This window comes from Streptomyces sp. NPDC001828, from assembly GCF_042892175.1.
Taxonomy (GTDB): Bacteria; Actinomycetota; Actinomycetes; order Streptomycetales; family Streptomycetaceae; genus Streptomyces.
Genome location: NZ_JBIATV010000017.1, coordinates 105,573 through 161,866, shown reverse-complemented (window position 1 = coordinate 161,866; position 56,294 = coordinate 105,573). Strand labels below are relative to the sequence as shown.

The following is a 56,294-nucleotide window of genomic DNA, read 5'->3' as shown; positions in this document are numbered from 1 at the left end:
GGGCCCGCACCGTCAAGGTGCGGGCTCTTCCGCGTTGTTGACGCGGTGGTGCGCACTGGGTCACATTGAGCGCTGGGGATGCGGGGGGTCTGGGGGGACTTCATGGCGTACGAAGAGGTCATGGCGTACGAAGAGCTGGAAGCACCGATGCGCGAACGGCTGGGGCGCGAGTGCCTCTACGTGCCGTCCTGCCGGCTCGGCCTGTACCTGGCGCTCAGACACTGGTGCCCGCCGGGCGGCCGGGTGCTGATGTCCCCCGTCAACGACGACGTCATCTTCTTCGTGGTCCTCGCGGCCGGGCTGCGGCCGGTCCAGGCGCCGCTCGACCCCCTGGACGGGTCCCTCGACGTGGCGGCCGTACCGGACGCGCTCTGGCCCCGCCTCTCCGCCGTCCTCACCACCAACCTGTACGGCAACCCCGATCCGGCGCCCGAACTGGCCGCCCGCTGCGCGCGGTTGGGCATCCCCCTCATCGAGGACGCGGCCCACGCGATCGGCAGCGAGACGGCCGGGCGCAAGGTCGGCACCTTCGGGCAGGCCTCCGTCTTCAGTCTCTCCAAGCACACCGCGGCCAAGGCGGGCGGCTTCCTCGCGATCGCCGACCCGGGCCTGCGCGAGGCGCTCACCAAGACCCGCGACGCCCTCCTCGCCCCACGCCGCACCGGCGCCGAACTCGCCTACTGGGCGCGGCCGTACGCCGAGTCGGCCGTGCGCGGCCTCCGCCTGGCGCCCGCCGCCTGGGCGGTGCTCAGGATGCTCGGGCAGCAGGAGCGCGAGGACATCAGGATGCCCCTGCGCCCCGAGGAGCTGACCCACGCCGTCACGGCCGCGCCCGGTCTGTCCGCCTTCCACTCCTGGGCCCGGGTCGACATGCACGACTACCGGGCGACCCCGGGCAGGGGCCGACTCGCCCGGATCGGACGGAAGTTGGGGAGGCTCGACGCCGTGCTCGACGCACACCGCCGGGGCGCCGAGCGGTTGCTCGCCACCGAGTGGGCGCGGCCGAGGCCGGGGCCCGTCCAGCCCCTGTTCCGCGTTCCGCTGCTCGTCGAGGACCGCGACGCGGCCCGCGCGGCGCTCGCCCGGGCGCGGATCACGGTGGGCTATCTGTACGATCCGCCGCTCGACGACTACGCGGGCGAGGCGTTCACCGACCCGTCGCCCGCACCCGGGCCCGGCCGCTGGTTCGCCCAACACGCCCTGCCCGTCGACCCGTTGAAGGCCGCCCGCACGATCGAGGTGCTGCGCGCTGCGGGCGTCCGGCCCGCGAGGGGCGGCCCCGCCGGTGTCTGACACGGCCGGAACCGAGATCGAGGACATCGCCGCCGTGCCGTCCGACCGGGCCGTCAAGGACGGCAGCGAGCCCACGGGCGGCGGCGACTCGATGTTCCGCAACGCCTATGCCCTGATGCTGTCCACGGCCGTCTCGGCGGCGCTCGGCCTCGGCTTCTGGCTGGTCGCGGCCCGCTACTACAGCGAGGAGGCGGTCGGGCAGGGCTCGGCGGCCATCGCCGCGATGAAGCTGCTCGCCTCGATCACCGCGACCACCATGATCGGCGCGGTGGTCCGTTACGTGCCGCGCGCCGGGCGCTCCACCGCGATGCTGGTGCGCCGCGCCTACGTCGTCAGCACCGCCGTGGTGGCGGTGGCCTGCGTCGCCTTCCTCTTCTCGCTGCCGCTGTGGGGACCCTCGTACGAGCCGCTCTCCGGGCTCACCGCCGGCGTGGTCTTCACGGTGTCGTCGGTGGCCTGGGCGATCCTGACCCTCCAGGACGGCGTCCTCACCGGCCTGCGCAAGGCGATCTGGGTGCCGGTCGGCAACGCGGTGTTCTCGCTCGGCAAGCTGCTCCTGCTCGCCGTGTTCTCGGCGCTCGCCCTCGGCGTCTTCGTGTCGTGGGCCGCCTCGATGGCCCTTTCCATCCTGCCGCTCGGCTGGCTGATCTTCCGCCGGCTGATCCCGGCACAGGCCGCAGCCGACCGCGACCGGCCGGTCCCCGAGCTGCGCGAGATCGGCCGCTTCCTGGCCGGCGACTCGGTCGGGGCGCTGTTCTCGCTCGCCATGATCAACCTGCTGCCCGTGATGGTCGCGGTGCGCTTCCCGGCGGCGCAGAACGGCTTCTTCTTCATCGCGTACACGGTCGGCGGGACCATGGAGTTCATGGCCATCAACATGGCCTCCTCGCTGACCGCGCACTCCTCGCACAGCCCCGACAAGCTCGCCGACGGGGTACGCGGCGCCCTGCGCCGGATGGCGCTGCTGCTCATCCCGGTGGTCCTCTTCCTGGTCCTGTTCGCCCGCCAGATCCTCGGCCCGTTCGGCGACGACTACGCCCGGCACGGCACGCTGGTGCTCCAGTTGCTGGCCGCCGCCGCGATCCCCCGGGTCGCCGTCGAGCTGTACATCGGGGTGCTGCGCGTCCAGGGCCGCACCGGCATGCTGGCGATCCTCCAGGGCGCGATGTGCGCCCTGGTGCTCGGCAGCGCCGCGGTGCTGCTCGGCGTGTTCGGCATCTCCGGCGCCGGGTGGGCGCAGCTGTGCGCGATGACCGTGATGGCCCTGTGCTGCGTGCCCGGCCTGCGCGGCGCGCTCGCGGGCCGCGCCGCCATCCGCACCCCGGGCGCTCCCAAGTCGGCCGAATACGGGACGAGTTGGGCCAGGAAGGCGCAGGCGGCCAGGACCGAGGAGGCACGGGAGTACGGCACGCGGTGGGCCACCCAGACCGCGTATCTGCGCGGCGGCATGGACACGGCCACGCCCGCGCTCGGCATCCCCGTGTACGTCCCCGGGGCGCACCCCGAGCAGGGCTCCGCGACCACCCTGCACCTGCGGCTTCCGCCCGACCCGGCGGCCCGCGAGAGCGACGAGTCGCTCCTGACCACCGCCCTGTGGCTGCTGCTCGGCCTCGCCGCGGGCCTGTTCTGGGTCCCGCTGTCACGCGCCCCGGACACGGCGGGCCCCCGTCTCAACGGCACCGGCCTGCTGCACGCGCTACCGCCGGTGAGCCTGACCGCGGGGGTGCTGCTCATCGTGGTGTGCAGCGCGGCGGTGTCCCTCTACCGGCCGCGCCCCGGCCTGCTGGTGGCCGGCCTGTGGGTGACGGTGGCGGCCCTGCACACCGCCCCGGTCATCCTCGGCGTACCGCCCGACCGGCTGTCGGGCCCCTGGCACACCGCGCTGACCCGCTTCCTGTCCGAGACGGCGGGCCTCGCCGACCCCTCCGGCGTGGAGCGCTGGCTGCCCCTGGTCCTGCAACTGCTCTGCCTGGCGCTGGCGACGGTGTCCCTGCGGGCCCTGCGCGTGCACTGGCGGGTCACCGCGGTCGCGGTGTGGGTGCTCGCGGTCGCGGGCTGGGCGGCCCAGCGGGCGTTCGCCGGGGTGGCCCTGCCGGTCTTCGTCGGTTTGTGCGCGGTGACGACGGCGGCACTCGTGCACCGCCGCTTCACCGCTCGCCCTCCGGCCTGACCCGCTTGGTCCGCTCCACGGCACCCCGGGTCGCGGCCGGGAGGGGCAGGCCCGGGAACGCGCAGGCGACGGTGGAGAACGCGGCGAGCGAGACGAGGAAGGCGGTGGCCGAGAAGCCGTGCACGAGGAAGAGGCAGGTGGACACGAGCGCGCCGAACGAGAGGCTGAGCGGGGCGGCGAGCGCGAGCGCCTCCAGCCTCGCTCCGGGCCGCAGTGCCTGCGGCTGTGGATAGAGCAGGGCGAGTCCTGGGCCGAGGCTCACGTACAGCAGTACGGGGATCCAGCGGGCCGGGCCGGCCGCGGGTAGCGCGGTCGCGGCGAGTGCGGCCCAGCCGGACAGGGCGAGGGTGGCTCTGATCTGGTTCTGCCTGAGCGTCATGACGACCTCCGAGTCGTGAATGGCCGGCTCTCAAGTCCTGTGTTTCGCATGGCCGTTCGCGCAGTTCCCCGCGCCCCTTCAGACTTTCCCCCACCCCGCCCCTTCCCGAGACCCTCCGGGGGTGAAAGACCCTGGGGCTCTGCCCCAGACCCCGTTCGCGCCTGAACGGCGCTCGTCCTCAAACGCCGGACGGGCTGGGTATGCCTATGCGGGCCAGCACCAAGGCATTTAGGGGGCCCGGGGGCGAAGGCCCCGGAAGCCCATCCTGTCCCCACCCACCCCCGGAGGGTTGAGGGAAGGGGCGGGGAGGGGCCAAACCCCGGGGTCCGGGGCGGAGTCCCAAGGGGCTAGGTGGGGCGTGGGGGGACGTACTGGAGGATCACGCCGTAGGGGCCCCGCTCAAGCACCCGGAACCTCGGCGAAGCCTCGAGCTTCGAGCGCAGCTCGGCGAAACCTCCCGGAGGAAGCAGCCCCTCCCCCGCCGTGTAGACGTCCTGCGTCCGCGTGAGGATGAAGTACACCGGCCGCCCGTCCTGGGGGAGTTGCGGCTCCAGATATCCCACCGGATCCCGCAGCATGACCGCGTTCTGCGGCTCCTCCTGCTCGGCCACGTACCAGTGCTCCAGCTGGTCGTAGCGGTGCAGCGCCTGCGGGAAGGAGCCGGTGACCGCGAGGATCATCGAGCCCTTGGGCGCGTTGTCGAGGACCCGGGTCACCATCGCCGTCTCGGCGGGCGGCGTGTAGTACATCCGCTCCTTGCCGTAGTACGCGGGGATGAACCCGGCCACGAGCAGCACGAGCACCACCGGCAGCGCGACAGCAGCGACCCGCCGGCGCACCACGGGTCTGATGCGGCCGCTCCCCTGCCCGGCCGCCGCCGGCACGAGCGCCGCAGCCGCGAAGAACGCCGCCCCCGGCAGCCCGAACAGGTAGACCCGGAACAGCATTTCGCCGCCGTAGTCGTTGACGGCGAACAGCGGCACCGGCGCCACCGACACCAGGAGCAGTGGCAGCGCGCTCTTGACCAGCTTGCGGCGCAGCACCACCGCGATCGCCGCGAGCCCGGCCACCACCAGGACCATCACGATGTCGGCGCGACCCTGCAACACCGGGCCGGAGCCGGTGAGTTCACCCGCGTACCCGGCACGCGAGTTGTTGAGGAGGTTGCCCACCGACTCCTTCAGGGAGGCCAGCGTCTCCACGAACAGCGGGCGGCCCATCGTGACGTCCCAGATCAGCATGATCACGGCCGTGACGACGAGCAGCCCGGGGTTGCGGTAGCGCCGGGTCAGGTTGAGCGCGAACAGGGCGACGCACAGCATCACCGGGGTGAGCTGGTGAGTGAAGTTGATGGCGGCGATCAGCGGGGCCAGGATCGCGACGCAGACCGCGCGCTGGCGCCCGGTGGTGGGCGGCGGGACGCTGGCGGCCGCCGGGTCGAGGTTGGCCCGCGAGCGCAGGTCGCCCGCGGCCCCGGGGCGTACGAAGTGACGGAACACCACGGCGAGCACGGCCAGGTCCAGGATCAGGGCCATGCCCTGGGGTGAGAAGTAGTCCTGGCCGACCCAGTTGGCGACCTCGAAGATCCAGACGCCGGTCCACACCAGACGCCAGTCCTCGGCGAAGGTGCGGTAGATCAGGACGAGCACCGGGATGAGGACGACGCCGTAGAACAGCGGCGCCCAGTTGAGGTACGAGGCCGCGGTGTCCACGCCGAAGGCGCGTACGAGCCCGGCGTTGAGCGTGAAGAAACCCGGCCACTGGTCGTACGCCGCCATGTTCCCGGACAGCGGCACTCCGGGCCGCAGCTCCTGGTTGGCGAGGAGGTGGTTGACCACGGCGTCGTGCTTGGAAGCCCAGGGGTAGCGCACCGAGTCGTACAGGATCGAGGTGGGCGCCTTGAGGGCGAAGAGCAGCGCGACGCTGTAGAGGCCGGGCCACCAGGGCGCGGTGCCCGCCCGCCGCAGGCTGACGACGAAGCCGCCGGTGAGGACGGCGAGCGAGAGGTAGAAGGCGGCGGGCAGCCGGTCGATCAGGCCCCAGTCGTCCATGTGCCGGTAGTCGATGTGGGGAAGCGCGTACACCCACAGGGCGGCGGCCAGCACCAACGGCAGCCAGGTGAAAAGGATTTGAGGGCTGATCAGGTCCGGCAGCGACCGGCGCCGCGCGCCTTTCGCCGGCCCGTCCGCCGCCCGCTCGGCCGGGTCGTCGGGGGGTGGCTGCGCGCTCCCCTGGACCGGCGCGGGCACACGATGCTGCACAGTGCGACTCCCCCCACGAATGTGGTCACGGCCGTCACGCCGCTGTCCCCTGGCTGTCCCCTTCGAGCGAGTATAGGAACACTCCTCGCACCGGTGTGGCTACACCGCGAACGGCTCCGGCCCGCCCTCACCCCGCGAAGACGGGCCCCTTCACGACGGCTCTGGTCCGGCGGTAGTACCGCCAACCCACCGTCAGCGGCGAGTCGTTGTACGGTGCGGCCCGCGCCCCCTCGCCGCGCATCCACGCCGCCACATCGGCGAGGGTATGGCCGCGGCGCACGATGAGACGGGCGATGCGGTACGCCTCGTCGTACTCCGAGCTGAGCGCGTGCCGCACGGCGACCGCCGTCTGGTAGCCCGCGGTGCGCGCGGCCCCGCGCACGGCACGGCTGTTGTAGCCGTGCGGATAGGCGAGATGGTCGATCCGGTGGCCGAGCCTGTCCTCCAACTCGGCTTTGCTGTCGACGAGTTCACGCCTCAGCTCCCGATGGCCGAGAGTGTCGAGCTGGGGGTGCGAGACGGTGTGGGCGCCCACCTCAAGGCCGTACTCCTCCAGGAGCCCGGCCTGGCCGAGGCTCATCATCGGCGCGGGCGGCAGCAGGCTGCGCCGCCCGGGCGCGAGCGCGCCGGTGGTGAGGTAGGCGGTGGCCGGCACGCCCCGCTCGGCGAGCGCCTCGGCGGTGCGTCCCGGCAGGTCGGCGAAGCCGTCGTCGAAGGTGAGCACCACCGGCCGGGGCGGCAGCGCGGCCCGGCCGGCGAAGTGCGCGGCGAGCGTCCCGATGGTCACCGGGGTGCGCCCGCTGTCGCGGATCACGTCGAGATGGTCCTCGAACTGCCGTGGTGTGATGGTGAATTCGGCGATCCAGGCGGGCGGTTCGTCCATCACCGCGTGGTAGAGCAGCACCGGTATGCGCGCCGACGCCCCGCTCATCCGGTCACCTCCCACGGCAGCCGGTGGCCGCGCACCCGGCGCCGGGCCCGGAGGTAGCCGAGCGGCCCGTACAGCATGCCCCGGCGTTCCAGGCGGGACAGCGAGCGCGGCCACGGGTGGCTGTGCGAGCCGTGTTCGCCCGGCACGGCCTGCTCCCCCGCGTCCCGGTGGGCGCTGATGGCGAGCGCGTGCGCGAGGCCGCGCGGCACCCGGGCGAGCAGCGCGGGCAGCAGCGCCGGGCGGCGGGCGATGATCGCGGTGAGGTAGGCGGTGAGCCCGGCGCCGTAGCCGTACGCCTGGTTCTCCAGGTCCTGCCAGGTCTCGCGGTGGTGGTGCCAGACCAGCGCCTCGGGCGTGTAGCTGAGGCGGTGGCCCGCGACGACGACCCGGGCGAAGGCGTACAGGTCGTCGCCGCCCCTGGCCGGGGTGCCGGTGCCGGTGGCCGGGTCGAAGCCGCCGACGGAACGGATGACGTCCGCCCGGAAGGCCATGTTGGCGCCGGAGCCGAACCGGCCCGCCGTGAACGGGAAGAGCGGCTCGTCGGGCGGGGGTCTGCGCGGGTCGAAGTGACGGGGCGCGAAGCCCTTGGTGAAGCCGCCGTGGCTCTCCAGGAGGATCTGCGCGGGCGTGGTGAGGCGGGCGGGCAGGATCAGACCCGTCACACAGCCGAGCCGGGGATCGACCGCGAAGGGCGCGGCGAGCGAGGACAGCCAGCGCCGGTCGGCGATCACGTCGTCGTCGGTGAACGCGAGGATCTCGCCGTGCGCGACGGCGACGCCCCGGTTGTGGGCGGCGGCCAGACCCGGCACGGGCTCGACGGCATAGCGGACGCCCAGCGGGGCGTAGTGCCGCTCGACCAGTTCGCGGGTCCGGTCGGTCGCGGGGTTGTTGTCGACGACGACGATCTCGTGGTCGGGGTGGTCCTGGACGAGCAACGAGTCGAGCGCGCGGGCCAGTTGGGCCGAACGCTCCCGGGTGGCGACGACGACGGTGGCGCGCGCCGGCGCCGGCGCGGACACCGGCCGTTCCTCGGGTACGAATCCGGTGAGCTGCTTGCGGGCGGCCGCCGCCAGCACCTGGGCCGGGTCCTCGCCCTCCCGCACCCGGCCGAGGACCGTCCCGACCGGCAGCCCCCGCAGCCGGACCAGGACGTACACCTCGCCGGGTCCGATCGGCGGCCCGCCCGGCGCGGGCGTCAGGGACAGCACGTCCCCGTCGAGCCCGTCGAGGTCCAGCTCCCCCACGCCGATGCCCGCCACGGTTCTCCGCTCCTCCACCGGCCCCCGGGCCCGCGGCCCCCGCGACGCCTCTGACGATCTGTCCGACACTGTGCTTCCCCCCGTGCTCCGGGTCTCCCGATGGCCTCGAAGGCCGCGCCCCTACGGGGCTACTTGCCGGCGCCGCGCAACCGCGCGGCCCGCTTGAGGCCGCGCTGCGCGAACTCCGCGAGCCTCGGCCGTTCCCGTACGAATCCGTGCGCCCGGCGGGACGGTTCCCGGCCGGCCCAGTGCAGCACCGCGCCCGCGCCCGGCCGGGTCGACGCCCCCTCATGGACCGGTATCTCGCCGGTCTTGAGCGCCTCCTTGTACTCGGCGGCCCCCCGGCCGAGGTCCAGCATCCCGATGCCCTCGGCGGCCGCGGCCTCCGCCATCCGCAGATGGAGCACCAGGCCCGGCGAGTACTTGGCGTACTCCGGGTCGTATGCCGGAAACCAGCAGGCCAGGACCGTGCGCGAGCGCAGCCCGAAGTGCGCCGCCACCGGCGCGTCCCCCGCGTACAGGACGGAGAGCACCCCCGAGCAGCCGGGCGCGCGGGTGTGGGCGAGCTGCCGCACCAGGGTGGTGATCCACTCCTGGGCGAACCGGTCGCGCCGCCCGGTGCGGCGGTACTGCGCGGACTTCCACTCCATGAGCCGGGCCAGCGCCGCCGGGTCCCGCTCGTCGAAGACGAATCGGACCTCGCCGGCCTGCCGCCCCAGCCTGCGCTCCTTGGCGGTGGTGGTCCTGAAGAACTTGGGCGACCGCTGCCGCAGGATCGTTTCGTACGCCGCGTAACCGGCCCCCACGTCGATGACGAAGGAGGCGTACTCGGCCGCGGAGTCCGGCACGAACAGGGACTGGCCGTCCTCCAGGTTGTCGAACTCCCAGGCGGACAGTCCGCAGGAGCGCAACAACTCGGCTTTCTCCAAGGTCAGTTGAGGCCTTCCGATGAGGCCCTGACAGTCCGAGACGCCGAACCCGATGGCCCTGCCCCGCCCCAACTTCCCCTTCTCGTAGGGGAAGAAGGCGGCCGGTTCGCCCCCCTCGTACACCACGGCCACCCGCGCCGAGGACCGCACCCGGCCGACCGCCAGGGTGAACTCCGGCTCCATGAAAGGATTCTCCGGCGCCTGCGACTTGCCCCGCAGCTCGCGCCAGACCTCCAGCTCCGCGGCGCTCAGATCGCCGGGCCTCGCCACGCGTATGCGCCCCCGGGCGCCCTCGACGGCACCACTCCCGTGCGGACTGCCCACTTCGACCCCCCGGTCTCCCCCGAGCAACTGACCTGGACGGTACCGATGGATTTCACCCGACGGTAGGTACCGTCCCGCAGTTTGTGACCATACGGAGAAGCTTGGTACGCCGTCGTCGTTTTGGCCCCTTCATGACCGACGCGAAGGGGCGGTACGCGAGGGGCCTGGGGTACGGGTGTGGCGCCCGGCGTGAGCTAATGCACGGTATGAGCTACTTCATGACCGACCTGTCGGGCACCTCCGTCGAAGAGCCCGACGAGGCGACGATGCGCACGATCCTCGACGGCCTGGCCGACGCCGACGACGAGCACCCCGATGTCTCCCTGACCCATGAGAACGGCTGGTCCCTCAGCGCCTTCCCGAGCGGCGAGCTGCTCTGGCTCCTCTGGGAGAACCTGGACGAGCCGGACGCGCAGCCGCGCCAGATCTCGGGGGTGGCCAAGGACGAGGTGCTGCGGCTCTTCGGGCTGCTCGCGAAGGGCGAGACGGCGGAAATCGAGCGCCTCGCGGCTTCCTGAGTCCCGGGGCCGGGGCGGGCCGGTCCGGGAATCCCGGGGCTCCCCGTGGGCCGAGGGGCGCGCGGCGCATATTCGCCGGGCAATCGCGCTCCCGTGCGCCGTCCTGGCCGGGGAACCGGTACCCCGGGTTCCGGGCGTCTTGCGGCACGTAACCGGAGGCGCAGCGGTCCGGGGAGGGCCGCGCGGGCGAAGGAGGCACAGCCGATGGAGAAGAGGCTGTGACAGCGGAGTTCCCGCGGGCGGTGTGCACGGCGGCCTTGCCGCCGTCCATCGTCCGGGAGCCGGATCCGGCGGCTCCCGAACGCGGGGGTGACGGCGACGGCCGCCGTCGGCTCCACCCCTCCCTCGTCCACGCCGGGGCCCGGCCCTTCCACGCCACTGGCCGGGCCCCATCCTCATCCCGCCCTCAGACCCGGCGGCCGGCCCGCCACACCTCGCCGACCAGCGGGACACCCGGGCGGTAGGCGAGGTGGACGTGCGAGGGCGCGTCCAGGAACGCCAGGTCGGCGCGGGCGCCGGGGGCCAGCCGCCCGATGTCGGTGCGGCGCAGTGCGGCGGCGCCGCCCGCCGTCGCCGACCAGACCGCCTCGTCCGGCGTCATCTTCATGTCCCGCACGGCGAGCGCGACACAGAACGGCATCGAGGACGTGAAGGACGAGCCCGGGTTGCAGTCCGTGGAGAGCGCGACGGTCGCACCGGCGTCCAACAGCCTTCGCGCGTCCGGCCAGGGGGCCCGGGTGGAGAACTCGGCGCCGGGCAGCAGGGTCGCGACCGTGGCGCTGTTGGCGAGCGCGTCGACGTCGGCGTCCGTCAGATGGGTGCAGTGGTCGGCGGACGCGGCCTCCAGCTCCACCGCGAGCTGCACACCGGGCCCGTACGTCAACTGGTTGGCGTGGACGCGCGGCAGGAGCCCCCTGGCCTTTCCGGCGGTGAGGATGGCCCGCGCCTGGTCGCCGTCGAAGGCGCCCTTCTCGCAGAAGACGTCGACCCAACGGGCGTACGGGGAACAGGCGTCCAGCATCTCGCCGGTGACCAGGCCGACGTATCCGGCCGGGTCGTCGGCGTACTCGGGGGCCACGATGTGCGCGCCGAGGTAGGTGACCTCGTCCGTGTGCCCGGCCGCGACGCGCAGCGCGCGGGCCTCGTCCTCGACGGTGAGCCCGTACCCGGACTTGGTCTCCTGGGTGGTGGTGCCCTGCCGCAGCGCCTCCGCGAGGTAGCGGGCGACATTGGCACCGAGCTCCTCGTCGCTCGCGGCGCGGGTCGCGGCCACGGTGGTGCGGATGCCGCCGGCCTTGTACGGCCGGCCGCTCATGCGGGCGTTGAACTCGGCGGTGCGGTCGCCCGCGAAGACGAGGTGGGAGTGGGAGTCGACGAAGCCGGGGATGACGGCCCGGCCCCGCGCGTCGACGGCGTCGTCGGCGTCGGGGGCGTCGGCCGTGCGGCCGGTCCAGGCGATCCGGTCGCCCTCGATGACGAGGGCGGCGTCCTCGACGAGGCCGAGGGGTCCGTCTCCCCTCTCGGGGTCGTTGGTGACGAGGCTGGCGATGTTCCGCACGAGGGTGGTGCGCATGGGTTCCCTTTCTTTCCCCACCCCGCCCCTTCCCGAGACCCTCCGGGGGTGGTGTTGTTCGGCTGCGGATCGTAGGGGCCGTTCGCGCAGTTCCCCGCGCCCCTGAAAGCGCCGGGTACAGCGGCATCTTCAGCCCGTCCGGGGTTGAGGACGAGCGCCGTTCAGGCGCGAACGGGGGTCTGGGGGCGGAGCCCCCAGGGGCGGCGTGGGGAATCCTCCGGGTTCTGGGGCGGAGCCCCAGGGGGCTATCTCAGGGCGGCGATGGCCGTGGACAGGGCCGAGGCCACATCCGGTATCAGGGTGTGGACCCCGTCCCGCACCACGGCCCGGCCCCCCACCACCACGTGCCGCACATCGGACGCGGTCGCCGCGAACACCACCGTCTCCGCGGCGAGCCGGGGCACCGCCCCCGCCGTCCGGACGGAGTCGAGCGCGATCGTGGCGAGGTCGGCCGGGGCGCCCGCCTCGATGCGGCCCGCCTCGGCCCAGCCGAGTGCCGCGTGGCCGTCGGCCGTCGCCGCCCGCAGCAGCGCCGCCACCGTCCAGTGGCCCCGCAGCCGCGTACGGAGGCGCTCGTCGAGCTCCATCGCGCGCGCCTCTTCGAGGAGGTCGATCACGGCGTGGCTGTCGCTGCCCAGCGAGAGCGGGGAGCCCGCCCGCTGGAGGGCGAGCGCCGGGCCGATGCCGTCGGCGAGGTCGCGTTCGGTGGTGGGGCACATGCAGGTGCCCGTCCCGGCGGCCCCGATGAGGGCGATGTCGCCGTCCGTGAGGTGGGTGTTGTGGACGCCCGTGGTCCGGGCGCCGAGCACCCCGTGCTCGGCGAGCAGCCGCGTGGGCGTCATCCCGTACGCGTCGAGGCACGCCTCGTTCTCCGCGGTCTGCTCGGAGAGATGGACGTGCAGCGGGGCCCGCCGGGCCTCGGCCCACTGGGCGACCGTGCCCAACTCCCGTGCGGGGACGGCCCGTACGGAGTGGACGGCCGCTCCGATCCGCGCGTGCGCCCGCTCCTTGAGCGCCGAGCAGCGCTCGGCCCACGCCTCGGCCGTGCCGTCCGAGAAGCGCAGCTGGTGGCGGTCGGGGGCGGCCCCGAAGCCGGAGGAGAGATACGCGGTGTCGAGCAGCGTGATCCGGATGCCCGCCTCGGCGGCGGCGGCGATCAGCGCCTCGCCCATCGCGTTCGGGTCGTCGTAGGGGGTGCCGTCCGGCGCGTGGTGCAGATAGTGGAACTCGCCGACGGCGGTGATCCCGGCGAGCGCCATCTCCGCGTACACCGCGCGGGCCAGTGCGTGGTAGGAGTCCGGGGTGAGCCGGGACGCGACCTGGTACATGGTCTCGCGCCAGGTCCAGAACGTCCCCGAGCCGACCTGCACGGTGGAGCGCAGGGCCCGGTGGAAGGCGTGCGAGTGGGCGTTGGCGAGCCCGGGCACGGTGAAGCCGCGCAGCACCTCGGCGCCGGGCGGCGGTGTCTCGGCTCCCGTGCGGACGGCGGAGATCCGGCCGTCGTCGCCGACCTCCACGACCACTCCCGGCTCGACCACGGGGTCGAGCCAGGCGTGCTCGAGCCAGTACGTCACCTGCACGCCAGGCCCTCCAGTACATCGGCGAGTGCGAGCACCCCGGCGACGCAGTCGTCCTCGCAGGCGAACTCGGCCGGGGAGTGCGAGACGCCGGTGGGGTTGCGTACGAACAGCATGGCGGTCGGGATCGAGCCGGACAGGATTCCGGCGTCGTGTCCCGCGCCGGTGCCGAGCACCGGGGTGTGGCCGCCGAGGATCTTGGCGATCTCGTCCCGGAGCGCGTGCTCGAACTCCACGACGGGCGTGAACGACTCCCGTACGACGCTGAGGTCCACGCCGTCGCGCTCGGCGCGCTCCTTCGCGGCCCGCTCGATCGCGGCGACGACCGTGTCCAGGGTGGACTGGTCGGCGGCCCGCGAGTCGAGCCAGCCGCGCACCAGGGAGGGGATGGCGTTGACGCCGTTGGGCTCGCAGGAGATCTTGCCGAACGTGGCGACCGCGCCCGCGAGTTCGGCCTCGCGGCGGGCGGCCAGGACCGTCTCGGCGTACGTCAGCATCGGGTCGCGCCGGTCGGCCAGGCGGGTGGTGCCGGCGTGGTTGGCCTCGCCCGCGAAGTCGAACCGCCAGCGGCCGTGCGGCCAGATGGCCGAGGCGATGCCGACGGCGTCGCCGCTCAGGTCGAGGGCGCGGCCCTGTTCGACGTGCAGCTCCACGAACGCGCCGATGCGGGCGAGGCGTTCGGGGTCGGGGCCGATGGCGTCCGGGTCGTACCCGGCCCGCTCCATGGCCTGCGGGAGGCTGATCCCGTCCTGGTCGCGCAGGCGGTGCGCGGCCTCGACGGTGAGCTGCCCCGCGGTCAGCCGGGAGCCGACGCAGGCGAGGCCGAAGCGGGCGCCCTCCTCGTCACCGAAGTTGGTGATGGCGAGGGGACGGGTCAACTCCGTTCCCCTGCGCCTGAGTTCGTCGAGCGCGGCGAAGGACGACACGACGCCGAGGGGGCCGTCGAAGGGGCCGCCGTCGGGGACGGAGTCCAGGTGCGAGCCGGTGACGACGGCGTCACCGGCCAGCGGGTCGCCGGCCCAGGCCCACTGGTTGCCGTTCCGGTCCAGCTCATAGGTGAGCCCGCGCGCCTCGGCCTGCGCGCGGAACCAGTCCCGGCACTCCGCGTCGGCCCCGGTCCAGGCGTGGCGGCGGTAGCCACGGGTTGCGCTGTCGCGGCCGATGGGGGCGAGGGTGGCCCACATCTCATGAAAGCCGGCGCCTCCGGCGGGGGCGGGGGTTTCCGGTTCGGCTGCGGGCCGTGCGTGGCCGGTCGCGCCGTTCCCCGCGCCCCTGGCGGGGTTGGGGGTGGACGCCGCCGAGGCCCGGGCCGAGTTGGGGGTCGCGGCCCCAGCGGCGCCGGGCACGGGCATCTTCAGCCCGTCCGGCGATTGAGGACGAGCGGCGTTGAGGCGCGAACGGGGGTCTGGGGGCGGAGCCCCCAGCGTCGGGTCGAGGGTCACTCGGTCTCACCTTCCCGCATGGGAACACGCACGCCCTTCTCGTCCGCCACCCGCTCCGCGATGTCGTACCCGGCGTCGACATGCCGGATGACACCCATCCCGGGGTCGTTCGTGAGGACGCGGCGGATCTTCTCGCCCGCCAGAGCCGTGCCGTCGGCCACCGAGACCTGGCCCGCGTGGATGGAGCGGCCCATGCCGACGCCGCCGCCGTGGTGGATGGACACCCAGGACGCGCCGGAGGCCACGTTCACCATCGCGTTCAGGAGCGGCCAGTCGGCGATCGCGTCCGAGCCGTCGAGCATCGCCTCGGTCTCGCGGTACGGGGAGGCCACCGAACCGCAGTCCAGGTGGTCGCGGCCGATCGCGAGCGGCGCCGCGAGCGTGCCGTTGCCGACCATGTCGTTGAACATGTCGCCCGCCTTGTCGCGCTCGCCCTGGCCGAGCCAGCAGATGCGCGCGGGCAGACCCTGGAAGTGGACCCGCTCGCCGGCCATCTTGATCCAGCGGTGCAGCGACTCGTTCTCCGGGAACAGCTCCAGGAGCGCCTTGTCCGTCTTGTGGATGTCGGACGCCTCGCCCGAAAGGGCCGCCCAGCGGAAGGGGCCCTTGCCCTCGCAGAACAGCGGGCGGATGTAGGCCGGCACGAAGCCGGGGAAGTCGAACGCCCGGGTGTAGCCCGCCAGTTGGGCCTCGCCACGGATCGAGTTGCCGTAGTCGAAGACCTCGGCGCCGGCGTCCATGAAGCCGACCATCGCCTCGACGTGCTTCGCCATGGACTCACGGGCGCGGGTGGTGAAGCCCGCCGGGTCCTTCGCCGCGTACGCCGCCATGTCGTCGAAGTCGACGCCGACGGGGAGGTAGGCGAGCGGGTCGTGGGCCGAGGTCTGGTCGGTCACGATGTCGACCGGCGCGCCTTCGGCGAGCATGCGCGGCAGGAGCTCCGCCGCGTTGCCGAGGAGGCCGATGGAGAGCGGGCGGCGCGCGTCGCGGGCCTCGACGGCGAGCTGGAGGGCGTGTTCCAGGGAGTCGGCCCGCACGTCGAGGTAGCGGTGCTCGATGCGGCGCTCGATGGCACGCGGGTCGACGTCGATACAGATCGCGACGCCGTCGTTCATCGTCACGGCGAGCGGCTGGGCGCCGCCCATGCCGCCGAGCCCGGCGGTGAGGGTGATCGTCCCGGCCAGCGTGCCGCCGAACCGCTTCGCGGCGACCGCGGCGAACGTCTCGTAGGTGCCCTGGAGGATGCCCTGGGTGCCGATGTAGATCCAGGAGCCGGCCGTCATCTGGCCGTACATGGTGAGGCCGAGGGCCTCCAGACGGCGGAACTCCTCCCAGTTCGCCCAGTCGCCGACCAGGTTGGAGTTGGCGATCAGGACGCGCGGCGCCCACTCGTGCGTCTGCATGACGCCGACGGGGCGGCCGGACTGGACCAGCATCGTCTCGTCCTGCTTGAGGGTGCGCAGCGTACGCACCATCGCGTCGAAGGAGCGCCAGTCACGGGCGGCCTTGCCGGTGCCGCCGTAGACGACGAGCTTGTCGGGGTGCTCGGCGACCTCGGGGTCGAGGTTGTTCTGGAGCATGCGCAGCGCGGCTTCCTGCTGCCATCCCAGGGCGCTCAGTTCCGTACCGCGCGGTGCCCGTACGGGGCGGGGTCCTGACATGGCGATGCCTCCTCGTGACCTGATCCAGTTATTCACATCCTGGGTTACTGAATAGAACTAGTCAATAGAGGCGTGGGCGCTGCGGGCGGGCCGGGCCGGTGATTGGCTTGATCGCATGACTTCCCAGGCAACGTCCCCCACGGCCGGGACCGCCGCGGCCGAGCGCCGCGAACAGGCCGTGCGGGCCGCGGTGGAGCAGGGTCTGGCCGGGCCGGACGCCCCCATCGTCGCCCTGCTCGACGTCACCGGCATCCGCGCGGGCGCCGCCGCCCTGCGGGACGCCTTCGCCGCCGTCACCGAGGCGCCCGTCCTGCACGCCTTCGCCGTGAAGGCCTGCCCGCTGGTACCGGTCCTGCGGCTGCTGCGCGCGGAGGGCCTCGGCGCCGAGGTCGCGAGCCCGGGCGAGCTGGCACTGGCCCGGGCCGCCGGGATGAGCGCCGCCGACACGGTGCTCGACTCCCCCGCCAAGACCCCCGCCGAGCTGCGCGAGGCGCTCGCCCTGGGCGTCGCGGTCAACGCGGACAACCCCCAGGAGCTGGCCCGCCTGGACGCCCTCATGAAGGCGGCGCCGAGCACCTCGCCCATCGGCCTGCGGGTCAACCCGCAGCTCGGCGCCGGGTCCATCGACGCGCTGTCCACGGCGACGGCCACGTCCAAGTTCGGGATCGCGCTGCTCGACGACGGCGCGCGGGAGCGGATCGTGCGGGCCTACCGGGAGCGCCCCTGGCTGACCCGGCTGCACACCCATTCGGGCTCGCAGGGCGTGGCGCTCTCCCTCATGGCCCGGGGCGTCAAGGTGGCGTACGAACTCGCCGAGGAGATCAACGCCGCGGCAGGACACCGGCAGGTCGACACCGTCGACATCGGCGGAGGTCTTCCGGTCAACTTCGGCTCCGACGAGGAGACGCCGACGTACGCCGCGTACGCCCGCCTCCTGAAGGAGGAGGTGCCGGGTCTGTTCGACGGGCGGTACGGCCTGGTGACCGAATTCGGCCGCTCGCTCCTGGCCAAGCACGGCACCGTCCTCGCCCGGGTCGAGTACGCGAAGAGCTCGGGCGGCCGCCCCATCGCGGTCACCCACGCCGGGGTGCAGATCGCGGCCCGCACCGTGTACGCGCCCGCCTCCTGGCCGCTGCGGATCGCGGCGTACGACGCCAAGGGCCGGCCGAAGCCCGGCCCGTCGGTCGCCCAGGACATCGCGGGGCCCGCCTGCTTCGCGGGCGACCTGCTCGCCGAGAACCGTCCGCTGCCCCTGCTCGAACAGGGCGACTACACAGGGATTCTGGACACGGGGGCGTACTACTTCGCCCATCATTACTCCTACAACTCCCTGGCCAGGCCCGGCGTTTACGGCTTCACCGCCGGCCCGGAGGGTGTCCGGTTCGCGACCGTCCGCGATCCGCAGCCCATCGAGGACCTCGTCGCGGAGGCGGGTGCCGCCCACGTCGACGGGCTCCTGTGAGCACCCGGGCGTAGCCCGACCGGGCCCGAACTGGCGCCCCCACAGCGGGAGTTCGGTTCTGCCCAAAGGGCCGCACCCTAGCCAAGCGGGGCATGCGCCGCTGGAAAATGCCAGAACTCCCACCAGCGGTTGCGACGGTGCGTAGCGTCTTGGTTGCTGCCGCACGCTCGTTCCGGCGGCCCTTTGAGACGTCCATGCGCCGCGCCGGGAGGGAGTTCCGCGTGCCCGGAATCGACGAGTGCCTGCTTGAGGCGATGCTGCTGCCGGGAGCGCTCGGAGCGGGTGTGGCCGACTGGACGAGCGGGCTCGCGCTCGGCGCCATCGGCCAGTCGCCCGGCGGGGACCACGAGGCGACCGCCGCCGAGACCGCCGAGCTGGCACGTACGGCCGCCGAGCACCCGGGGTTCGGCGTCCCCGGCGACGGCACCGAGGACCCGGCAGCGGCCGGGCCGCCCGTCGAGGACGTGATCATCACCACCCGTACCGCCTATCACGTGCTCTGTTTCGTCGAGACCTCCTTCGACAGCAGCGTCTTCCTGCACCTGTGGCTCGACCGCCGGGAGGGCAATCTCGCCCTCGCCCGGCTCCGGCTGCGCGATCTGGCCGAACGGCTGGTGCTGTGATGAGCACCGCGATACGCAGACCGGCCCAGGAGGCGCGGCACGCCGTCTCCCCCATGCTGGTCCGCCTGGTCGCCGAGCGGGCCACCGGCGCGCTGCTGCGCGACCGGGGCACCCTGTACCTCTGCGACGGCCAGGTGGTGCACGCGGAGAGCCCGGCCGCGCCCGGCATAGACGTGCTGCTCACCACCGCCGGGCGGCTGCGGCCCGAGGGCTGGCAGGAGGCAGTCGACCGGGCGGGGCCGCGCGGCCGGGTCGGCCGGTTCCTGGTGGAGAGCGGCCAGGTGGGCGACGGCGAGCTGGAGATATGCCATCTGGGCGCCCTGCACGACGCGGCGTTCTTCGCGCTCGCCCCCACCAGCGGCCCCACCCGCTTCCGGTACGGGGTCGCCCACTGGATGGGCCCCGTCAAGCCCGTGCCCGCCGAGGCGGTGGAGCGCGAGGCGGCCCGCCGCAGGGAGCTCCTGGACGGCATCTGGCCCTGCCCGGACCTGGACACCGCCCCCGTCGTGCGCAGCCCGCGCCCGCCGGACGTACCGCTCACCCCGCGCCGGCGGGCGGTGCTCGCCCTGGCCGACGGGACGCGCACCCCGCAGGACATCGCGCGGGCCCTCGGCCGCCCCGCCTTCCACACGCTGGTCGACGTACGCAGGCTGGCGGCCCTCGGGGCCGTCGAGTCCCCGCGCGCCCCCGCGCCGCCACCGGACACCCACGCCTGGGCCGCCCGGATGGCCGCCGAGGCGACCACCCCCGACGTGGCGCTGCTCCGGCGGCTGCGCGACGCACTGGAGGCCACGCTGTGATCCGCGCACTGCGGCAGCGCGCCGAGAGGAGACAGCTCATGGCGGCCGAGGCGGAAGTCGCCGAAGTCCTCGAAGAACTACGGCGGTTGAGGGCCAGGCTGCCCCAGCTCACCGGCGCGCTCGCGGCGAGCGCCGACGGTTTCGTGCTGGCCCAGGACGGCGCCGCCGATGCCGTCGAGGGGGTCGCGGCGCTCACGGCGGCGGCCCTCGGCGTGGCCCAGCGGCTGACCGAGACGACCGGTCAGGGCGCCTTCCGCGAGCTGCTCGTACGCGGCGAGACGGGTTACGTCGCCACGTACGCGGCGGGCTGCAACGCCGTGCTCACCCTCCTCGCGGAGCCCCGCGTCAACGTCGGCCGGCTGCACCTCGAAGCCCGCCGCTCCAGCACGCGCGTCGGCGAGCTGATCGACGGCGCCCTCGACCGGCAGGAGAACCCATGACCGGCACCGGCACACCGAGCCGGAACAGCCCCCGAAGGAAAGGAACGACACCGATGAGCAACACCGAAACGACGCTCAAGGAAGCGATGACCTCGATCGAGGGCGCCCTCGGCGCGGCCCTCGTCGACTACAGCAGCGGCATGGCGCTCGGCACGCTGGGCGGCGGCAAGGAGCTCGACCTGTCGGTCGCCGCGGCGGGCAACACCGATGTGGTGCGCGCCAAACTGCGGACCATGGAGATGCTCGGCCTCAAGGACGAGATCGAGGACATCCTGATCACGCTCGGCACCCAGTACCACCTCATCCGGCTCCTCAAGGGCCGCGGCAACAGCGGTCTGTTCCTCTACCTCGCCCTGGACAACAAGCGGGCCAACCTCGCCATGGCCCGCCACCAGCTGAAGAAGATCGAGGACGCGCTGGAGGTGTGAACTCCGGCCCCGCTACGGGCCGTTCAGTGACGCCGCGCCCCGCCGGGCGCGGCGTCGCCCGCGCCGATCCCGGTCGTCCGGAAGCCCCGTACCGCCTTGCCGACCGGCGCGCCGCGCGGCACCCAGTCGGTGCGCACCCACAGGAGCGCGCCGGCGGCGCGCTCGACCCGGCCGAGCCGGGCCGCCTTCAGCCGGAGCCCGGCGCCCGCGCCCGCGAGGAGCAGTCCGCCCGCTCCGGGCAGGGCGAAGGAGGATCCCGCCGCGGCCGCGAAGGCGAGCAGCAGCCACCAGCGCCAGGCCCGCCGCCAGGTGCGCACGGTCACGGCCCGGTCCTGGAGGAAGTCCGCCTTGGCGGCACGGGAGGCGGCCTCGGCGAAGTGGGTGTACCGGCGCCGCCGGGCGCCGAACACGACGGCGGCCGTGACCAGGAACAGTGCCGCGCCCGCGAGCAGCCCGATCCGACGGCCCGTCAGACTCACCGGAAGCGCCGCCCCGAGGCCCCCGGCCACCAGGCCCAGCCACCACAGCGGGCCCGCCCCGGCCCGTACGACCACCGCCACGCGCGCCAGCGCGACGCCTCCGCGACCCACGTCCCACCTCCATGTCTTGCCTGCTGGCGCGGAGGTTAGCCGGGGAATCTGAGCGGTTCGTGAGAGCCCCTCTGCGGCCGCAGACCGTGCGTGGCCGGTCGCGCAGTTCCCCGCGCCCCTGGCAGTACCGGTGCTGGGGCATCCTCAGCCCGTCCGGCGATTGAGGACGAGCGCCCTTCAGGCGCGAACGGGGGTCTGGGGGCGGAGCCCCCAGGGTCTCTTCAACCCCCGGAGGGTCTCGGGAAGGGGCGGGGTGGGGGATCCATCGGGGTCTGGGGGCGGAGCCCCAGGACGCGGGGCTCGGGGGCGCTACTCCACGAACAGGCCCCGCGCCGCGGCCCGCGCGTCGAACTCCTCCAGGCGGGCCTGCGCGTCCGGCAGGTCATCGCACATGGCCTCCAGCAGCACCCGCCCCAGCAGCATCGGCGCGCACGCCGTGTCGAAGGCGAGCCCGGTGCCGACCGCCGCCGGGATCAGCAGATCGCTGTACTTGGCGACCGGCGCGAACGCCGAGTCGGCGACCGTGACCACGGTGAGCCCCGCCGACTGCGCGTACGCGAGCGCCTCCACGACCTCCTTGGGATGGCGCGGCAGCGCGAAGCACAGCAGCGCCGAAGCGCCCGCCCGCAGCGCCGCGTCGATCCGGTCGGCCAGCATGGTGCCGCCCTCGTCGAGCAGGCGGACGTCGGGGTGGACCTTGGCCGCGAAGTAGGCGAAGCCGCGGGCCTGCGAGGAGGCCGCGCGCAGCCCGAGCACGGGCAGCGGCCGCGACGCGGCGAGCAGCCGGCCCGCGCTCTCGACCGGACCGGGGTCGGCGAGCAGCCCGGCCAGGTGCTGGAGGTTCTCGATCTCGGCCCGCACCGCCTGCTGGTACTCGTTGTACGAGGTCTCCACGGCCTCGCCGGCCGGGGCGGGAGCCACCTCGCGCAGATGGCGGCGCAGCGCCGGGTAGCCGTCGAAGCCGAGGGCGACCGCGAACCGGGTCACCGACGGCTGGCTGACTCCGGCGAGCTCGGCCAGCTCCACGCTGGACAGGAACGGCACGTCGGCGGCGCGGCGCACCATGCAGTGCGCGATGCGCCGCTGGGTCGGGGTCAGCCGGTGCCCCTCGAAGAGCTGTTGCAGCCGTGCGGCAGGGCCCTCGCTCATGCCGTCCCCCTTCATGCGTGCCTGTCCTTCATGCGTGACTGTCCTTGAACCGGTCGAGCAGCGCGGCCGCCCGGTCGACGTCGTCGGTCAGCGGCCGGTCGGTGACATCCTCGTCGAGCACCGCGTCCGCGATCGCGTACGCCCGCCCGACCGGAAGCTCCGGGTCGGGGCGCAGGCCGCGCTGGCGCAACGCCCTTACCGCCGCGACGAGTTCACACCCCACCACGAGCCGCAGCGCCCCGCCGAGCCGCAGCGTCTGGCGGGCCGCGAGCGAGGCGAAGCTGGCCTGCTCCTCGACGCCCCGAGAGAGTACAGCGTGGCCGAGCGAGGCCGGCGCGGCGAAGGCCCGCAGATCGCCGAGGGCGGCGCCGGCCGCGTACTCCAGGATCATCACGCCCGACGAGGCGGCCTCGGCGTCGGCGAGGAAGGGCTTGAGCCGGGTGTAGGCGGGCTCGTTGAGTGCGGAGAGGCGCGAGGTGGAGAGCCGCGCGACCTGGGTGACCGAGAGCCTGAAGTGGTCGAGCGCCAGGGCGAGTTGGGCCAGGTAGAAGCCGCCGTGATGGTAGGCGGCGAGGTCCTGGGACGAGATCAGCGGGTTCTCGGCGGCCGCGTTGATCTCGATCGCGAGCACCCGCTCCAGGGCGTCGGCGGCGTCGTGCGCGGGCCCGTGGATCTGCGGCAGACAGCGGAAGCCGTACGGGTCCTGGATGCGGCCGAGCGGCGGGGTGGGCCGCTCGGGGGCGCCGAGCAGCTCGCGCATGCGGGCGGCGGTGGCGTAGGAGCCGGGGTGCGGGCGGGCCGCGTGCACCGGCTCGGCGTACGCCTCGTAGGAGCCGTCGACGGCGAGCAGCGAGAAGGCGCCGACGATCTCGGTGGCGGCGATCAGGCCGCGCAGTTCGTCGAGGGCGAGCGCGGCCTGGCCGAGGGTGAGCGCGTTGGAGCTGATCAGGGCGAGGGCGTCGTTGTTGTCGAGGGGCTGCGCCTCGGGCTCGGGGCCGCCCTGCCAGGGGTGTTCACCGGCGAGCGCGAGGCCGACCTGGGCGAGGGCGGCGATGTCTCCGGTGCCGACCGATCCGAACTCGTTGACCACCGGGTGCGCCCCGGCCTCCAGGGCCTCGCAGAGCGCGTCGACGACGGTGGGGCGAAGGCCCGCGCCGCCCGCGAGCAGCTGGTTGGCCCGCACCGCGAGCATCGCGCGGACCTCGCGGGCGGGCAGCGGGGCGCCGACCGCCCCGGCGTGGCTGCGCAGCAGGCGCAGGCCGTGACCTGCGGCGGCCTCGGTCGGCACGGCCTCGCTGCGGTTGGCGCCGACGCCGGTCGAGCGGCCGTACACCCGCCCGGAGGCGGCGAGTTCACGCGCGGCGTGCCAGGCGTGCTCGACGCGGCGCATCGCCTCGGTGCCGGGCACGGGCCGCGCGGTGCCGTCGGCGAGCCGGACGACGTCGGCGACGGGCAGCGTCTCGCCGTCGAGGACGACGATCCCGGCCGGCGAATCCTGCGAGGCGTCCACGACGTGGGACGACAACATGCGCGAACACCACCATTTCCGGACGCGACGACAACGGCCCGGGTGCGAGCCATTGACAAGTTATTCAGACACCCAGAACTCTGCATGACGATATACAGCCGGGCAAGCCCGCACGCCTCCTCGTCCCGAAGGAGCACACCCTCCCCATGGCCGAACCAGTCGCATCCCCAGGCCGGACCGCCTCCCTCGTCGAGCGCCGCTCCATCGACGTCGTCCCCGACGCCGAGCGGCACGGCACCCCCTTCAGCCAGTTCACGCTGTGGCTCGGCGCCAACCTCCAGATCACCGCCGTCGTGACCGGCGCCCTCGCGGTGGTGTTCGGCGGTGGCGCGTTCTGGTCGCTCGTCGGCCTCGTCGTCGGCAACCTCCTCGGCGGCACCGTCATGGCACTGCACTCGGCGCAGGGCCCGCGCCTCGGGCTGCCGCAGATGATCTCCTCGCGGGCCCAGTTCGGGGTGCGCGGGGCGGTGGTGCCGCTGCTCCTGGTGATCGTGATGTACGTCGGCTTCTTCGCGAGCGGCAGCGTCCTCGCGGGCCAGGCGGTCGGCGAACTCACCCACCTCGGCGAGACCCCCGGCATCGTCGTCTTCGCCCTGATCACCGCCGTGACGGCGGTGATCGGCTACCGGATCATCCACACCCTGGGCCGGGTGGCGAGCGTGATCTGCGCGCTGGCCTTCGTCTACCTCGGCATCCGCCTCCTGGACCGCGTCGACCTGACGGCGGTCCTGCACGACCGGGCGTTCCACCTGCCGATGTTCCTGCTCGCCATCTCGCTGTCCGCGTCCTGGCAGCTCGCGTTCGGCCCGTACGTCGCGGACTACTCGCGCTATCTGCCCCGCACGACGAGCGCCCGTGCCACCTTCTGGTGGACGCTGACCGGGTCGGCGCTCGGCTCCCAGTGGTCGATGACCTTCGGCGTGCTGGTGGCCGCGACCGCGGGCGACGCCTTCCTCGACAACCAGGTCGGGTACGTCGTCGGCCTCGGCGGCGCCGGTCTGATCGCCTCGTTCCTGTACTTCACGATCGCGCTCGGCAAGCTCACCATCAACGTGCTCAACACCTACGGCGGCTTCATGTCGATGGTGACCGGCGTCAGCGGGTTCCGCGGCCAGAAGGCCATCGGGCCGCGCGCCCGGGCCCTCTACATCGGCGGCATCATGGTGGCCGGCACGGCGGTGGCGCTCGCGGGCAAGGACTCGTTCCTGACCTCGTTCAAGGACTTCCTGCTGTTCCTGCTGACCTTCTTCACGCCGTGGTCGGCGATCAACCTGGTCGACTACTACCTGATCTCGCGTGAGCGCTACGACATCCCGGCCCTGTTCGACCCCCGGGGCCGCTACGGCGCCTGGCGCTGGGACGCGCTCGCGGTCTACGTCATCGGCGTACTCGCCCAACTCCCGTTCCTGGCGACCAGCTTCTACACCGGCCCGCTCGTCGCCCCGCTCGGCGGCGCCGACATCTCCTGGCTCGTGGGACTCGTGGTCCCGGCGGCGCTCTTCTTCGTGCTGGCACGAGGGAGGAATACGGGTGCTAGCCCCACTGTGGATTCGGGCTCCGCTGCGTACCTTGAAAACCATGGACGCCCGTGACGCCGAGCCCCGGCCCAGTCTCGTGAAGGACGCCGAGCTCAAGAAGGAACTCGACGCCACCCTGCACGCCCGCAGGGAGCTCGGCCCCGACTACGAGCCCGCCCTCGTCGAATCCTTCCTGGAGAAGGTCGAGCAGCGGGTCGACGCATCGGTGGACCGGCGGGTGCGGCGGCAGCTGGCGGAGCGGCAGACAGTCGTGGCCCGTGGCGGCCGCCCGGACCGGGCCGGATCGGACGGCACCTTCGGCGAGCGCTTCGGCTTCGCCATGGTCTCGCTGATCCTCGCGGTGCCGCTGTCCGCGATCGGCGGGGTCAACGCGGGCCTGAGCGGCCTGGTGGTGACCTGGCTCGGCGTGGTCGCGGTGAACGCGGTGCACGCGGCACACCGCTGGCCCTGGCTCAAGGACCGGCGGCCCGGCAGGGACGACTGAGCCCAGCCGACGTACGGCGGAGGCCCGGCACAGACACCTGAGCCCAACTCCCCTATGGGCAGGGCCTGTTGGCGACCCACGGCTTTGAGCCACGACCCGTAAGCCTGGAATACCCCGGGATCCCGGACCCCGGAAAAGAGTAATCGCGGGGACCGCCGCACCCCCGGTTGCCCGAGGGGCGGGACGACGGCGGTCCCCGCGAGGGACACGGTCCGGGTCAGAACCGGTCTCCGCGTCCTGGGCGTCCTGGGAGATCCGGGAGCCGCTCCGGAGGTTCCTGACGCCGCTGGTGTGCCGGCCGAGGCCCCCTGCCCGGGTTCCCCCGCCGACATCCACCACTGTGCACGAGCCGTGTTAAGCCGGTGCTGCGCGCACATGTCGCGCTCGTACCGTTTGCGCGACATCACCGGCGCGACGGACCCCGCCCCCGCGAGGCAGGACCGCCAACCCCCGCCTCCCACCAGGGAGTTGGGGGAGGCGCGGGGCTGCCCCGGGTGTTACGGCAGCTGCTGCGGGGTGCGGGCCAGGAAGGCCAGCAGGTCCTGGCGGCTGACCACACCGGTCGGCTTGCCCTCGACCAGCACGATCGCCGCGTCCGCCTTGCCGAGCACGGACATCAGGTCGCCGACCGGCTCGCCCGAGCCGACCTGCGGCAGCGGCGCGCTCATGTGCTTCTCCAGCGGGTCGTCCAGGAGGGCCCGCTGGGCGAACAGGGCGTCGAGCAGCTCGCGCTCGACGACCGAGCCGATGACCTCGGCGGCCATCACGTCGGGGTGCCCCGCGCCCGGCTTCACGATGGGCATCTGCGAGACGCCGTACTCGCGCAGCACCTCGATGGCCTGGCCGACCGTCTCCTCGGGGTGCATGTGCACGAGCGAGGGCAGGTGGCCGGCCTCCTTGAAGCCGAGCACGTCGGAGACGCGCGCCGAGGGGCCGGCCTCCTCCAGGAAGCCGTAGTCCGCCATCCACTCGTCGTTGAAGATCTTCGAGAGGTAGCCGCGCCCGGAGTCCGGGAGCAGCACGACGACCACGTCGTCGGGGCCGAGGCCCTCGGCGACCTTGAGCGCGGCCACCACGGCCATGCCGCAGGAGCCGCCGACCAGGAGGCCCTCCTCCTTGGCGAGGCGGCGGGTCATCTGGAAGGAGTCCTTGTCGGACACCGCGACGATCTCGTCGGTGACGTTCCGGTCGTAGGCGGTCGGCCAGAAGTCCTCGCCGACGCCCTCCACCAGGTACGGCCGGCCGGAGCCGCCGCTGTAGACGGAGCCCTCCGGGTCCGCGCCGACGACGCGCACCTTCCCGTCGCTGGCCTCCTTGAGGTAGCGGCCGGTGCCGGTGATAGTGCCGCCGGTGCCGACGCCCGCGACGAAGTGGGTGATCTTCCCCTCGGTCTGCTCCCACAGCTCGGGACCGGTGGTCTCGTAGTGCGAACGGGGGTTGTTCGGGTTGCTGTACTGGTCCGGCTTCCAGGCCCCGGGCGTCTCGCGGACCAGGCGGTCGGAGACGTTGTAGTACGAGTCCGGGTGCTCGGGGTCGACGGCGGTCGGGCAGACCACGACCTCGGCGCCGTACGCGCGCAGCACGTTGATCTTGTCCGTGGAGACCTTGTCAGGGCAGACGAAGATGCACTTGTAGCCCTTCTGCTGGGCCACGATGGCCAGGCCCACACCCGTGTTGCCGCTGGTGGGCTCGACGATGGTGCCACCGGGCTTGAGCGCGCCGGACTGCTCGGCGGCCTCGATCATGCGGACGGCGATACGGTCCTTCACCGAGCCGCCCGGGTTGAAGTACTCGACCTTGGCCAGGACCGTCGCCTGAATGCCCTGGGTCACACTGTTGAGCCTCACCAGCGGGGTGTTGCCTACGAGGCTGATCATCGAGTCGTGGAATCGCACCGTTGTCTCCGGGTCTCCGATTAGGTCCCGCCAGCGTATGCGGACCAGGACGGGGCGTTCACCTTTGCACGGGATTGAGCGACACCCGCTACCGGGCAGTTAGCTGTTGTACGACTGCAAGCTCCATGGAGGTGGCGGTGGCGGGGACCGGTTCGAGGGCGAGGGTGGCACGGCGGATCGCGACGGGCGCGGCGTTCGGCGGCGGCGGGATCGGCCTGATCGCGGGCGCCGCGGTGGGCGTCGTGCTGGCCGAGGTGGCCCTCGCGAAACGCTCGGTGGGCGGCGGCTCCCCGCAGGCCCCGAACGCCGACGGGCTGTACGGGACCGCCTACGCGGACGGTACGCAGCCGCTCAGGCTCGGCATGCTGGGCGACTCCACGGCGGCCGGGCAGGGGGTGCGCCGGGCGGGCCAGACCCCGGCCGCGCTGCTCGCCTCCGGGCTCGCGGCGGTCGCCGAGCGCATGGTGACGCTGCGGAACGTGGCGCTGCCCGGGGCCCGCTCGGACGACCTCGAACGCCAGGTGTCGCTGCTGCTCGCCGACCCGGCCCGCACCCCCGACGTCTGCGTGATCATGATCGGCGCGAACGACGTCACCACCCGGATGGCACCGACCGCCTCGGTGCGCTACCTCTCCACCGCCGTACGCCGGCTGCGGACCGCCGGGGCCGAGGTGGTGGTGGGCACCTGCCCCGATCTCGGCACCATCGAGCCCGTCTACCAGCCGCTGCGCTGGCTGGCCCGGCGGGTCTCGCGGCAGCTGGCGGCGGCGCAGACGATCGTGGTGGTGGAGCAGGGCGGGCGCACGGTGTCGCTGGGCCATCTGCTGGGCCCGGAGTTCGAGCAGAACCCCCGGGAGCTGTTCGGGCCCGACAACTACCACCCCTCGGCCGAGGGCTACGCGACCGCGGCGATGGCGGTGCTGCCCACGCTGTGCGCCTCGCTGGGCCTGTGGCCCGAGTCCGACCACCCGGACGCCTCGCGCAACGAGGACATCCTGCCGGTGGCGAAGGCGGCCTCGGCCGCGGCGGCCCAGGCGGGCACCGAGGTCACCGGGGCGCGGGCGCCCTGGGCGCTGCTCAAGTACCGCCGCCGCAGGCGGCTGCCCGCCCCGGTGGAGCCGGCCCCCAACGGCTCGCACACGGGGCGGTGACGGGGGCGGCCCGGCGGCCCACCGGGGGCCGCGCAGGCCGCCCTGAGCAACCGCTTAGAAAAGAGTCCGGCATCACACGCCACCCCGGATGACCAATCCACTACGTGCGGGTAACTTCCCAGGGAGTCCTGCCTTCCCATCCCCTGGAGCCGTGATGCCCGAAGCCGTGATCGTCTCGACCGCCCGCTCCCCCATCGGCCGCGCCTTCAAGGGCTCGCTCAAGGACCTCCGCCCCGACGACCTCACGGCCACGATCATCCAGGCCGCGCTCGCCAAGGTGCCCGGCCTCGACCCGCGCGACATCGACGACCTGATGCTCGGCTGCGGTCTCCCCGGCGGCGAGCAGGGCCACAACCTGGGCCGCATCGTGGCCGTGCAGATGGGCATGGACCACCTGCCGGGCTGCACCATCACCCGGTACTGCTCGTCCTCGCTCCAGACGTCCCGCATGGCCCTGCACGCCATCAAGGCGGGCGAGGGCGACGTGTTCATCTCGGCCGGTGTCGAGATGGTCTCCCGCTCGGTCAAGGGCAGCAGCGACGGCCTGCCGGACACCCACAACCCGCTCTTCGCCGACGCCGAGGCGCGCACCGCCGCCGTCGCGCAGTCCGAGGGCGCCTCCTGGCACGACCCGCGCGAGGACGGCCTGATCCCGGACGCGTACATCGCGATGGGCCAGACCGCCGAGAACCTCGCCCGCCTCAAGGGCATCTCGCGCCAGGAGATGGACGAGTTCGGCGTGCGTTCGCAGAACCTCGCCGAGGAAGCCATCAAGAACGGCTTCTGGGAGCGGGAGATCACCCCCGTCACCACCCCGGACGGCACCGTGGTCAGCAAGGACGACGGCCCCCGCGCGGGCGTCACCGTCGAGGGCGTCCAGGGCCTCAAGCCCGTCTTCCGCCCCGACGGGCTCGTCACGGCCGGCAACTGCTGTCCGCTGAACGACGGCGCCGCCGCCCTGGTGATCATGAGCGACACCAAGGCGCGCGAGCTGGGTCTGACCCCGCTGGCCCGCATCGTCTCCACCGGCGTCACGGGCCTCTCGCCCGAGATCATGGGCCTCGGCCCGGTCGAGGCGTCCCGCCAGGCGCTGAAGCGCGCCGGGCTCACGGTGGACGACATCGACCTCTTCGAGATCAACGAGGCCTTCGCCGCCCAGGTGATCCCGTCCTACCAGGACCTCGGCATCCCGCTGGACAAGCTGAACGTGAACGGCGGCGCCATCGCGGTCGGCCACCCCTTCGGCATGACCGGCGCCCGCATCACCGGCACGCTGATCAACAGCCTCCAGTTCCACGACAAGCAGTTCGGCCTGGAGACGATGTGCGTCGGCGGCGGCCAGGGCATGGCGATGGTCATCGAGCGCCTGAGCTGACGCCGAACCGGGCGGCCGGAGCGCTGTGTTGACCACCGGTCGACGCAGTGTTGACGCCCCGGCCGCCACGGGTTGGACGCGGAGCGCGACGCCGCCGGCCCTGACCAGGGCTCTCCCCTCCCACAGGGCCCTCACAGCCAATCGTTCCGCGTCCTAACCGTGACCGAATCTCCCCCAGGATGTGACGTATCTCCTGCGGGAAGAGTATTTCCGCAGGTCAGCGTGGGTGCGGGGTTAAACCCCAGGCCCAAAGACCTGTCCATTTCGTGACGTAATGCACTGACACCGCGAGCGGGCTCACGACAAGCTGATGTAGGAAGTCGGGGAATCGTTTGAATCCGGGAGTAAGTCAGTGAGCGCCATGCCTCTTGCCCTGCTGCTGACCACGGCCGCTGCCACGGCCGTGGGCGCCGCTGCCCTGCACGCCGCCCACGGGCTGCGCAAGCAGGTGGTGGCTCTGCGCGAAGACCTGGCAGCCGCCCGTGCCGAACACCGCACCGACCACAGCGTGACCCTGCCCCAGCAGGCCCGCTCCGCCGGGACACCGGCCGCCGAAATACGGGCCGCCGTCGCCGAGGCGCTCGCCGAGGAGCGGGAGCGCGAGCTGGCCGAGGCGCGCGCCTTCTGGGCCGCCCAGGAGGCCAGGGACGCCGCCGACGCGCCCTCCCCGATGCTGGGCGGGCTCGCGGGCCTCGGCGAGGACGCCGCGTTCTTCCTGCCCCGCCAGGCGGACTTCGCGGGCCTTGAGGCCGAGGCGCTGGAGATGGCCGAGGCACTGGAGACCGCGGAGGAGTTCCCCGAGGACTCCCCCGAGCTCGCCGCGGCCCGCCGCCGCCACCCCTCGCACCCCGACTTCGTGCCGGTCCAGACGCCCGTCGTCGCCGACCACGAGGCCACGGTCTCGCGCCTGGAGGAGCTCGCCGAGTCCCGTACCGCGCTCGCGGACGTACGCCCGGGACCGCTCGGCACGCTCGACGTGTACGTCTTCGCCGACGGCACCACGCTCTGCATGACCCCGGGCCACCGCGAGACCGCGGAGCGCCTCGCGGACGCCCTGCGCGACGGCGAGGCCCCGGTGCTGCTCGGCGGGTCCGGAGTGTCCGGCGCGTACGCGCTGACCTTCTCCTGCGGCGAGGAGAGCGTCTACATCCTCGCGGACCGGGTCATCGCCTCGCTCTGACGGCGACCGCCGGCCTAACCGAAGGCCCGCTCCCGCGCGGCCTCCACCAGCTTCACGGCCCCGTCCGGCTCCCCGCCGGGCGGGGCCTTCGCCGTCTGGAGGGCACCCGCCAAATCCCGTCCGGCGACCACGACTTGATCGGCGACCGCGAACAGGCCGGCGTCCGGCATGATCAGGGGCTCGCGCTCCGGGGTCTCGACGCGCTGCGCCAGGACCGCCAACTCCCGTGCCAGAGCCAGCCCTTCGGCGGCCGCGCCACGGCGAAGACGGCTCTCGGGAGCGGCGCGCAGCCGGTCGGCGAAGCGGTCCACGGCCAAGATCAAGGGGTTCACATCGAGCACACCGTGACCCTACGCGCCTCTCCCGCACTGTTGCCAATACGCGAACCCTCAGGCACGGTGCAGTGAAGGACCAGTAAGCGCAATGCCTCCGGAGGCGCCGATGTCCCAAGTCTTCTCCGAAGAGACCCATCGCAACCTGCTCTCCCGCATCCCCCATTGCACCGGTCGTGAAGTGTCCGACTGGCTCCGCACCGTCGAGGAAGGCCCCTCCCTCTTCCGTTTCGAGGAGAAGGTCAGCTGGCTCCGGAGCGAGCACGATCTCGCCTATGGGCACGCCAAGGCGATCATCCATGAGTACGACCTGAGGCGAGCCGCCCGCCGGCTGCTCTAGTTCCGGGAGGAATCACAGCGCGACCCCCTTCGCCCCGCCGACGATCCGCCGGCGGGGCGAAACGCTGCCCCGCCTCCCGCGCCGGGCCGGACCGCGACCGCCTTCAGTAGGTGAACTCCCCTTCCCCGCAAGGGCTTTCACTGTTTTACCTCTTGACGCTCTCGACGACGGAGAGCACAGTGACCGCGCAGCCCGTCGTTGAGAGCGCTCTCAGAGCGCTCTCTTTCCGAGAGAGGCCCCCCACATGCGCCCCACACCCCACAGACGCGGCCCGGCCCGGCGCGCCATGATCGCCCTGCTCTCCACCCTCGGCCTCGCGGCCGCCTCCGCCGCCCTCGTCGCCCTGCCCGCCTCCGCGTCCGCCCCGCCGCCCCCGGCGGGCTGGACCACCGTGTTCAGCGACGACTTCAACGGCCCGGCCGGCTCCGGCGTGGACACCGCCAACTGGCAGTACACGACCGGCACCAGCTACCCCGGCGGGCCGGCCAACTTCGGTACCGGCGAGGTCGAGACGATGACCTCGTCCACCAGCAACGTCTCCCTCGACGGCGCCGGGAACCTGCGCATCACCCCGCAGCGCGACGGCGCGGGCCACTGGACGTCGGGCCGCGTCGAGACCAAGCGCTCCGACTTCCAGCCCCCGGCCGGCGGCAAGCTGCGCATCGAGGCGCGCCTTCAGATGCCCGACGTGACGGGCGCCGCCGCCAAGGGCTACTGGCCGGCGTTCTGGGCGCTGGGCGCGCCCTTCCGGGGCAACTGGTGGAACTGGCCCGGCATCGGTGAGCTCGACATCATGGAGAACGTCCAGGGCCTCAACAACAACTGGTCCACCATGCACTGCGGCACCAGCCCCGGCGGCCCCTGCAACGAGACGACGGGCATAGGCGGCCAGAAGGCCTGCGACGGCGCCACCTGCCAGGGCGGCTTCCACACCTACGCCATCGAGTGGGACCGCTCGGGCGCCACCGAGCAGATGCGCTTCTACCTGGACGGCGTCAACTTCCACACCGTCAGCCAGAACCAGGTCGACGCGACGACGTGGACGAACGCCACCAACCACGGCTACTTCGTCATCCTCAACGTCGCCATGGGCGGCGGCTTCCCGGACGCGTTCGGCGGCGGCCCGGACGCGGGCACCCAGCCCGGCCACCCGCTGGTCGTCGACTACGTCACCGTGCGGCAGACAGCGGGCTCCGGCACCACCACCCCGCCCACGACCCCGCCCTCCGGCAACCGTGACGCCTACGGCACCATCCAGGCCGAGTCGTACGACCAGCAGTCCGGCGTGGTGCAGGAGACCACCACCGACAGCGGCGGCGGCCAGGACCTCGGCTCCCTCGCCAACGGGGACTGGGCCCTCTACAAGGGCGTGAACTTCGGTACGACGGCGGCCAGGCAGTTCTCCGCGCGGGTGGCCAGCGGGGCGGCGGCCGGGGTCAGCGGTCTGGTGGAGGTGCGCCTGGACAGCAGGAGCAACGCGCCCATCGGCAGCTTCGCCGTGGCCAACACGGGCGGCTGGCAGAGCTGGCGCACGGTCCCGGCGAACATCAGCGGCGTGACCGGCACCCATGACGTGTATCTGACCTTCACCAGCGGCCAGGGAGCGGACTTCGTGAACGTCAACTGGTACGGGTTCGGCCACTGATGGCGGGCGCGGGCATGAAGACCGTACGGCTCCTCGTCGCGGCCGCGACCACCGGCGCCCTGCTGTTCCTCGGCGCGGGCGGCGGCACGGCGACGGCCGCCGACACCCCGCGGGCCGCCGCCGCGGCCGGCTTCCCGATCGTCTTCCAGAACAACACCCACGGCGCTTACACCGACGCGCAGATCTACATCACCGTGCTCGGCCAGATCACCCCCGGCCAGTGGTCCTACCTCAGGCCCGACGGCAGCACGGCCCACATCAGCCACCTCGACGCCAACGCGCCGGGCCACCTCACCAAGCACGGCGTGAACTACCCCAACATGTCGTTCACCCTGGCCCAGGTCGGCGGCCGGGTGCCGTCCCCGTCCTCGATCCGCGGCGGCCGCGTCTACCTCTCGCTGGGCTCGCCGCTCTACATCCCGGTCTCGCCCGACGACCAGGGCTGGGGCGGCCCGGACCCGAACAACCCGTCCGACCCCAACAACGACGTGTACTACGACTGGTACGAGTACACCTTCGTCAACGGGCAGGCGGCGTACGGCGGGAACACCACCCAGGTCGACCAGTTCGGCTTCCCGATGACGTCCCGGCTGCGCCAGACCTCCAGCGGCTACGACACCACCCGTGGCATCACCAAGACCCGCGCCCAGGTCATGTCGGCGTACGCGGCGGGCGTCGGGGCGGCCTTCAAGCCGTTGCAGTCCGGCTACCGGATCATCGCCCCGCGCTCGGCCGCGGGTTTCCCGGCGGACTACCTGACCTCGACCGTCAACCAGACCTGGAGCTATTACGCGTCCCATCCCTTCACCCTGAGCTCGCCGGGCGAGACGTTCTCCGGGCGGGTCACGGGCGACACCCTGACCTTCACCAGGAACGGCGCGGGCCCCTTCACGCTGCGCAAGCCGACCTCGCGCGAGGTCATGGCCTGCTCGGGGGCGCTGGCCTCGGGCGGTGACGAGGAGAAGCGGCTCGGCGCGGAGTTCTGCGCCGCGTTCAACCGGGGCGTGGCGCAGGACACCTCGCTCTGGCACACCCCGTCCGCGTACTACCGGGGCACGGCCCCCAGGAACGACTACGCGGCGTTCTTCCACACGGTCGGCCTGGACGGCCGCGCCTACGGCTTCCCGTACGACGACATCAACGACCAGTCCTCGGTGCAGATCCTGGGCAACGCGAACCCGCCGACGGATCTGACGCTGTCGATCGGCTGGTAGCCCGCACACGGCGAGGGGCCCCGCCCGGCAGCGCGCCGGGCGGGGCCCCTCGTGACGTTCACCGGGAGGGGTGTCAGTCGTTGCCCTGCAGGATGGAGATCAGCCGCAGCGCCTCCAGGTAGATCCACACCAGGGTCATGGTGAGGCCGAAGGCGGCCAGCCAGGACTCCTCGCGCGGAGCGCCGTAGGTGATCCCGTCCTCGACCTGCTTGAAGTCCATCGCCAGGAAGCAGGCGCCGAGGACGATGCCGATGATCCCGAAGAGGATGCCGAGGCCACCGCTGCGGAAGCCGAGGCCGTCACCGCCGCCGATCGCCGAGAACAGCAGGTTGACCAGCATCAGCAGCATGAAGCCGATGGCCGCGGCCATGACGAAACCGACGAAGCGGCGGTTGACCCGGATCAGCCGGGTCTTGTAGGCGATGAGCACACCGGCGAAGACCGCCATCGTGCCGAGCACCGCCTGCGGCACCGCGCCCGCCGACACGTGCGTGGTGACGGCCGAGCTGATCACCCCGAGGAAGACGCCCTCGAAGGCGGCGTACCCGAGGATCAGGGCCGGCACCGGCTTGCGCTTGAAGGACTGGACCATGGCGAGGACGAACGCGATCAGCGCGGCGCCGATGGCGATGCCGTACGACTTGCCGATGTTCGCCGCGTCGACGGGCAGCGCCAGCCAGGCGACGACCGCACCGGCGACGACCGTGCCGAGCGTCATCGCGGTGCGCGCGACCACGTCGTCGATCGTCATCACGCCGGAACGGGCGGGGGCCTGCGGGGCACCCTGCTGCGTGTCCTGCTGGGCGTACGGGTTGGTGGCGTACGGGTTCGTGGGCGCCTGCGCGTACGGGTTGCCCCCGGCCTGCGGCTGCTGCGCGGTGTTGAAACCGGCGTAGCCGTTGTCGCGGCTGAACCCCCGTCGCGAGAAGACCGGGTTGCTGCTCCTCATCTCACTCCTCCATGGCCACCGTGCGCGGCCTTGTCCTCAAGGGTAATGGGCACGCAAAGAAACCGACGTACTGCCTAGGGAGGATCTTCGCCCGGCGAAGAGGGGGGTGCAAGGGCCCGACGACCCGACGCGCGGGAAGCCGGAGCCTGCGTGAGTGCCCGGAGCCGGACTCGAACCGGCACGGCCCGAAGGCCAGCGAGGTTTAAGCTCGCCGTGTCTGCGTTCCACCATCCGGGCAAGGGCGCGCGGCTCCGCTGTTCGCGGGACGAGCCTAGCCCGACGCATCCCCCGAACAGCGGAACAACCACCCGATGTTGTCTTATTTTATTGACGCCTGAGGGTGCGTCAGCACAGCTCGGAGCGGTGTTGGCACATGCCGGAGGCGGTTGGCAGGGTGAACGCGGCGCCACGATGTGCGAGCGCGGAATGACGGAAAGTCGATGCCTCGTACCGCCCTCACACAGACGCTGGCACGGCCCGCCGGAGCCGCCCCGGAGCGGCGGTGGAGTGCGCCTCGGATCCGGCCGCGTCTCAGGGGTGCCGTCATACCTCAGGAGGACGGCGGGGGTCCTTCCGTCCGACTCAAGAGGGCCAGTGAACGGGTACAGGGACTGACGATGCGGCGCCGGGCGGCGGCAAGGATGGAGAAGTCCCCGAAAGCCGCATCGCTAGGAGTCCCTCCGTGACCACCACCCCCACCGCACACCGCGCCACCGCGGTGGCCGCCCGCGCCGTCGAGCTGTCGAAGGTCTACGGCACGGGCGAGACCCAGGTGGTCGCGCTCGACCAGGTCACGGTCGACTTCCGGCAGGGCGAGTTCACCGCGATCATGGGCCCCTCGGGCTCCGGCAAGTCCACCCTGATGCACTGCGTCGCGGGCCTCGACTCCTTCAGCTCCGGCTCGGTCCGCATCGGCGAGACCGAGCTCGGCTCCCTCAAGGACAAGCAGCTCACGCAGCTGCGCCGGGACAAGATCGGTTTCATCTTCCAGGCGTTCAACCTGCTGCCCACGCTGACCGCCCTGGAGAACATCACGCTCCCCATGGACATCGCGGGCCGCAAGCCGAACAAGGAGTGGCTCGACCAGGTCATCTCCATGGTGGGCCTGGCCGACCGGCTCGGCCACCGCCCCACCCAGCTCTCCGGCGGCCAGCAGCAGCGCGTCGCCGTGGCCCGCGCGCTCGCCTCCCAGCCGGAGATCATCTTCGGCGACGAGCCGACCGGAAACCTGGACTCGCGCTCCGGCGCCGAGGTCCTCGGCTTCCTGCGCAACTCGGTGCGCGAGCTGGGGCAGACCGTGGTGATGGTCACCCACGACCCGGTCGCCGCGTCGTACGCGGACCGGGTCATATTCCTGGCCGACGGGCGGATCGTCGACGAGATGCTGCGGCCCAGCGCGGACGGGGTGCTCGACCGGATGAAGGCGTTCGAGGCCAAGGGCCGCACCAGCTGACCCCGAGCCGTCGGGGGCCTTGCCCCCGAACCCCCTAGGCCCTCGCGGCCGCGCCCGGTACTGGCGGGGGCTCCGCCCCCTGCACCCCCTTCGGGGCCCCCGCACCCCCTTCGGGGCTCCGCCCCGGACCCCGTTCGCGCCTTGAGGGCGCTCGTCCTCAAACTCCCCCAAGGCCTTAAGGGCCAGGGGGGACCCCCATGACGGGCTGAAGACGCTCGTGCCGGCCGGCACCGAGGCATTCAGGGGGGCGGGGACAGCCCCCACGGCCCGAGCCCGGACTCGCATCCACCCGGCATCAGAACACTTCCCAGGACTGAGAAACCCCATGTTCAAGACCGCCCTGCGCAACGTGCTCGCGCACAAGGCGCGCCTGCTGATGACGCTGCTCGCCGTCATGCTCGGCGTCGCCTTCGTCTCCGGCACGCTCGTGTTCACCGACACCCTCGGCAGCGCCTTCCGCAACCAGTCGTCCAAGAGCTACGACAAGGTGGCCGTCGCCGTCACCACGTACGCCGGCCGGGACGACGCCGAGCGGGAGGCCGGTGTCAGCAAGCAGACCCTGCAGAAGATGGAGAAGCTCGACGGGGTCGCCTCGGCCACCGGACGGGTGGACGGCTTCGCCGGTGTGGCCGGCACCGACGGCAAGCTGATCGGGCAGGGCTGGGCCAACAAGGGCGGCAACTTCGCCCCCGGCAAGGACGGCAAGGACCCGTCGTACACCTTCACCCAGGGCTCGGGCCCGGTGAAGGACGACCAGATCGCCCTCGACAAGGACACCGCCGACAAGGGCGAGTACAAGGTCGGCGACACCGTGCGGGTCGCCACCAACGGCCCGGTCAAGCAGTACAAGCTCGCCGGCGTCTTCACCACCGAGGACGGCCAGGTCAACGCGGGCGGCAGCCTCGTCCTGTTCGACACCGCCGTCGCCCAGCAGCTCTACCTCAAGCCGGGCTACTTCCAGAACGTGAGCGTGGCCGCCGCGCCGGGCGCCGACGCCCAGAAGATCCTCGACGAGGTCAAGCCGCTGCTCCCCAAGGACGCCGACGCCAAGACCGGCAAGGCGCTCGCCGACCAGGAGGCCAAGGACATCGAGCGGGGCCTCAGCGGCCTCAACCAGATGCTGCTCGTGTTCGCCGGCATCGCCCTCTTCGTCGGCATCTTCCTGATCTCCAACACGTTCACCATGCTGGTCGCCCAGCGCACCCGTGAGCTGGCCCTGATGCGCGCCGTCGGCGCGTCGCGCGGCCAGGTCCGCCGTTCGGTGCTGGCCGAGGCGCTGGTGGTCGGCGTCGTCGCCTCCGTCATCGGGTTCGCGCTCGGTGTCGGCCTGGCGACCGGGCTGCAGTCCGCCATCGGCATGTTCGGCGCCAAGATGCCCGCGGGCCCGCTGATCATCTCGGCCACGCCGGTGATCGCCGCGCTCGCCGTGGGTGTCCTCGTCACCGTGGTCGCGGCCCTGCTGCCCGCCTGGCGCGCCGCGAAGATCCCGCCGGTCGCCGCGATGAACAGCGTGCACGGCGTGGCCACCACCAAGTCCCTGGTGGTACGGAACTCCATCGGCGGTGTCATCACCCTCGCCGGTGCGGCCGCCGTCGTGGCCGGTGCCGCCGCCGGCAAGGACGGCAAGATGATCATCGGCTTCGGCGCCTTCCTCGCCCTGGTCGGCATCATCATCCTGATCCCGCTCCTGTCCCGCCCGGTCATCGCCCTGGTACGCCCCGCCCTGAGCAAGGTCTTCGGCGTCTCCGGCAAGCTCGCCAGCCAGAACGCGGTCCGCAACCCGCGCCGCACCGGCGCCACCGCCTCCGCGCTCGCCATCGGCCTCACCCTGGTGACCGGCCTCTCGGTGCTCGGCGTCACGCTGGGCACGGCCATCGACAAGATGACCACGGACAACATCAAGGCCGACTACATGGTCCAGATGGCGGCCGGCGGCTCCGGGCTCGACAAGGACGTCCTGTCCGCGCTGCGCAAGGCGCCCGGCGTCTCGGCGGTCTCGCCCAAGCAGTCCTCGTACGTCAAGCTCGGCGGCGTCGACGAGTCGGTGGCCGGGGTGACGCCGGGCGACATCGAGAAGGTCATCAACGTCGAGCCGGTGGCCGGTTCGCTCGCCACCCTCGGCCAGGGCCAGATAGCCGTCGACGACAAGACCGCCGCCAAGCACGGCTGGAAGCCCGGCTCCAGGCTCCCGGTCGAGTTCAGCGACAAGAAGAAGGGGCAGCTGACGATCGGCGCGACCTTCAAGGAGAACGAGTTCCTGGACACCGTGCTCGTGCCGACCACGCTGCTCGCCCCGCACGACCCCCAGCCGTACATCCCGCAGATCTTCGTCAAGACGGACGGCGGCGCCACGAGCGCCAACGAGAAGGCCCTGGTCAGCGCGCTCGGTGACAACCCGGCGATCAGCATCATGGACCAGCAGGACATCCGCAACGAGTTCGGCGGCATGATCAACACGCTGCTCAACATCATGTACGGCCTGCTCGCGATGGCCCTGATCATCGCGGTGCTCGGTGTCGTCAACACCCTCGCGATGTCGGTGTTCGAGCGCCAGCAGGAGATCGGCATGCTGCGGGCGATCGGCCTGGACCGGGGCCGGGTCAAGACCATGATCCGCCTGGAGGCCGTCGTCATCTCGCTCTTCGGCGCGGTGATCGGTGTGGGCCTGGGCTCGTTCCTCGCCTGGGCCATCGGCCAGACGATCAAGGGCTCCATCCCGGGCTACGCCCTGGTGATGCCGTGGGACCGGATCGGCGTCTTCCTGCTGCTCGCCGCCCTGGTGGGTGTCCTCGCCGCGATGTGGCCGGCCCGCAGCGCCGCGCGGCTCAACATGCTCACCGCGATCAAGACCGAATAGCCCCCACGGTCAACTCCGGTTGGCGTGCGGGAAGTTGAAGGGCCCCGGGAGATTCCTCCCGGGGCCCTTCGCCTTCGCCGTGCGGCCTGGACTCAGTTCCAGGTGCGGGCCCGCAGCGGCATGCCCGAGGCGCCGCCCTCCGGGGTCTTCACCGCGAGGATCTGGTTGACCCCGATCCGGTTGCGTTCGAAGGAGAGCGCGGAGGCCGCCATGTAGAGCCGCCAGATCCGGGCCCGGCCGGGGCTGGTGAGGCGTATGGCGCGCGGGAAGTCCGCTTCCAGGTTCGCCACCCACTGACGGAGCGTCAGGGCGTAGTGCTCCCTGATCGGTTCGACGTCGCGGGCCTCGAATCCGGCCTCCTCCAGGGCGGCCAGGGTCCGGCCGACCGGGGCGAGTTCGCCGTCGGGGAAGACGTACTTGTCGATGAACTCGTCGATCTCGTAAGCCGATTCGTCGCGCTCGGGCCGCCGGGCGATCTGGTGGTTGAGCAGCCGCCCGCCGTCCTTGAGCAGGGCGTGCAGGATGCCCGCGTACTCCGCGTACCGCGCCGAGCCGACGTGCTCGGCCATCCCGATGGAGGAGATCGCGTCGAACGGGCCGTCCTTGACGTCCCGGTAGTCCTGCACCCGGATCTCGATCCGGTCGGTCAGGCCCTCCTCGGCGATGCGCTTGCGGGCGTACGCGGCCTGTTCGCGCGACAGGGTGATGCCGACGACCCGGGCGCCGTACTCGCGGGCCGCGTGGATGGCCATCGAACCCCAGCCGCAGCCGACGTCGAGCAGCCGGTCGCCCTCCTTGAGGGCCAGCTTGCGGCAGACCAGGTCGAGCTTGTCGCGCTGGGCGTCCTCCAGGGTGGCCTCGGGGCTCTCCCAGTACGCGCACGAGTAGACCATCGACGGGCCGAGCACCAGCTCGTAGAAGTCGTTGCCGACGTCGTAGTGGTGGCTGATCGCCTCCTTGTCGCGGCGCCGGGTGTGCAGCCGGCCGGTGCGGCGGCGCATCTCCTCGGCGGGCGGGGCCGGCGGGGGCAGGGCGCCGCCCAGTTTCACCAGCGCCTTGGCGGCGGCGCGGAGTCTGGGGTCGAGCACCGGGTGCACGCTGTCCTTCGGTTCGCCGCCGCGCTCCCAGATCAGCCCGGCCAGCCGGTCGAGGGCCGCGTACAGATCGCCCTCGACGTCGATCTCCCCGGCCACCCAGGCGCGGGCCAGGCCCAGTTCGCCCGGCTTCCACAGCAGTCGGCGCAGGGCGCGCCGGTGGCGTACGACGAGAACCGGAGCGCCGGGCGGACCCGCCTCGCTGCCGTCCCAGGCCCGGATTCGCACCGGGAGGGCCTCCCCCAGCAATTCCTCGGCAAGAGCGGTCAGCCGCAGCGCCGCTTGGGCCATCGCGCACACCTCCGTACCTCGCAGAAATGTCTCAGCACCCTGCACAACAGTGCCCGGGCGCGCGGCAATCCCGCTACCGCGCGTGGGAGTGACAGGATGGCTGTATACGGCATCTTCTTGGCCGGAACCCGCCCTTGGCCGAATCGCCCCGGGCATGCCGAAGGGGCCGCCCGCACCACGGATGGCGGACGGCCCCTTCGGGGTGAAGCTGGGGAAGCTAGGAGGCCTTGGCCTTCTGCTCCTTCTTGTCCTCGGCCTTGACCGCGGGAGCCGGGGCGGGCTTGGCCGCCTCGTAGAACTCCTCGCGCGGGGTCTCCATGGCGCCGAGGGAGACGACCTCACGCTTGAGGAACATCGCGAGCGTCCAGTCGGCGACGACACGGATCTTGCGGTTCCAGGTCGGCACGGCCAGACCGTGGTAGCCACGGTGCATGTACCAGGCGAGACGGCCCTTGAGCTTGATCTTCATCTTGCCCATGACGATCATCGCGACGCCCTTGTGGAGGCCGAGACCGGCCACCGCACCCTTGTTGGAGTGCGAGTACTCCTTCTGCGGGAAGCCCCGCATGCCGGAGACCACGTTGTCGCCGAGGACCTTGGCCTGACGCAGCGCGTGCTGGGCGTTCGGCGGGCACCAGGCGTTCTCCACGCCGGCCTTGCGCGAGGCGAGGTCGGGGACCTGGGCGTTGTCGCCGGCGGCCCAGATGTAGTCGGTGCCGGTGACCTGAAGGGTCGGCTGGGCGTCCACGTGACCGCGCGGGCCGAGCGGGAGGCCGAAGCGGGAGAGCGCCGGGTTGGGCTTGACGCCGGCGGTCCACACGATGGTGTTGGAGTCGACCTCAAGGCCGTTCTTCAGCACCACGTGGCCGTCCACGCAGGAGTCCATGGAGGTCGAGAGGTAGATCTCGATGCCACGGCCCTCGAGGTGCTCCTTGCCCCAGCGGCCCAGCTCCGGGCCGACCTCGGGAAGGATCTTGTCGGCGGCGTCGACCAGGACGAAGCGCATGTCCTCGCGCTTGACGTTGGTGTAGTACTTGGCCGCGTCGCGGGCCATGTCCTCCACCTCGCCGATGGTCTCCGCGCCGGCGAAGCCGCCGCCCACGAAGACGAAGGTCAGCGCCTTGCGGCGGACGTCCTCGTCCGTGGTGGAGTCGGCCTTGTCGAGCTGCTCCAGAACGTGGTTGCGCAGGCCGATGGCCTCTTCCACGCCCTTCATGCCGATGCCCTGCTCGGCGAGGCCGGGGATCGGGAAGGTGCGGGAGACCGCACCCATCGCGATGACCAGGTAGTCGAAGGGCAGCTCGTAGGCCTCGCCGACGAGCGGCGCGACCGTGGCGACCTTGCGGTCCTGGTCGATGCTGGTGACCCGGCCGGTGAGCACCTCGGCTCCGCGCACGACGCGTCGCAGCGGGACGACGACGTGACGCGGCGAGATGCTGCCTGCGGCGGCTTCGGGGAGGAAGGGCTGGTACGTCATGTACGAGCGCGGGTCGACGACCGTGACGGTCGCTTCCGCGTAACGCATCTTCTTGAGAATGCGTCGCGCTGCGTACAGGCCTACGTACCCGCCACCTACTACGAGGATCCTGGGACGCTCCGTGGTGCTCATGCCATCGAGTATCCACCCGCCGATGGACCCCTGCTCGTGCGCCCCTTCACAAGGTTCGCAGGGGGCTCTGCTACACTGCGCGGCCCACGTGACCGAGGTCATGGCGCCGGAAGGGAACCACGGTGTAGGGGAGCACGTTGTCCACCCCTCCTGAACTGGCCTCCACGCCTTCGCGCCCGGTGGACCACTGCCGTGGGAAACGTAGGCGTAACACGGCCGGCACCGTTTGGAATGCCCATGGAAGGGGCCCTGGAGCCTCGGAAAGGGGTACTGGGACCACTTTCTTCGGCCCGAGGGCCTCAATTCCTTGTGAAGAACTTCACGAACTTTGTCGCCGGGTCCGGCCGAAAGGCCCGGTGTGGACCGCGAACGGCCCTGATGTGGACCGCGATCAGGCGATCGACCAGGCGATTCCGTCCAGAATGTCGTGCTCGCTGACCACGACTTCGCGGGCGCCGGTGCGCTCCATGACGGCGAGCAGCACCAGCGCTCCGGCCCCGATCACATCGATCCGGCCGGGGTGCAGCACGGGGATGGCCGCGCGCTCCGCGTGCGTGGAGGCGAGCAGGCGTCCGGTGACCTCGGCGACCTCCTCGTAGGAGATCCGCGCGTGGTGCAGGGCGGCCGAGTCGTACGCGCTCAGGCCGAGCGAGATCGCGGCGACGGTGGTGACCGAGCCCGCGAGGCCGACCAGCGTGCGCGGCTCGCGCAGCGGCACGGTCTGCTCGGCGAGGTCGAGGGCCGCCTCGATGTCGGCGCGGATCGCGGCGATCTGCTCGGAGGTCGCCGGGTCGCCGGGGTGGTGGCGCTCGGTCATCCGCACACAGCCGATGTCGACCGAGCGGGCCGCCTCGACGCCCGCGGAGCCGACCACGAACTCGGTGGAGCCGCCGCCGATGTCGACGACCAGGTACTCGTCGTCACCGTCGAGTTCCTTGGTGGCGCCGACGAACGAGAATTCGGCCTCCTGGTCGCCGGAGATCACCTCGGGCTCGACGCCCAGGATGTCCAGGACCCCGCGCACGAAGTCGTCCCGGTTCTCGGCGTCGCGCGAGGCGGAGGTCGCCACGAACCGCAGGCGCTCGGCGCCCAGGTCCTTGATGACCGCGGCGTACTCGCGGCACGCCGCGAACGTCCGCTCCAGGGCCTCGGGGGCCAGCCGCCCGGTGCGGTCCACGCCCTGGCCGAGCCGGACGATGGTCATCCGCCGGTCCAGGTCGGTGATCTCCCCGGTGGACGGGTCGGCGTCCGCGACGAGCAGGCGGATCGAGTTCGTACCGCAGTCGATGGCGGCGACGCGCGTCACTGGTCGTCCCCCTCGCCGCACGGCGTCACGCACGGGCCCTTCGCCCACCACTCGGGCAGCAGGGCGATCGCCTCGTCGCCCAGCGGGTTCACACCCGGGCCCGCCGCGAGCGAGTGGCCGACCAGCACGTGCAGGCACTTGACCCGGTCCGGCATGCCGCCGGCGCTCGGGAAGCCCTCGAGGACCTCGATGGCGTCGCGGCGCGCGATGTAGTCCTCGTGCGCCGCGCGGTAGGCGGCGGCCAGCTCGGGGTCGCTCGCCAGACGCTCCGTCATCTCCCTCATGACACCGTTGGCCTCAAGGGTGCCGATCGCGGACGCGGCACGCGGGCACGTCAGGTAGTACGTCGTCGGGAAGGGCGTGCCGTCCTCCAGGCGCGGGGCCGTCTCGACGACGTCCGGGTTGCCGCAGGGGCAGCGGTGCGCGATCGCGCGCAGGCCGCGCGGGGGGCGGCCCAACTGCTGCTTGAAGGCGGCGATGTCCGCGTCGGTGGGCTCGGTGCGGTCGGTCTGGGGCGGGGGCGTTTCCATGCCTGGGTCAGTCTCTATCGCTAGCGGTGGTCAGTTGGCGGAACGGTCGGCCTTGTCGACGCCGTCCCAGAGGTTGGAGTGCCAGGCGCGGCCGGTCGCGCCCTTGTCCTCGCGGCGCTTGTTCGCCGCGTCCGGGTCGACGACGGTGAAGCCGGTCTCGCCCGGGAACTGCATGTGCAGGTGCTCGCGGGCCAGTTTCTCGATGTACGCGTCGTCCTGGAGCCGCGCCTTCTCGTCCCGCAGCCGCTCGACCGCCTGCTGGGCGTCGGCCGCCTTGCGCTGCTGGTCGGAGATGTCGGCGCGCTGCGACACGTACTGCCGCATCGGGTAGGCGAGCGCCACGATCAGCGAGCACAGGACGAGCGCGAGCAGCGCCGCCCGGCCGGTGAGCCGCGAGCGGCGGGCCTGGCGCTTGTTCTGCGAGCGGTAGACGCGGGCCGCGGTCTGCTCGCCGAGCACCTTGAGCCGGGCCGCGGTGGAGAACCGGTCGCGGTCCGTGCCCGTGGCGTTCCTGGCCATCGCTCTCCCGCCTCCCCGTTACACACGTACGTCCCCGGACACGGTACGGGACCGCGGCCGGGGACGTACGTACGACTGGCTAGGGCGTCAGCCGTTGATGCTGCTCAGCTCGTGCAGCCGGTGCTCAGCCCTTGCTGTGCCTACTGGTTCGCAAAGCGAAACCGCGGGAAGGCGCTGCGGCCGGCGTACACCGCGGCGTCGTCGAGGATCTCCTCGATGCGCAGCAGCTGGTTGTACTTGGCGACGCGGTCCGAGCGGGCCGGGGCGCCGGTCTTGATCTGGCCGCAGTTCACCGCGACGGCGAGGTCGGCGATGGTGACGTCCTCGGTCTCGCCGGAGCGGTGGGACATCATGCACTTGAAGCCGTTGCGCTGGGCCATCTCGACGGCGTCCAGGGTCTCGGTCAGCGAACCGATCTGGTTGACCTTGACGAGCAGGGCGTTGGCCGAGCCCTCCTCGATGCCGCGCGCGAGGCGCTCGGGGTTGGTCACGAACAGGTCGTCACCGACGATCTGGACCTTGGAGCCCAGACGCGAGGTGATGGTGTTCCAGCCGGCCCAGTCGTCCTCGAACAGCGGGTCCTCGATGGAGACCAGCGGGTACGCGGAGACGAGCTCCTCGTAGTACTCGGTCATCTCGGCGGCCGAGCGGGACTTGCCCTCGAACTCGTACTTGCCGTCCTTGTAGAACTCGGACGCGGCGACGTCGAGCGCGAGCGCGATGTCCTTGCCCGGGGCGTAACCGGCCTCCTTGATGGCCTCGACGATGAGGTCGAGGGCGGCGCGGTTGGACTCCAGGTTCGGCGCGAAGCCGCCCTCGTCGCCGAGGCCGGTGGACAGGCCCTTGCGCTTCAGGACGCCCTTGAGCGTGTGGTAGACCTCGGCACCCCAGCGAAGGGCCTCGGAGAAGGACTCCGCGCCGATCGGGGCGATCATGAACTCCTGGATGTCGACGTTGGAGTCGGCGTGCGACCCACCGTTGAGGATGTTCATCATCGGGACGGGCAGCAGGTGCGCGTTGGGGCCGCCCAGGTAGCGGAACAGCGGCAGGTCGCTGGCCTCGGAGGCGGCGTGCGCGACGGCGAGCGAGACGCCGAGGATGGCGTTGGCGCCGAGCGAGCCCTTGTTGTCCGTGGCGTCCAGGTCGAACATGGCCTGGTCGATCAGGCGCTGCTCGGTGGCGTCGTAGCCGACGAGCTCCGGGCCGATCTGCTCGATGACGGCGAGGACGGCCTTCTCGACACCCTTGCCGCCGTAGCGGTTGGGGTCACCGTCGCGAAGCTCGATGGCCTCGAAGGCACCGGTGGAGGCGCCGGACGGAACTGCAGCACGACCGGTGCTGCCGTCGTCGAGGCCGACCTCGACCTCGACCGTGGGGTTGCCTCGGGAGTCCAGGATTTCCCGGGCTACGACGACGTCGATGGACGGCACGAGCATCTCCTTCTGGGATGTGACGCTAGATGTGACGCAAGGTGCAGGGCCACGCGGGTCGCTTCGCCTTGCGACAAGAGCCTAACCGGCTCTGGGGCTCCGGCCAGCCGAGTGCCCGCCTCATGGGACGAAAAAGGGCCCAAGGGCCCCGATTCCCGGGCAAAGGGCCACAACACTACTGCCTGGTAACAGCGAAAACCCCGGCCCGGCGCGTACGGGGGAATGCGCGCCGGACCGGGGCGATCTGGGGGTGGTGCGGCCTCAGCCGAGGTGCAGCTTCTGGCCCGGGAAGATCAGGTTCGCGTCCTTGACGATGTCCTTGTTCAGGTCGAACACCTTCTGCCAGCCGCCCTTGACTCCATTGGCGGTGGCGATGGTGCCGAGGGTGTCGCCGGACTTGACGGTGTACTCGCCGTCGCCCTGCTTGACCGGCTGGCTGCGCTGCTCGCCACGGCTGGCCGGCGCGGACTCGGTGCGCTCGGACTTCTGCGACCTCTGCTGCGGCTGGGCCTGCTGCTTCGGCTTCGAGGGCTTGGTGGCCTTCGAGGAGGAAGAGGAGGAGCCGGAGGTGTCGACGTCGGCCTTGGAGCCGCCGGACGTCAGGTTGCCGGCGCCGGCGCAGGACCAGGCACCCGGGCCCTGGATCGAGAGCAGCTTCTCGGCCGCGGCTATCTGCTGGCCCTTGGTGGCGAGGTCGGCGCGCGAGGCGTACTGGGTGCCGCCGGCGGCGGCCCAGGAGGACTGCGAGAACTGCAGGCCACCGTAGTAGCCGTTGCCGGTGTTGATCGACCAGTTGCCGCCGGACTCGCACTGGGCGACGGCGTCCCAGGTCGACACGGAGGCGGCGGAGGCATTGCCGGCCGCCATCAGCGGGGCGGCGACAGCGGCACCGGTGACACCGGCCAGCGTGGCGACACGGACGGCCTTGGACGGGCGGCGGTGCTTGCCCTTGCCGGAAAGCAGCATGGAGTTCTCCTCACCGACGCCTGCGAGGTGAGCTGTCGGGTTCGGGCGTGAGCTGCCCGGCCGAGCGTCGATGCGCCCGTCTTCACCCCAAGCCGGTACGGCAGTCGCTTCAACTGCCGGGCCCGGCACTTACCTTGGGTCCCCCGCTCCTGCCTACGGCGCATAAGCGTCGACTGTTCCCATCGGCCGACGGCAGGATTCGGCGTTCTCGGTCGACGGGGCCCGCGGTGACGAGCGAGTCCGACGAAAACACACGCCCCGCCAATGTTCAAAGACGCACATCGGGGAGAAATCCCCCCTACTTGCCGTCACAGAAGGGACGTTTCCGCAGGTGAGGGGCGGGGCGGACGGACCGGGCAGACGGGACACGCGAGTTGGGGCGAAGAGACCCATGTCTCACTTGCACCAAACGGACATAGGCCCGCGAACTAACCCTGCTTCGGTACCGAGTTCGGGGTCGTCGCGGCGCCCGCCGCATCCTTCAGCTCCAGGCTCTGGCCAGGGAGAATGAGGTTCGGGTCGGTGCCGATCAGCTGCTCGTTGGCGCGGTAGAGCGCGGGCCAGCCGCCCTGGACCCTGTTCGCCTCGGCGATGGCCGACAGGTTGTCGCCGGGCCGGACGGTGTAGCCGCCGTTCGCGGCCGGGGTGTTGCCGACCTCACGTGAGGCACCGTCACCCCGGGACGCATGCTGCCCGGAATCGCGGGAATCGGATGAGTTGCCCGAATTGCTCGAACCACTCGCGCCGTCCTGGCCCTTCGGGTCGGTCCGGCCGGCCGGGTCGTCAGTGCCCGTACCCGCCGGGGCGTCCGTACCGGTGGTGCCCGGCGTCGTGCCGGCGCTCTCCTCCGGGGCGGGCGTCCCGCGGTGCTTGCCGGGGCTCGCCGGGGTGGACGCGGACGGCGTCGGGGACTTGGGGGTGCCGCTCGGCGGCGTGGCGCCGGGAGCGGGCGTACCCGTGGCCGGGGTGCCGGGCGTCGCGGCCGCGTCGGGCGTCCCGGTCGCCGGAGCGGTCGGGACGGGCGGCGGGGTGTTGTCGGAGGTGTCGGGCACGCCCGGGTCGACGTCCGCCGAACCGCCGCCCTTGGTGAGCCCCGCGCCGGCGCCGCAGTTCGCGAAGGCCTGGGGACCCTTGGCCGCGAGCACCTTCTCGGCCACGGCTATCTGCTGGGCGCGGCTGGCGAGGTCGGCGCGCTGGGCGTACTCGTTGCCCCCGTACGCCTCCCAGGTGGCCTGGGAGAACTGGAGCCCGCCGTACAGGCCGTTGCCGAAGTCGGCGCTCCACATCCCGCCGGACTCGCAGGCGGCGACCTGGTTCCAGGTGTTCGCGTCCGCGGCGTTCGCACCGGTCGCGGCGAGCAGCGGAAGCGCGATGGCCGATCCGGTCACTCCTGCCGCGACGACGAGGGCGGGTGCCTGGCGGGGTCGACGATGCCGTCCATTCCCGGAGCGCATGCGAAAGACCTTCCGTGTGACTGCTGAGCCGAATGAACGGTGAACGTAGCCGTACTCGAACGTCCGTCACAAGTCGATGCACTGGAGATCACATAAAAGTCACAGTCCTGACGGACCGTCAGTTCGAGCCGGGGTGCGCCCCTTTACCCCGGCGGCGTGAACTCGACCGGCAGGGTGCGCAGTCCACGCATGATGAGGCCGCCCCGCCAGCGCAAATCGTCAGGTTCCACCGCGAGGCGCAGGTCAGGAAGGCGTCGCAGAAGGGTCGCGAGCGCGGTCTGCCCCTCCAGCCGGGCGAGCGGCGCACCGAGGCAGTAATGGATCCCGTGCCCGTACCCGAGGTGCTGGTTGTCCCGGCGGCCGAGGTCGAGCGTGTCCGGCTCGGCGAAGCGCTCGGGGTCGCGGTCGGCGGCGGCGAGCACGACGAGTACGGGGTCGCCGGCGGCGATGTCCTGGCCGCCGAGCGTCAGCGGTTCGGTGGCGAACCGCCAGGTGGCCATCTCCACGGGCCCGTCGTACCGCAGCAGCTCCTCGATGCCGGTTTCGAGCAGCCCGGTCTCCCCCGCGACGAGCGATGCCTGGAGCCGCTCGCGCTGCTCCGGGTTGCGCAGCAGGGCGTACATCCCGTTGCCGATCAGATTGACCGTCGTCTCGAACCCGGCGAAGAGGAGGATGAAGGCCATGGCGGCGGCCTCGTTCTCCGTCAGGTGCTCGCCGTGGTCGCTGGCCTCGATGAGCCGGGAGATGAGGTCGTCGCCCGGGTTCTCGCGCTTCTTGTGGATGAGCTCGGCGAGGTAGTTGCGCATCTTCTTCACCGAGCGCGCGACGCCGCCACGGGGGCCGCCACCGTGGCGGATCATCATGCCGGCCCAGTCGCGGAAGTCGTCCTGGTCCTCGCGCGGGACGCCGAGCAGGTCGCAGATGGCGTAGATGGGCAGCGGGAAGGCGAACTCGTGGATGAGGTCGGCCTCACCCTTCGCCGCGAAGGCGTCGATGAGCTGGTCGGTCAACTCCCGCACCCGGGGCGCGAACTGGGCGACCGTACGGGGCGTGAACGCCTTGGACACCAGGCGGCGGAGCCGGGTGTGGTCCGGCGGGTCGATGTTGAGCAGATGCGTCATCAGCTCGGCCTTGCGCTCGCCCGGGATGCCCGTCTTGCCCTTGGCGTGGGCGGGCTCGTCGTGATGGGCCGGGTTCTTGGAGAGCCGCTGGTCGGCGAGCGCCTGCTTGGCGTCCCCGTACCGCGTGACGAGCCACGCCTCGACCCCGCTGGGCAGCCGGGTCCGGTGCACGGGCGCGTGCTCGCGGAGCCAGGCGTATGCGGGGTACGGGTCGGTGGCGAACTCCCAGGTGAAGAGTTCGGGGGCGGTGGGGGTGCGGGAGGCGTCGGCGCCGGGGGCGTGGGAGGTGCCGGGGGCGTCGGGGGTGGGCGGCTGGTCGTGCATGGGTCCGACAGTATCCGGGCCCCTATATAGAGGGGGCGCGCGGCTGGAGGCCGTCCGGCCCCTCCCCCGGCTCCCGCTTCACGCGGGGCCCCGGCCGGCGGAACGCTCCGCCACCCGGCGCCGCTCCCGGACGCCGGCGACGTCCACGGCGTTGAGGGTGGCCACCACGGTGTGGAAGATGACGTGGCCGGTGTCGAGGGCGTGGTCCTCCAGAGCCCGGTGGACCGCGTTCCGGTCCGCGGTGATGCCGTGCGACCAGCCGCAGTCCAGCGCCACACAGTCGGAGCTGAAACCGGCACCGCGGCCGTCGGGGCACTCGGCGATGCGCGCCAGCGCGGCCTGGAGGAGGGGGTGACGGGTCAATTCCGGTTCCTTGAACGTGCGTTGCGGAAGCGGCGCACACGATTCGGCGGCGGTACGGGCCGGCCGCCTCGGCGGTGGGAGGGGGCCGTCCTGGAGCGGTCGCGGGGTGAAGGGCGGGATGGCCCACATCAGCGCGACACCACGGGCGTGGAGAGGATGAGCGCCCGTTCCAGCTCGCTCGGGGTCGGGTCCCGCAGCGCGTCCGGCGGGACGGCCCACTCCCGGCCGCCGCCGGGCGGCCGGAGGCAGACGCTCCCCGGGTGGGTGCCGACCACCTCCCCGATCCTGCCGGATGCGTCCACCTTGTAGTGGGTGCCGTGTGCGGGTTCGTCCTGGACCATGGCTTGTCCCCTCGATCGTCGCCGGTGCTGACGACGCTAGGGGCCACCTGCTCCAGCGGTCCATGAAGTTGCATGAGCTTGCACGCCAACTTTCCTGATTCACAGGCCAGTTGACCACGAACCTGCTGCATAGTGAGGTGCGTGCAAGTATCAGCAAGCACCCGAACCGAGGAGTCAGCCATGGCTGTTGTGTTCATCGGTATCGACCCCGACACCGACCGGGACCACTGCCCCACAGTGTGGGCGGACGCGGGAGCCCAGGAGATCCTGCTCCAGGGATGGGAGCCAGACGCCGAGACCCGAGCGCAGTGCGAGGGGAGCAGCCCGGCGAACGGTCCGGTGCCGGAAGGTGAAGCCATCATCCGCATCCCGGCACGCATGATCCCGCTGATCAGGGAGGCGTGTGATGCCGTCGAGCATGCCCAGCTTCGCTGAGCTACTGGGCAGGTGCGAGCGGTCGGCCGTCCACCTGGAGTTGCGCGACTCCTACGCGCCCACGGACCGGTTCGAGGCGTGGCGACGCGGCGAGCGGATCGACTGGGAGGATCACGCCTCCTGGTGGCACCCGTACGACCAGCTGATTGCCGATTCCGTCGCCCGGGGAGTGGTGATCCGGCGCGCGCGGATCGTCTCCGAGCCGGTAACGGACTACATCCGGTGGGAGCACTACGTCACCCGGGGAAACATCACCGCGGGAGAACAGGTGCGTTGGTTGCCGCGGCGCCGGTCCACGGACATCCCTCTGCCCGGCAACGACTTCTGGCTGTTCGACGACCGCCTGCTCCGCGTGCACCTTTTCTCCGGAGACGGCCAGGGAGTGGAAGACGAGATCACTCAGGATCCCGGAACGATAAGGCTCTGCTCGAACGCCTTCGAGACCGTGTGGGAGCGTGCGGTCCCGCACCACCTGTTCCACGTCTGACTAGGGTCAGCTCCATGCCGTCGAACCCGTCATCCCGTATCCAGCAAGCCCGTGACGTCTTGGCGGGCCGCCTGCGGGATATCCGCAGGGACGCGGGGATCAGCGGCCGGGAGCTGGCTGCCAGGTGCGGCTGGTCGGAGTCGAAGTCCTCCCGGATCGAGAACGCCAGAACCCCTCCGTCCGACGCCGACATCAAGGCGTGGTGCCGTGCTTGCGACGCCGACGACCAGGTCCCCGACCTGATCGCGGCGAACCGGCAGTCGACGGAAGCCCACGTCGAGTGGCGTCGGCTCCAGCGCGGCGGCCTCCGCCACCTTCAGACGTCCACGGGTGACCTGTACCAGCGCACCACTGTCTTCCGGGTCTACGTGTCCGACGTCATTCCCGGGTTCCTCCAGACCCCTGGTTACGCCACCGCTCTCCTGGGCTCCATCGCCGAATTCCGGGGCACCCCCGACGACGTGAGTGCCGCAGTGAACGCCCGCATGAGACGCAACGCGGTCCTGGGGAACGGTGCCCTACGGTTCCGGTTCGTCCTGGAGGAATCGGTCCTGCGCCATCGGCTGTGCGGCGCCGACACCATGGCCGCCCAGCTCGGACACCTCCTGATGACCATGGACCTGCCCCATGTCGTCCTGGGCATCATCCCGTTCGCCCGGCAACGCACGGTGTGGCCGATGCCCACCTTCACCGTCTTCGACGACCACCGCGTGCACGCGGACACCCTGGATTCGGCCTCCACCCTCACCCAGCCCAGCCAGATCGAGCTGTACGAGAGGGCCTTCGACCGGCTCGCCCAGGACGCGGCGCACGGCTCAGCGGCCCGCGCCTTGGTGGCGGAGGCGCTGGCGGCCCTGGGATGAGTTCCATCGCCCTCAGCGGTACCGGTGGCAGTCGGCGCTTCAGCACCGGGTGCGGGAGTTCTTCAGCCCGTCATGGGGGTCCCTCTGGCCCTTGAGTCCTTGGGGAGTTCGAGGACGAGCGCCGTTCGGGCGCGAACGAGGTCCGGGCCGGAGCCCCGAACAGAGTGCAGGGGGCGGAGCCCCTTGCGGGGGTTCGAGGGGTGCAGCCCCTCAGGGGGTCTGGGGCGCAGCCCCAGGGGCCCGGGACCAACCGACCCCGCCGCACGGGCGGGCGAACCCCCGGCGGCCTACTCCGCCGCGCGGATCGCGGCCCGGTACGCCCGCGCTGCCGCCCGCAGCGCCGCCTCGGGGTCGGCCCCGGACGACTCCGCCTCCACGGCCAGGGACAGCAGGCGATAGCCGACGCCCTCGCCGGAGGGGAGCGGGACGGACAGGCCGGCCGTGCGGGCGCGGGACGCGAGTTTGGCGGTCAGGGCCAGGGCCGGCTGGCCCAGCGGCACGCCGTCCGTCACGGAGGCCCGCTGCTTCTCGACCGCCTTCATCCGCAGCCAGTGCTCCTTGACCTCCTCCGGCGTGTCCGCCCGCTCCGAGCCGAACACGTGCGGATGGCGATGGATCAGCTTCTCGACGATGCCGCCCGCGACGTCGTCGATGGAAAACGGCTCCTCGCCGTCCTCCTCGGCGATCCGCGCGTGGAAGACGACCTGGAGCAGGACGTCACCCAGCTCCTCGCGGAGTTCGTCCCGGTCCCCCTCCTCCACCGCCTCGACGAGCTCGTACGCCTCCTCCAGCGCGTACTTCGCGAGGCCCTTGTGGGTCTGCTGCGAGGACCAGGGGCATTCGCGGCGGATGCGGTCCATGACCTGGACGAGGTCCAGCAGCCGTGCGCCCGGCAGATCGTAGGAGCCGGGGAGCAGTTCCAGGTTCGGCATCTGGACCCGGCCGGAACCGGCGAGGCGGGCGAGCCCGTCGGTCAGGCGGCGGTCGCCCTCGCCGGAGGGGAGGACGACGACGGTGCGGCCGCCCGCGCACGCCTCGACCAGTTCCTGCGCGTCCGGCGCCGAGATCTCCACCGAGACACCGGCCTCGCGCAGATACGGCAGTTGCGGGTGCCCGGCGTCGGGGCACAGCACGAGGTCGGCGGCGCGCAGGGTCTCCCACGCGGGCCAGGACAGGAGGCCGGGGGCCACCCGATGGCTCGCGGTGAGCAGAACGATGCGGCCGGGCAGTCCGGGCTCTTCAACAGCAGTCACCCCCCGAACCTACCCGGCGGCCCAGCCGGTCGACGCGGAGTCCCCCGGAGGGCGGCGGCCGGGGCTCAGCCGGTCGCCAAGCCCTCGTGCGTCACCCCACGGCTCAGCCGGTCGACGCGGAGTCCCCGGGATCGGCCTGCTGGTCCTCGGGCGCGCCCTGCGCAGGCGCGGTCTGCTTCGGCTTGGCGAGCCAGGGCGCCTGGTAGTCCGCCAGCTGGATCTGGCTCGCGTTCCAGCTGCCGTAGCGCGGGTTCACATCGACCTTGAGGTCCTTGGACGCCTTGACCAGGGCGGGCAGCAGGTCCTGCTGGGTGCGGGCGCCGATCGCGCCGGCCAGCTTCTGCTCGGTGACCTGCCGCTGGACGTAGGTGTCGATCTGGCCGGGGGCGAGCCCGCCGTTGGTGAGGGCCTGCTCGCGCAGCTGGGCCTCGCCGCCGGCCTGCTGGACCATCGCGGCCCGCGCGTCCTGGACCTCCTTGGGGGTCACGCTCACCCCGGCCTGCTCGGCGGCGCGCGCCAGCACCCGGTCGAAGATCATGTTGCTGAGCTTCACCTTGCCGAGCTGGCCCGAGTCCTTGATCAGCTGGGCGGACTGCGGCGAGTCCCGCTGGGCCGTCCGTACGTCCTTGACCTCGGCCTGGAGCGCGGAGACCTCGATCCGCTGCCCCCCGACGACGGCCGCGGCCCCCGGATGGGCCGTGCTGCCGCAGGCCGCGAGGAGTGGGCCCGCGGCGAGCAGGGCGACGGAGACGGAGAGCGCGGTGCGACGGCGGCGGTGCAAAGGAGCCTCCCGGCGGAGCAGATACGTGCGGCGTGGCGACGAACCTTGCTAAGACCTTGCGGTGATCGATGTTAGGCAGTCGGCGTGGCCGGGGCCACTGATTCGACCAACGATTCGCAACCCTCATCGGTCGCGGGGATGAAGCCGGGTGAAGCCGCGCCGTCCATTGCGTGAACTGACGTGCGGGCCCCCTGCGTTGCCCCGGCGGGTCCGGCATATTCGACGGCAGCGCACAGCAAAGGACCCCGATGCCGACCCTCGAAGCCGCCCCCGCCCCGCCGGTGGCCCCGGTACGGACCCCGGCCGCCCGCCGCCCCCGCGCCCGGGCCGCCGCCCTCTCCGCACTGATCACCCTGATCTCGGTGTGCGGCGCGGACGCGATCGCCGGGGTGATCCCGCTCGGCCCGCTCCAGCGGCACACCCGCAGCATCAACGACCTGGGCAACCAGTTCATCCCCTTCCACGAGCATCTGTGGGACCTGCTGCACGGCCGGGCCGAGGGCGGTCTGCTCCTCAACTGGCAGTCCGGATACGGGACTTCCTTCCTGCCCGACCTCGGCACCTACCTGGGCAGCCCGTTCGCCCTGCTCGTCGGACTCTTCCCGCGCGACCGGATCGACCTCGCGCTGTACGTGATCACCGTCCTGAAGATGGCCGCGGCGGCCGTCGCGATGACGGTGCTGCTGCTCGCGCTGCGCCCGGCCGTCCGGCACCGCTGGGTCGCGGGGGTGCTCGGCGCCTCGTACGCGCTGTGCGGCTGGTCGGTCCTGGAGTCGATCTACAACCCGATGTGGCTGGACGGCCTGATCGCCTTCCCGCTGCTGTGCCTGGTCGGCCACTGGGCCAGGTCCGGACGGCGGCCGGTGCTCGGCCCGCTGATCGTGGCGCTCGCCTGGATCGCCAACTTCTACAGCGCGTACATGGCGACGATCGGGGCCGGACTCGTCCTGCTCCTCCTCCTGTACGTGGACCGCGACGCGGACGCGCGCGGCCGGCTGCGGGCGGCGCTCGTCGCGGGGCGGTCGCTCGCGATCGGCATCGGGCTCTCGGCGCCGGTGCTGTTCGCGGTCTACCTCGGCACCAAGCACGCGCATCCGGGCTGGGTGCGGGAGTTCGCGCCGGTGTCCTGGCCGGACTATCTGGCCCGCACGCTGCCCGGCACGTACTCCTTCTCCTCCCCCGCCGTCTTCCTCGGCACCGGCGCGCTGCTGCTCGCCTGCGCCCTCGGCTTCCACCGCGCCGTCCCGCGCCGCGAGCGCTACGCGTGGAGCGGACTCGCCCTGGCCGTCGCGCTCTCCTTCCAGTGGAAACCGACCCATCTGGCCTGGCACGCCTTCGTCACCCCCAACGGCAGCCCCTACCGCCAGACGTTCGTCC

General features: G+C 72.1%; 50 protein-coding genes, 1 tRNA gene and 1 riboswitch (1 of these 52 only partly in view). Of the genes, 22 read left to right on the top strand and 29 right to left on the bottom strand.

Annotation, left to right across the window (positions count from 1 at the left end):
- Positions 1-102 precede the first annotated feature (102 nt).
- On the top strand, positions 103-1,293 hold the full coding sequence (locus ACFYZA_RS36025) for a DegT/DnrJ/EryC1/StrS family aminotransferase (protein WP_388494640.1): 1,191 nt from the start codon (positions 103-105) through the stop codon (positions 1,291-1,293).
- Complete coding sequence (locus ACFYZA_RS36020; RefSeq protein ID WP_388494639.1) at positions 1,286-3,463, top strand: lipopolysaccharide biosynthesis protein; 2,178 nt, start codon at positions 1,286-1,288, stop codon at positions 3,461-3,463. Before ACFYZA_RS36025 ends, ACFYZA_RS36020 begins: the two co-directional genes overlap by 8 nt.
- On the opposite strand, the gene ACFYZA_RS36015 is transcribed toward ACFYZA_RS36020, so the two are convergent.
- The 5 genes from ACFYZA_RS36015 to ACFYZA_RS35995 all read right to left on the bottom strand — a co-directional run bounded on the left by ACFYZA_RS36015 (position 3,441) and on the right by ACFYZA_RS35995 (position 9,498).
- Positions 3,441-3,842: a hypothetical protein gene (locus ACFYZA_RS36015; RefSeq protein WP_382597254.1), complete on the bottom strand. Its 402-nt coding sequence runs from the start codon at positions 3,840-3,842 to the stop codon at positions 3,441-3,443. The two genes, ACFYZA_RS36020 and ACFYZA_RS36015, sit on opposite strands and share 23 nt — an antisense overlap.
- A gap of 347 nt (positions 3,843-4,189) precedes the next feature.
- Positions 4,190-6,103 (bottom strand): hypothetical protein, encoded by a 1,914-nt coding sequence (locus ACFYZA_RS36010; RefSeq protein WP_382597256.1) that lies wholly within the window; start codon positions 6,101-6,103, stop codon positions 4,190-4,192.
- Positions 6,104-6,230: 127 nt separating this feature from the next.
- Positions 6,231-7,034: a polysaccharide deacetylase family protein gene (locus ACFYZA_RS36005; RefSeq protein WP_388494638.1), complete on the bottom strand. Its 804-nt coding sequence runs from the start codon at positions 7,032-7,034 to the stop codon at positions 6,231-6,233.
- The gene (locus ACFYZA_RS36000; RefSeq protein WP_388494637.1) at positions 7,031-8,293 is read right to left on the bottom strand and encodes a glycosyltransferase; all 1,263 of its coding nucleotides are present in this window, start codon (positions 8,291-8,293) and stop codon (positions 7,031-7,033) included. Before ACFYZA_RS36000 ends, ACFYZA_RS36005 begins: the two co-directional genes overlap by 4 nt.
- A 128-nt stretch (positions 8,294-8,421) precedes the next feature.
- A complete protein-coding gene (locus ACFYZA_RS35995) occupies positions 8,422-9,498 on the bottom strand; it encodes a GNAT family N-acetyltransferase (RefSeq protein WP_388494665.1) in 1,077 nt (358 codons plus the stop codon).
- A 266-nt stretch (positions 9,499-9,764) separates the two neighbouring features.
- Between ACFYZA_RS35995 and ACFYZA_RS35990 the strand changes: the two genes are divergently transcribed.
- Positions 9,765-10,064: a hypothetical protein gene (locus ACFYZA_RS35990; protein WP_382597262.1), complete on the top strand. Its 300-nt coding sequence runs from the start codon at positions 9,765-9,767 to the stop codon at positions 10,062-10,064.
- Between the two features lie 406 nt (positions 10,065-10,470).
- On the opposite strand, the gene hutI is transcribed toward ACFYZA_RS35990, so the two are convergent.
- From hutI to hutU, 4 genes are all read right to left on the bottom strand, one after another.
- Positions 10,471-11,637 (bottom strand): imidazolonepropionase, encoded by a 1,167-nt coding sequence (gene hutI / locus ACFYZA_RS35985; protein ID WP_388494636.1) that lies wholly within the window; start codon positions 11,635-11,637, stop codon positions 10,471-10,473.
- Positions 11,638-11,882: 245 nt separating this feature from the next.
- Positions 11,883-13,217: a formimidoylglutamate deiminase gene (locus ACFYZA_RS35980; protein ID WP_388494635.1), complete on the bottom strand. Its 1,335-nt coding sequence runs from the start codon at positions 13,215-13,217 to the stop codon at positions 11,883-11,885.
- Positions 13,208-14,398, bottom strand: a complete 1,191-nt coding sequence (locus ACFYZA_RS35975) for an allantoate amidohydrolase (RefSeq protein WP_388494664.1) — start codon at positions 14,396-14,398, stop codon at positions 13,208-13,210. Before ACFYZA_RS35975 ends, ACFYZA_RS35980 begins: the two co-directional genes overlap by 10 nt.
- A 254-nt stretch (positions 14,399-14,652) precedes the next feature.
- Positions 14,653-16,317, bottom strand: coding sequence for a urocanate hydratase (gene hutU, locus ACFYZA_RS35970; RefSeq protein WP_382597270.1), 1,665 nt, complete (start codon positions 16,315-16,317; stop codon positions 14,653-14,655).
- Positions 16,318-16,432: 115 nt separating this feature from the next.
- Between hutU and ACFYZA_RS35965 the strand changes: the two genes are divergently transcribed.
- From ACFYZA_RS35965 to ACFYZA_RS35945, 5 genes are all read left to right on the top strand, one after another.
- Entirely contained in the window at positions 16,433-17,779 is a 1,347-nt protein-coding gene (locus ACFYZA_RS35965) for a diaminopimelate decarboxylase (RefSeq protein ID WP_388494634.1), read from the top strand.
- Positions 17,780-18,000: 221 nt separating this feature from the next.
- A complete protein-coding gene (locus ACFYZA_RS35960; protein WP_382597274.1) occupies positions 18,001-18,402 on the top strand; it encodes a hypothetical protein in 402 nt (133 codons plus the stop codon).
- Positions 18,402-19,202 (top strand): transcriptional regulator, encoded by an 801-nt coding sequence (locus tag ACFYZA_RS35955; RefSeq protein ID WP_382597276.1) that lies wholly within the window; start codon positions 18,402-18,404, stop codon positions 19,200-19,202. The genes ACFYZA_RS35960 and ACFYZA_RS35955 overlap by 1 nt, the downstream gene beginning before the upstream one ends.
- Positions 19,199-19,642, top strand: a complete 444-nt coding sequence (locus tag ACFYZA_RS35950; protein WP_388494633.1) for a roadblock/LC7 domain-containing protein — start codon at positions 19,199-19,201, stop codon at positions 19,640-19,642. The genes ACFYZA_RS35955 and ACFYZA_RS35950 overlap by 4 nt, the downstream gene beginning before the upstream one ends.
- Positions 19,643-19,695: 53 nt before the next feature.
- A complete protein-coding gene (locus tag ACFYZA_RS35945) occupies positions 19,696-20,070 on the top strand; it encodes a hypothetical protein (protein WP_167159464.1) in 375 nt (124 codons plus the stop codon).
- Positions 20,071-20,093: 23 nt separating this feature from the next.
- Here the strand turns inward: ACFYZA_RS35945 and ACFYZA_RS35940 are convergent, their stop codons facing one another.
- The 3 genes from ACFYZA_RS35940 to ACFYZA_RS35930 all read right to left on the bottom strand — a co-directional run bounded on the left by ACFYZA_RS35940 (position 20,094) and on the right by ACFYZA_RS35930 (position 23,337).
- Positions 20,094-20,660, bottom strand: coding sequence for a hypothetical protein (locus tag ACFYZA_RS35940; protein ID WP_388494632.1), 567 nt, complete (start codon positions 20,658-20,660; stop codon positions 20,094-20,096).
- Positions 20,661-20,969: 309 nt separating this feature from the next.
- Positions 20,970-21,809 carry a MurR/RpiR family transcriptional regulator gene (locus ACFYZA_RS35935; protein ID WP_382597283.1) on the bottom strand — a complete coding sequence of 280 codons (840 nt, stop codon included), beginning with the start codon at positions 21,807-21,809 and terminating at the stop codon, positions 20,970-20,972.
- A gap of 28 nt (positions 21,810-21,837) precedes the next feature.
- Positions 21,838-23,337, bottom strand: coding sequence for an aromatic amino acid ammonia-lyase (locus ACFYZA_RS35930; RefSeq protein ID WP_388494631.1), 1,500 nt, complete (start codon positions 23,335-23,337; stop codon positions 21,838-21,840).
- Positions 23,338-23,483: 146 nt separating this feature from the next.
- On the opposite strand from ACFYZA_RS35930, the gene ACFYZA_RS35925 reads away from it, so the two are divergent.
- Together ACFYZA_RS35925 and ACFYZA_RS35920 are read left to right on the top strand one after the other, a co-directional pair.
- Positions 23,484-24,929: a purine-cytosine permease family protein gene (locus ACFYZA_RS35925; RefSeq protein ID WP_388494630.1), complete on the top strand. Its 1,446-nt coding sequence runs from the start codon at positions 23,484-23,486 to the stop codon at positions 24,927-24,929.
- Positions 24,916-25,359: a hypothetical protein gene (locus tag ACFYZA_RS35920; protein WP_388494629.1), complete on the top strand. Its 444-nt coding sequence runs from the start codon at positions 24,916-24,918 to the stop codon at positions 25,357-25,359. The genes ACFYZA_RS35925 and ACFYZA_RS35920 overlap by 14 nt, the downstream gene beginning before the upstream one ends.
- A gap of 497 nt (positions 25,360-25,856) precedes the next feature.
- Here the strand turns inward: ACFYZA_RS35920 and ACFYZA_RS35915 are convergent, their stop codons facing one another.
- Positions 25,857-27,254: a cystathionine beta-synthase gene (locus ACFYZA_RS35915; protein WP_382597291.1), complete on the bottom strand. Its 1,398-nt coding sequence runs from the start codon at positions 27,252-27,254 to the stop codon at positions 25,857-25,859.
- A gap of 164 nt (positions 27,255-27,418) precedes the next feature.
- Between ACFYZA_RS35915 and ACFYZA_RS35910 the strand changes: the two genes are divergently transcribed.
- The 3 genes from ACFYZA_RS35910 (at position 27,419) to ACFYZA_RS35900 (ending at position 30,960) form a co-directional block, all read left to right on the top strand.
- Positions 27,419-28,405 (top strand): SGNH/GDSL hydrolase family protein, encoded by a 987-nt coding sequence (locus tag ACFYZA_RS35910; RefSeq protein WP_100574170.1) that lies wholly within the window; start codon positions 27,419-27,421, stop codon positions 28,403-28,405.
- Between the two features lie 154 nt (positions 28,406-28,559).
- The gene (locus tag ACFYZA_RS35905; protein ID WP_382597293.1) at positions 28,560-29,780 is read left to right on the top strand and encodes an acetyl-CoA C-acetyltransferase; all 1,221 of its coding nucleotides are present in this window, start codon (positions 28,560-28,562) and stop codon (positions 29,778-29,780) included.
- Between the two features lie 361 nt (positions 29,781-30,141).
- A complete protein-coding gene (locus tag ACFYZA_RS35900) occupies positions 30,142-30,960 on the top strand; it encodes a hypothetical protein (RefSeq protein WP_382597307.1) in 819 nt (272 codons plus the stop codon).
- A 14-nt stretch (positions 30,961-30,974) separates the two neighbouring features.
- Here the strand turns inward: ACFYZA_RS35900 and ACFYZA_RS35895 are convergent, their stop codons facing one another.
- Positions 30,975-31,301, bottom strand: coding sequence for a hypothetical protein (locus ACFYZA_RS35895; RefSeq protein ID WP_388494628.1), 327 nt, complete (start codon positions 31,299-31,301; stop codon positions 30,975-30,977).
- 100 nt (positions 31,302-31,401) lie between these two features.
- Between ACFYZA_RS35895 and ACFYZA_RS35890 the strand changes: the two genes are divergently transcribed.
- The 3 genes from ACFYZA_RS35890 (at position 31,402) to ACFYZA_RS35880 (ending at position 34,491) form a co-directional block, all read left to right on the top strand.
- Positions 31,402-31,632 (top strand): DUF4287 domain-containing protein, encoded by a 231-nt coding sequence (locus ACFYZA_RS35890; protein WP_053725101.1) that lies wholly within the window; start codon positions 31,402-31,404, stop codon positions 31,630-31,632.
- A 244-nt stretch (positions 31,633-31,876) separates the two neighbouring features.
- Positions 31,877-33,277, top strand: coding sequence for a glycoside hydrolase family 16 protein (locus tag ACFYZA_RS35885; RefSeq protein ID WP_388494627.1), 1,401 nt, complete (start codon positions 31,877-31,879; stop codon positions 33,275-33,277).
- A 14-nt stretch (positions 33,278-33,291) separates the two neighbouring features.
- Positions 33,292-34,491, top strand: coding sequence for a glycoside hydrolase family 64 protein (locus tag ACFYZA_RS35880; protein WP_388494626.1), 1,200 nt, complete (start codon positions 33,292-33,294; stop codon positions 34,489-34,491).
- Between the two features lie 73 nt (positions 34,492-34,564).
- On the opposite strand, the gene ACFYZA_RS35875 is transcribed toward ACFYZA_RS35880, so the two are convergent.
- Both ACFYZA_RS35875 and ACFYZA_RS35870 read right to left on the bottom strand, forming a co-directional pair.
- Complete coding sequence (locus ACFYZA_RS35875) at positions 34,565-35,440, bottom strand: Bax inhibitor-1/YccA family protein (protein ID WP_382596232.1); 876 nt, start codon at positions 35,438-35,440, stop codon at positions 34,565-34,567.
- Between the two features lie 155 nt (positions 35,441-35,595).
- A tRNA-Leu gene (locus ACFYZA_RS35870) sits at positions 35,596-35,677 on the bottom strand.
- Positions 35,678-36,122: 445 nt separating this feature from the next.
- Here ACFYZA_RS35870 and ACFYZA_RS35865 point away from each other — a divergent pair.
- Both ACFYZA_RS35865 and ACFYZA_RS35860 read left to right on the top strand, forming a co-directional pair.
- Complete coding sequence (locus ACFYZA_RS35865; protein ID WP_382596229.1) at positions 36,123-36,893, top strand: ABC transporter ATP-binding protein; 771 nt, start codon at positions 36,123-36,125, stop codon at positions 36,891-36,893.
- 325 nt (positions 36,894-37,218) lie between these two features.
- Positions 37,219-39,750, top strand: a complete 2,532-nt coding sequence (locus ACFYZA_RS35860) for an ABC transporter permease (RefSeq protein WP_382596226.1) — start codon at positions 37,219-37,221, stop codon at positions 39,748-39,750.
- Between the two features lie 92 nt (positions 39,751-39,842).
- Here the strand turns inward: ACFYZA_RS35860 and ACFYZA_RS35855 are convergent, their stop codons facing one another.
- The 11 genes from ACFYZA_RS35855 to ACFYZA_RS35805 all read right to left on the bottom strand — a co-directional run bounded on the left by ACFYZA_RS35855 (position 39,843) and on the right by ACFYZA_RS35805 (position 51,098).
- Positions 39,843-41,135: a class I SAM-dependent methyltransferase gene (locus ACFYZA_RS35855; RefSeq protein ID WP_382596223.1), complete on the bottom strand. Its 1,293-nt coding sequence runs from the start codon at positions 41,133-41,135 to the stop codon at positions 39,843-39,845.
- A gap of 217 nt (positions 41,136-41,352) precedes the next feature.
- On the bottom strand, positions 41,353-42,744 hold the full coding sequence (locus ACFYZA_RS35850) for an NAD(P)/FAD-dependent oxidoreductase (protein ID WP_382596220.1): 1,392 nt from the start codon (positions 42,742-42,744) through the stop codon (positions 41,353-41,355).
- Between the two features lie 391 nt (positions 42,745-43,135).
- Complete coding sequence (locus tag ACFYZA_RS35845) at positions 43,136-44,050, bottom strand: exopolyphosphatase (protein WP_382596217.1); 915 nt, start codon at positions 44,048-44,050, stop codon at positions 43,136-43,138.
- The gene (locus ACFYZA_RS35840) at positions 44,047-44,580 is read right to left on the bottom strand and encodes a DUF501 domain-containing protein (protein ID WP_388494625.1); all 534 of its coding nucleotides are present in this window, start codon (positions 44,578-44,580) and stop codon (positions 44,047-44,049) included. The genes ACFYZA_RS35845 and ACFYZA_RS35840 overlap by 4 nt, the downstream gene beginning before the upstream one ends.
- A gap of 30 nt (positions 44,581-44,610) precedes the next feature.
- Positions 44,611-45,099: a septum formation initiator family protein gene (locus tag ACFYZA_RS35835; RefSeq protein ID WP_382596211.1), complete on the bottom strand. Its 489-nt coding sequence runs from the start codon at positions 45,097-45,099 to the stop codon at positions 44,611-44,613.
- Positions 45,100-45,239: 140 nt separating this feature from the next.
- Positions 45,240-46,535, bottom strand: coding sequence for a phosphopyruvate hydratase (gene eno, locus ACFYZA_RS35830; protein WP_167159426.1), 1,296 nt, complete (start codon positions 46,533-46,535; stop codon positions 45,240-45,242).
- A 255-nt stretch (positions 46,536-46,790) separates the two neighbouring features.
- The gene (locus tag ACFYZA_RS35825; protein ID WP_382596207.1) at positions 46,791-47,495 is read right to left on the bottom strand and encodes a transglycosylase family protein; all 705 of its coding nucleotides are present in this window, start codon (positions 47,493-47,495) and stop codon (positions 46,791-46,793) included.
- A gap of 2 nt (positions 47,496-47,497) precedes the next feature.
- Positions 47,498-47,666, bottom strand: a riboswitch (cyclic di-AMP (ydaO/yuaA leader).
- A gap of 257 nt (positions 47,667-47,923) precedes the next feature.
- Positions 47,924-48,949 (bottom strand): transglycosylase family protein, encoded by a 1,026-nt coding sequence (locus ACFYZA_RS35820; protein ID WP_388494624.1) that lies wholly within the window; start codon positions 48,947-48,949, stop codon positions 47,924-47,926.
- 143 nt (positions 48,950-49,092) lie between these two features.
- Positions 49,093-50,394, bottom strand: a complete 1,302-nt coding sequence (locus ACFYZA_RS35815; RefSeq protein ID WP_388494623.1) for a cytochrome P450 — start codon at positions 50,392-50,394, stop codon at positions 49,093-49,095.
- 78 nt (positions 50,395-50,472) lie between these two features.
- Positions 50,473-50,757: a hypothetical protein gene (locus tag ACFYZA_RS35810; RefSeq protein ID WP_382596198.1), complete on the bottom strand. Its 285-nt coding sequence runs from the start codon at positions 50,755-50,757 to the stop codon at positions 50,473-50,475.
- Positions 50,758-50,885: 128 nt separating this feature from the next.
- Entirely contained in the window at positions 50,886-51,098 is a 213-nt protein-coding gene (locus tag ACFYZA_RS35805; RefSeq protein ID WP_100574150.1) for a hypothetical protein, read from the bottom strand.
- Positions 51,099-51,278: 180 nt separating this feature from the next.
- Here ACFYZA_RS35805 and ACFYZA_RS35800 point away from each other — a divergent pair, with 180 nt between their 5' ends.
- From ACFYZA_RS35800 to ACFYZA_RS35790, 3 genes are read left to right on the top strand one after another with little or no spacing between them, the layout of a single operon-like run.
- The gene (locus ACFYZA_RS35800; RefSeq protein ID WP_388494622.1) at positions 51,279-51,533 is read left to right on the top strand and encodes a hypothetical protein; all 255 of its coding nucleotides are present in this window, start codon (positions 51,279-51,281) and stop codon (positions 51,531-51,533) included.
- Positions 51,505-52,020: a DUF6879 family protein gene (locus tag ACFYZA_RS35795; RefSeq protein WP_388494621.1), complete on the top strand. Its 516-nt coding sequence runs from the start codon at positions 51,505-51,507 to the stop codon at positions 52,018-52,020. The genes ACFYZA_RS35800 and ACFYZA_RS35795 overlap by 29 nt, the downstream gene beginning before the upstream one ends.
- Before the next feature lie 14 nt (positions 52,021-52,034).
- Positions 52,035-52,883, top strand: coding sequence for a helix-turn-helix domain-containing protein (locus tag ACFYZA_RS35790; RefSeq protein WP_382596193.1), 849 nt, complete (start codon positions 52,035-52,037; stop codon positions 52,881-52,883).
- A 287-nt stretch (positions 52,884-53,170) separates the two neighbouring features.
- On the opposite strand, the gene ACFYZA_RS35785 is transcribed toward ACFYZA_RS35790, so the two are convergent.
- Entirely contained in the window at positions 53,171-54,136 is a 966-nt protein-coding gene (locus ACFYZA_RS35785) for a nucleoside triphosphate pyrophosphohydrolase (RefSeq protein WP_388494620.1), read from the bottom strand.
- A gap of 103 nt (positions 54,137-54,239) precedes the next feature.
- Positions 54,240-54,917, bottom strand: a complete 678-nt coding sequence (locus ACFYZA_RS35780; protein WP_382596187.1) for a SurA N-terminal domain-containing protein — start codon at positions 54,915-54,917, stop codon at positions 54,240-54,242.
- A 248-nt stretch (positions 54,918-55,165) separates the two neighbouring features.
- Between ACFYZA_RS35780 and ACFYZA_RS35775 the strand changes: the two genes are divergently transcribed.
- Positions 55,166-56,294: the 5' end (the start) of a YfhO family protein gene (locus ACFYZA_RS35775; protein ID WP_388494619.1), read on the top strand. It continues 1,331 nt past the right edge of the window; 1,129 of the gene's 2,460 nt are visible here — the first part of the coding sequence; it begins with the start codon at positions 55,166-55,168; its stop codon lies beyond the right edge, outside the window.

What these genes read in the sequence shown, in the direction of transcription:
- ACFYZA_RS36025 (WP_388494640.1), top strand. Translation starts at nt 103, where the DNA reads ATGGCGTACGAAGAGGTCATGGCGTACGAAGAGCTGGAAGCACCGATG.
- ACFYZA_RS36015 (WP_382597254.1), bottom strand. Translation starts at nt 3,842, where the DNA reads ATGACGCTCAGGCAGAACCAGATCAGAGCCACCCTCGCCCTGTCCGGC.
- ACFYZA_RS36005 (WP_388494638.1), bottom strand. Translation starts at nt 7,034, where the DNA reads ATGAGCGGGGCGTCGGCGCGCATACCGGTGCTGCTCTACCACGCGGTG.
- ACFYZA_RS35990 (WP_382597262.1), top strand. Translation starts at nt 9,765, where the DNA reads ATGACCGACCTGTCGGGCACCTCCGTCGAAGAGCCCGACGAGGCGACG.
- hutI (WP_388494636.1), bottom strand. Translation starts at nt 11,637, where the DNA reads ATGCGCACCACCCTCGTGCGGAACATCGCCAGCCTCGTCACCAACGAC.
- ACFYZA_RS35975 (WP_388494664.1), bottom strand. Translation starts at nt 14,398, where the DNA reads ATGTGGGCCACCCTCGCCCCCATCGGCCGCGACAGCGCAACCCGTGGC.
- hutU (WP_382597270.1), bottom strand. Translation starts at nt 16,317, where the DNA reads ATGTCAGGACCCCGCCCCGTACGGGCACCGCGCGGTACGGAACTGAGC.
- ACFYZA_RS35965 (WP_388494634.1), top strand. Translation starts at nt 16,433, where the DNA reads ATGACTTCCCAGGCAACGTCCCCCACGGCCGGGACCGCCGCGGCCGAG.
- ACFYZA_RS35955 (WP_382597276.1), top strand. Translation starts at nt 18,402, where the DNA reads ATGAGCACCGCGATACGCAGACCGGCCCAGGAGGCGCGGCACGCCGTC.
- ACFYZA_RS35945 (WP_167159464.1), top strand. Translation starts at nt 19,696, where the DNA reads ATGAGCAACACCGAAACGACGCTCAAGGAAGCGATGACCTCGATCGAG.
- ACFYZA_RS35935 (WP_382597283.1), bottom strand. Translation starts at nt 21,809, where the DNA reads ATGAGCGAGGGCCCTGCCGCACGGCTGCAACAGCTCTTCGAGGGGCAC.
- ACFYZA_RS35930 (WP_388494631.1), bottom strand. Translation starts at nt 23,337, where the DNA reads ATGTTGTCGTCCCACGTCGTGGACGCCTCGCAGGATTCGCCGGCCGGG.
- ACFYZA_RS35925 (WP_388494630.1), top strand. Translation starts at nt 23,484, where the DNA reads ATGGCCGAACCAGTCGCATCCCCAGGCCGGACCGCCTCCCTCGTCGAG.
- ACFYZA_RS35920 (WP_388494629.1), top strand. Translation starts at nt 24,916, where the DNA reads ATGGACGCCCGTGACGCCGAGCCCCGGCCCAGTCTCGTGAAGGACGCC.
- ACFYZA_RS35905 (WP_382597293.1), top strand. Translation starts at nt 28,560, where the DNA reads ATGCCCGAAGCCGTGATCGTCTCGACCGCCCGCTCCCCCATCGGCCGC.
- ACFYZA_RS35900 (WP_382597307.1), top strand. Translation starts at nt 30,142, where the DNA reads ATGCCTCTTGCCCTGCTGCTGACCACGGCCGCTGCCACGGCCGTGGGC.
- ACFYZA_RS35890 (WP_053725101.1), top strand. Translation starts at nt 31,402, where the DNA reads ATGTCCCAAGTCTTCTCCGAAGAGACCCATCGCAACCTGCTCTCCCGC.
- ACFYZA_RS35885 (WP_388494627.1), top strand. Translation starts at nt 31,877, where the DNA reads ATGCGCCCCACACCCCACAGACGCGGCCCGGCCCGGCGCGCCATGATC.
- ACFYZA_RS35880 (WP_388494626.1), top strand. Translation starts at nt 33,292, where the DNA reads ATGAAGACCGTACGGCTCCTCGTCGCGGCCGCGACCACCGGCGCCCTG.
- ACFYZA_RS35875 (WP_382596232.1), bottom strand. Translation starts at nt 35,440, where the DNA reads ATGAGGAGCAGCAACCCGGTCTTCTCGCGACGGGGGTTCAGCCGCGAC.
- ACFYZA_RS35860 (WP_382596226.1), top strand. Translation starts at nt 37,219, where the DNA reads ATGTTCAAGACCGCCCTGCGCAACGTGCTCGCGCACAAGGCGCGCCTG.
- ACFYZA_RS35855 (WP_382596223.1), bottom strand. Translation starts at nt 41,135, where the DNA reads ATGGCCCAAGCGGCGCTGCGGCTGACCGCTCTTGCCGAGGAATTGCTG.
- ACFYZA_RS35850 (WP_382596220.1), bottom strand. Translation starts at nt 42,744, where the DNA reads ATGAGCACCACGGAGCGTCCCAGGATCCTCGTAGTAGGTGGCGGGTAC.
- ACFYZA_RS35840 (WP_388494625.1), bottom strand. Translation starts at nt 44,580, where the DNA reads ATGGAAACGCCCCCGCCCCAGACCGACCGCACCGAGCCCACCGACGCG.
- ACFYZA_RS35835 (WP_382596211.1), bottom strand. Translation starts at nt 45,099, where the DNA reads ATGGCCAGGAACGCCACGGGCACGGACCGCGACCGGTTCTCCACCGCG.
- eno (WP_167159426.1), bottom strand. Translation starts at nt 46,535, where the DNA reads ATGCTCGTGCCGTCCATCGACGTCGTCGTAGCCCGGGAAATCCTGGAC.
- ACFYZA_RS35825 (WP_382596207.1), bottom strand. Translation starts at nt 47,495, where the DNA reads ATGCTGCTTTCCGGCAAGGGCAAGCACCGCCGCCCGTCCAAGGCCGTC.
- ACFYZA_RS35820 (WP_388494624.1), bottom strand. Translation starts at nt 48,949, where the DNA reads ATGCGCTCCGGGAATGGACGGCATCGTCGACCCCGCCAGGCACCCGCC.
- ACFYZA_RS35815 (WP_388494623.1), bottom strand. Translation starts at nt 50,394, where the DNA reads ATGCACGACCAGCCGCCCACCCCCGACGCCCCCGGCACCTCCCACGCC.
- ACFYZA_RS35805 (WP_100574150.1), bottom strand. Translation starts at nt 51,098, where the DNA reads ATGGTCCAGGACGAACCCGCACACGGCACCCACTACAAGGTGGACGCA.
- ACFYZA_RS35800 (WP_388494622.1), top strand. Translation starts at nt 51,279, where the DNA reads ATGGCTGTTGTGTTCATCGGTATCGACCCCGACACCGACCGGGACCAC.
- ACFYZA_RS35795 (WP_388494621.1), top strand. Translation starts at nt 51,505, where the DNA reads ATGCCGTCGAGCATGCCCAGCTTCGCTGAGCTACTGGGCAGGTGCGAG.
- ACFYZA_RS35790 (WP_382596193.1), top strand. Translation starts at nt 52,035, where the DNA reads ATGCCGTCGAACCCGTCATCCCGTATCCAGCAAGCCCGTGACGTCTTG.